This window comes from Streptomyces sp. NPDC031379 (genome assembly GCF_055569615.1).
This window is the reverse complement of the sequence record NZ_JBVIIT010000004.1, coordinates 118,145-174,360: the sequence shown is the minus strand read 5'-3', so window position 1 is coordinate 174,360 and position 56,216 is coordinate 118,145. Positions and strand designations below refer to the sequence as shown.

The 56,216-nt window shown below is 71.0% G+C and carries 52 protein-coding genes, 1 tRNA gene and 1 pseudogene (2 of these 54 running past the window's edge); 27 read left to right on the top strand and 27 right to left on the bottom strand.

Features of this window, described 5'->3' with window-relative positions:
- On the top strand, positions 1-641 hold the 3' portion of the coding sequence (locus ACZ5CW_RS07610; RefSeq protein WP_468599274.1) for a tyrosinase family protein. 226 nt of this gene lie to the left of the window's left edge; 641 of the gene's 867 nt are visible here — the last part of the coding sequence; its start codon lies off the left edge, out of view; it ends in the stop codon at positions 639-641.
- 81 nt (positions 642-722) lie between these two features.
- Here the strand turns inward: ACZ5CW_RS07610 and ACZ5CW_RS07605 are convergent, their stop codons facing one another.
- The 4 genes from ACZ5CW_RS07605 to ACZ5CW_RS07590 all read right to left on the bottom strand — a co-directional run bounded on the left by ACZ5CW_RS07605 (position 723) and on the right by ACZ5CW_RS07590 (position 3,043).
- A complete protein-coding gene (locus ACZ5CW_RS07605; protein ID WP_468599272.1) occupies positions 723-1,025 on the bottom strand; it encodes a chaplin in 303 nt (100 codons plus the stop codon).
- A 163-nt stretch (positions 1,026-1,188) separates the two neighbouring features.
- On the bottom strand, positions 1,189-2,148 hold the full coding sequence (locus ACZ5CW_RS07600; RefSeq protein ID WP_468599270.1) for a D-2-hydroxyacid dehydrogenase family protein: 960 nt from the start codon (positions 2,146-2,148) through the stop codon (positions 1,189-1,191).
- A gap of 129 nt (positions 2,149-2,277) precedes the next feature.
- Positions 2,278-2,523 carry a hypothetical protein gene (locus tag ACZ5CW_RS07595; RefSeq protein WP_468599268.1) on the bottom strand — a complete coding sequence of 82 codons (246 nt, stop codon included), beginning with the start codon at positions 2,521-2,523 and terminating at the stop codon, positions 2,278-2,280.
- Between the two features lie 7 nt (positions 2,524-2,530).
- Positions 2,531-3,043, bottom strand: coding sequence for a hypothetical protein (locus ACZ5CW_RS07590; RefSeq protein WP_468599266.1), 513 nt, complete (start codon positions 3,041-3,043; stop codon positions 2,531-2,533).
- Positions 3,044-3,645: 602 nt separating this feature from the next.
- On the opposite strand from ACZ5CW_RS07590, the gene ACZ5CW_RS07585 reads away from it, so the two are divergent.
- Positions 3,646-4,629 carry a hypothetical protein gene (locus ACZ5CW_RS07585; RefSeq protein ID WP_468599265.1) on the top strand — a complete coding sequence of 328 codons (984 nt, stop codon included), beginning with the start codon at positions 3,646-3,648 and terminating at the stop codon, positions 4,627-4,629.
- Between the two features lie 484 nt (positions 4,630-5,113).
- Here ACZ5CW_RS07585 and ACZ5CW_RS07580 read toward each other — a convergent pair whose 3' ends face one another.
- The 6 genes from ACZ5CW_RS07580 to ACZ5CW_RS07555 all read right to left on the bottom strand — a co-directional run bounded on the left by ACZ5CW_RS07580 (position 5,114) and on the right by ACZ5CW_RS07555 (position 11,283).
- Positions 5,114-5,704 (bottom strand): hypothetical protein, encoded by a 591-nt coding sequence (locus tag ACZ5CW_RS07580; RefSeq protein ID WP_468599263.1) that lies wholly within the window; start codon positions 5,702-5,704, stop codon positions 5,114-5,116.
- Positions 5,705-6,032: 328 nt separating this feature from the next.
- Positions 6,033-6,479 carry a GIY-YIG nuclease family protein gene (locus tag ACZ5CW_RS07575; protein WP_468599522.1) on the bottom strand — a complete coding sequence of 149 codons (447 nt, stop codon included), beginning with the start codon at positions 6,477-6,479 and terminating at the stop codon, positions 6,033-6,035.
- 1,144 nt (positions 6,480-7,623) lie between these two features.
- Entirely contained in the window at positions 7,624-8,487 is an 864-nt protein-coding gene (locus ACZ5CW_RS07570; protein ID WP_468599262.1) for a hypothetical protein, read from the bottom strand.
- Between the two features lie 473 nt (positions 8,488-8,960).
- The gene (locus tag ACZ5CW_RS07565) at positions 8,961-9,446 is read right to left on the bottom strand and encodes an NUDIX domain-containing protein (protein WP_468599260.1); all 486 of its coding nucleotides are present in this window, start codon (positions 9,444-9,446) and stop codon (positions 8,961-8,963) included.
- A gap of 19 nt (positions 9,447-9,465) precedes the next feature.
- Complete coding sequence (locus ACZ5CW_RS07560) at positions 9,466-10,680, bottom strand: helix-turn-helix domain-containing protein (RefSeq protein ID WP_468599258.1); 1,215 nt, start codon at positions 10,678-10,680, stop codon at positions 9,466-9,468.
- 234 nt (positions 10,681-10,914) lie between these two features.
- Positions 10,915-11,283 (bottom strand): GntR family transcriptional regulator, encoded by a 369-nt coding sequence (locus ACZ5CW_RS07555; protein ID WP_466727999.1) that lies wholly within the window; start codon positions 11,281-11,283, stop codon positions 10,915-10,917.
- 147 nt (positions 11,284-11,430) lie between these two features.
- Here ACZ5CW_RS07555 and ACZ5CW_RS07550 point away from each other — a divergent pair, with 147 nt between their 5' ends.
- From ACZ5CW_RS07550 to ACZ5CW_RS07485, 14 genes are all read left to right on the top strand, one after another.
- Positions 11,431-11,787 carry an SCO3933 family regulatory protein gene (locus ACZ5CW_RS07550; RefSeq protein WP_030346257.1) on the top strand — a complete coding sequence of 119 codons (357 nt, stop codon included), beginning with the start codon at positions 11,431-11,433 and terminating at the stop codon, positions 11,785-11,787.
- A 2-nt stretch (positions 11,788-11,789) separates the two neighbouring features.
- Complete coding sequence (locus ACZ5CW_RS07545) at positions 11,790-13,145, top strand: FtsK/SpoIIIE domain-containing protein (protein ID WP_468599255.1); 1,356 nt, start codon at positions 11,790-11,792, stop codon at positions 13,143-13,145.
- Positions 13,146-13,199: 54 nt separating this feature from the next.
- Entirely contained in the window at positions 13,200-13,337 is a 138-nt protein-coding gene (locus ACZ5CW_RS07540) for a hypothetical protein (RefSeq protein WP_158839157.1), read from the top strand.
- A 4-nt stretch (positions 13,338-13,341) separates the two neighbouring features.
- Complete coding sequence (locus ACZ5CW_RS07535; protein WP_199808486.1) at positions 13,342-13,500, top strand: hypothetical protein; 159 nt, start codon at positions 13,342-13,344, stop codon at positions 13,498-13,500.
- The gene (locus tag ACZ5CW_RS07530) at positions 13,500-14,168 is read left to right on the top strand and encodes a DUF2637 domain-containing protein (RefSeq protein ID WP_468599253.1); all 669 of its coding nucleotides are present in this window, start codon (positions 13,500-13,502) and stop codon (positions 14,166-14,168) included. The genes ACZ5CW_RS07535 and ACZ5CW_RS07530 overlap by 1 nt, the downstream gene beginning before the upstream one ends.
- 22 nt (positions 14,169-14,190) lie before the next feature.
- Positions 14,191-14,382 carry a mobile element transfer protein gene (locus ACZ5CW_RS07525; protein WP_356861116.1) on the top strand — a complete coding sequence of 64 codons (192 nt, stop codon included), beginning with the start codon at positions 14,191-14,193 and terminating at the stop codon, positions 14,380-14,382.
- Between the two features lie 11 nt (positions 14,383-14,393).
- On the top strand, positions 14,394-14,552 hold the full coding sequence (locus tag ACZ5CW_RS07520) for a hypothetical protein (RefSeq protein ID WP_107051289.1): 159 nt from the start codon (positions 14,394-14,396) through the stop codon (positions 14,550-14,552).
- Between the two features lie 16 nt (positions 14,553-14,568).
- Complete coding sequence (locus ACZ5CW_RS07515) at positions 14,569-14,883, top strand: SpdD-like protein (protein WP_468599252.1); 315 nt, start codon at positions 14,569-14,571, stop codon at positions 14,881-14,883.
- A gap of 94 nt (positions 14,884-14,977) precedes the next feature.
- On the top strand, positions 14,978-15,529 hold the full coding sequence (locus ACZ5CW_RS07510) for a GGDEF domain-containing protein (protein WP_468599250.1): 552 nt from the start codon (positions 14,978-14,980) through the stop codon (positions 15,527-15,529).
- Positions 15,530-15,615: 86 nt separating this feature from the next.
- Entirely contained in the window at positions 15,616-15,798 is a 183-nt protein-coding gene (locus tag ACZ5CW_RS07505) for a hypothetical protein (protein ID WP_466728009.1), read from the top strand.
- Entirely contained in the window at positions 15,798-16,001 is a 204-nt protein-coding gene (locus ACZ5CW_RS07500) for a hypothetical protein (protein WP_468599249.1), read from the top strand. Before ACZ5CW_RS07505 ends, ACZ5CW_RS07500 begins: the two co-directional genes overlap by 1 nt.
- On the top strand, positions 15,998-17,458 hold the full coding sequence (locus ACZ5CW_RS07495; RefSeq protein WP_468599247.1) for a replication initiator: 1,461 nt from the start codon (positions 15,998-16,000) through the stop codon (positions 17,456-17,458). Before ACZ5CW_RS07500 ends, ACZ5CW_RS07495 begins: the two co-directional genes overlap by 4 nt.
- Positions 17,455-17,652 (top strand): helix-turn-helix transcriptional regulator, encoded by a 198-nt coding sequence (locus tag ACZ5CW_RS07490; RefSeq protein ID WP_466728012.1) that lies wholly within the window; start codon positions 17,455-17,457, stop codon positions 17,650-17,652. The genes ACZ5CW_RS07495 and ACZ5CW_RS07490 overlap by 4 nt, the downstream gene beginning before the upstream one ends.
- Positions 17,652-19,052, top strand: a complete 1,401-nt coding sequence (locus tag ACZ5CW_RS07485) for a tyrosine-type recombinase/integrase (RefSeq protein WP_468599245.1) — start codon at positions 17,652-17,654, stop codon at positions 19,050-19,052. Before ACZ5CW_RS07490 ends, ACZ5CW_RS07485 begins: the two co-directional genes overlap by 1 nt.
- Before the next feature lie 180 nt (positions 19,053-19,232).
- On the opposite strand, the gene ACZ5CW_RS07480 is transcribed toward ACZ5CW_RS07485, so the two are convergent.
- Positions 19,233-19,305 (bottom strand) — tRNA-Arg (locus ACZ5CW_RS07480).
- A 320-nt stretch (positions 19,306-19,625) separates the two neighbouring features.
- On the opposite strand from ACZ5CW_RS07480, the gene ACZ5CW_RS07475 reads away from it, so the two are divergent.
- From ACZ5CW_RS07475 to ACZ5CW_RS07460, 4 genes are all read left to right on the top strand, one after another.
- A complete protein-coding gene (locus ACZ5CW_RS07475) occupies positions 19,626-21,233 on the top strand; it encodes a dynamin family protein (RefSeq protein ID WP_468599243.1) in 1,608 nt (535 codons plus the stop codon).
- Between the two features lie 3 nt (positions 21,234-21,236).
- Complete coding sequence (locus ACZ5CW_RS07470; RefSeq protein ID WP_468599242.1) at positions 21,237-24,203, top strand: YfjP family GTPase; 2,967 nt, start codon at positions 21,237-21,239, stop codon at positions 24,201-24,203.
- Positions 24,204-24,672: 469 nt separating this feature from the next.
- Positions 24,673-25,149 (top strand): single-stranded DNA-binding protein, encoded by a 477-nt coding sequence (locus ACZ5CW_RS07465; protein ID WP_468599241.1) that lies wholly within the window; start codon positions 24,673-24,675, stop codon positions 25,147-25,149.
- Positions 25,150-25,429: 280 nt separating this feature from the next.
- The gene (locus ACZ5CW_RS07460) at positions 25,430-26,836 is read left to right on the top strand and encodes a Cys-Gln thioester bond-forming surface protein (RefSeq protein WP_468599239.1); all 1,407 of its coding nucleotides are present in this window, start codon (positions 25,430-25,432) and stop codon (positions 26,834-26,836) included.
- Between the two features lie 6 nt (positions 26,837-26,842).
- On the opposite strand, the gene ACZ5CW_RS07455 is transcribed toward ACZ5CW_RS07460, so the two are convergent.
- The 5 genes and pseudogenes from ACZ5CW_RS07455 to ACZ5CW_RS07435 form a co-directional block, all read right to left on the bottom strand.
- Positions 26,843-28,318, bottom strand: a complete 1,476-nt coding sequence (locus tag ACZ5CW_RS07455) for a hypothetical protein (protein WP_468599237.1) — start codon at positions 28,316-28,318, stop codon at positions 26,843-26,845.
- Between the two features lie 287 nt (positions 28,319-28,605).
- Entirely contained in the window at positions 28,606-29,127 is a 522-nt protein-coding gene (locus ACZ5CW_RS07450) for a hypothetical protein (protein ID WP_468599236.1), read from the bottom strand.
- A gap of 135 nt (positions 29,128-29,262) precedes the next feature.
- Complete coding sequence (locus ACZ5CW_RS07445) at positions 29,263-30,510, bottom strand: tyrosine-type recombinase/integrase (RefSeq protein WP_468599235.1); 1,248 nt, start codon at positions 30,508-30,510, stop codon at positions 29,263-29,265.
- Positions 30,510-30,716 carry a helix-turn-helix transcriptional regulator gene (locus ACZ5CW_RS07440; RefSeq protein ID WP_468599233.1) on the bottom strand — a complete coding sequence of 69 codons (207 nt, stop codon included), beginning with the start codon at positions 30,714-30,716 and terminating at the stop codon, positions 30,510-30,512. Before ACZ5CW_RS07440 ends, ACZ5CW_RS07445 begins: the two co-directional genes overlap by 1 nt.
- Positions 30,710-31,753, bottom strand: a pseudogene (locus tag ACZ5CW_RS07435) (replication initiator); the annotation flags it as partial. The pseudogene ACZ5CW_RS07435 and the gene ACZ5CW_RS07440, both read right to left, overlap by 7 nt.
- Positions 31,754-31,904: 151 nt before the next feature.
- On the opposite strand from ACZ5CW_RS07435, the gene ACZ5CW_RS07430 reads away from it, so the two are divergent.
- From ACZ5CW_RS07430 to ACZ5CW_RS07405, 6 genes are all read left to right on the top strand, one after another.
- Positions 31,905-32,660 (top strand): GntR family transcriptional regulator, encoded by a 756-nt coding sequence (locus ACZ5CW_RS07430; RefSeq protein ID WP_468599232.1) that lies wholly within the window; start codon positions 31,905-31,907, stop codon positions 32,658-32,660.
- A 370-nt stretch (positions 32,661-33,030) separates the two neighbouring features.
- Positions 33,031-33,423, top strand: coding sequence for a hypothetical protein (locus tag ACZ5CW_RS07425; RefSeq protein WP_391337083.1), 393 nt, complete (start codon positions 33,031-33,033; stop codon positions 33,421-33,423).
- The gene (locus ACZ5CW_RS07420) at positions 33,399-33,731 is read left to right on the top strand and encodes a hypothetical protein (protein WP_391337085.1); all 333 of its coding nucleotides are present in this window, start codon (positions 33,399-33,401) and stop codon (positions 33,729-33,731) included. The genes ACZ5CW_RS07425 and ACZ5CW_RS07420 overlap by 25 nt, the downstream gene beginning before the upstream one ends.
- Before the next feature lie 448 nt (positions 33,732-34,179).
- Complete coding sequence (gene ettA / locus ACZ5CW_RS07415) at positions 34,180-35,844, top strand: energy-dependent translational throttle protein EttA (protein ID WP_468599230.1); 1,665 nt, start codon at positions 34,180-34,182, stop codon at positions 35,842-35,844.
- Between the two features lie 6 nt (positions 35,845-35,850).
- On the top strand, positions 35,851-36,267 hold the full coding sequence (locus ACZ5CW_RS07410) for an acyl-CoA thioesterase (RefSeq protein WP_468599228.1): 417 nt from the start codon (positions 35,851-35,853) through the stop codon (positions 36,265-36,267).
- On the top strand, positions 36,264-36,941 hold the full coding sequence (locus ACZ5CW_RS07405) for a DUF8185 domain-containing protein (RefSeq protein ID WP_468599227.1): 678 nt from the start codon (positions 36,264-36,266) through the stop codon (positions 36,939-36,941). Before ACZ5CW_RS07410 ends, ACZ5CW_RS07405 begins: the two co-directional genes overlap by 4 nt.
- 28 nt (positions 36,942-36,969) lie before the next feature.
- On the opposite strand, the gene ACZ5CW_RS07400 is transcribed toward ACZ5CW_RS07405, so the two are convergent.
- The 4 genes from ACZ5CW_RS07400 to ACZ5CW_RS07385 all read right to left on the bottom strand — a co-directional run bounded on the left by ACZ5CW_RS07400 (position 36,970) and on the right by ACZ5CW_RS07385 (position 44,679).
- Positions 36,970-37,920: an ABC transporter ATP-binding protein gene (locus ACZ5CW_RS07400; RefSeq protein WP_468599225.1), complete on the bottom strand. Its 951-nt coding sequence runs from the start codon at positions 37,918-37,920 to the stop codon at positions 36,970-36,972.
- A 130-nt stretch (positions 37,921-38,050) separates the two neighbouring features.
- A complete protein-coding gene (locus ACZ5CW_RS07395) occupies positions 38,051-40,762 on the bottom strand; it encodes an FtsX-like permease family protein (RefSeq protein ID WP_468599521.1) in 2,712 nt (903 codons plus the stop codon).
- A gap of 13 nt (positions 40,763-40,775) precedes the next feature.
- Positions 40,776-44,111: an FtsX-like permease family protein gene (locus ACZ5CW_RS07390; protein WP_468599223.1), complete on the bottom strand. Its 3,336-nt coding sequence runs from the start codon at positions 44,109-44,111 to the stop codon at positions 40,776-40,778.
- 163 nt (positions 44,112-44,274) lie between these two features.
- Positions 44,275-44,679, bottom strand: a complete 405-nt coding sequence (locus ACZ5CW_RS07385; protein WP_468599221.1) for a globin — start codon at positions 44,677-44,679, stop codon at positions 44,275-44,277.
- Between the two features lie 79 nt (positions 44,680-44,758).
- Between ACZ5CW_RS07385 and ACZ5CW_RS07380 the strand changes: the two genes are divergently transcribed.
- On the top strand, positions 44,759-45,736 hold the full coding sequence (locus ACZ5CW_RS07380; protein ID WP_468599219.1) for a methyltransferase domain-containing protein: 978 nt from the start codon (positions 44,759-44,761) through the stop codon (positions 45,734-45,736).
- Positions 45,737-45,764: 28 nt separating this feature from the next.
- Here the strand turns inward: ACZ5CW_RS07380 and ACZ5CW_RS07375 are convergent, their stop codons facing one another.
- The 7 genes from ACZ5CW_RS07375 to ACZ5CW_RS07345 form a co-directional block, all read right to left on the bottom strand.
- Entirely contained in the window at positions 45,765-47,408 is a 1,644-nt protein-coding gene (locus ACZ5CW_RS07375) for an FHA domain-containing protein (RefSeq protein ID WP_468599218.1), read from the bottom strand.
- 57 nt (positions 47,409-47,465) lie between these two features.
- Positions 47,466-48,809 carry a vWA domain-containing protein gene (locus ACZ5CW_RS07370; protein ID WP_468599216.1) on the bottom strand — a complete coding sequence of 448 codons (1,344 nt, stop codon included), beginning with the start codon at positions 48,807-48,809 and terminating at the stop codon, positions 47,466-47,468.
- A 154-nt stretch (positions 48,810-48,963) separates the two neighbouring features.
- Complete coding sequence (locus ACZ5CW_RS07365) at positions 48,964-50,283, bottom strand: PP2C family serine/threonine-protein phosphatase (protein ID WP_468599214.1); 1,320 nt, start codon at positions 50,281-50,283, stop codon at positions 48,964-48,966.
- A gap of 3 nt (positions 50,284-50,286) precedes the next feature.
- Positions 50,287-52,755: a serine/threonine-protein kinase gene (locus tag ACZ5CW_RS07360; protein WP_468599212.1), complete on the bottom strand. Its 2,469-nt coding sequence runs from the start codon at positions 52,753-52,755 to the stop codon at positions 50,287-50,289.
- Complete coding sequence (locus ACZ5CW_RS07355) at positions 52,752-54,026, bottom strand: hypothetical protein (protein WP_468599211.1); 1,275 nt, start codon at positions 54,024-54,026, stop codon at positions 52,752-52,754. Before ACZ5CW_RS07355 ends, ACZ5CW_RS07360 begins: the two co-directional genes overlap by 4 nt.
- A gap of 48 nt (positions 54,027-54,074) precedes the next feature.
- A complete protein-coding gene (locus tag ACZ5CW_RS07350) occupies positions 54,075-55,103 on the bottom strand; it encodes a glutamate ABC transporter substrate-binding protein (RefSeq protein ID WP_468599210.1) in 1,029 nt (342 codons plus the stop codon).
- Between the two features lie 14 nt (positions 55,104-55,117).
- Positions 55,118-56,216, bottom strand: partial view of a hypothetical protein gene (locus ACZ5CW_RS07345; RefSeq protein ID WP_468599208.1) — the 3' portion only. It continues 338 nt past the right edge of the window; the window shows 1,099 of its 1,437 coding nt (coding positions 339-1,437); the start codon falls outside the window, past its right edge — the gene reads right to left on this strand; the stop codon is at positions 55,118-55,120.

Here is a 56,216-nt window from a genome sequence, read left to right as displayed (position 1 = left end):
GCCGCGTGGACTCCTCGGTGACGGTGCCGTACTGGGACTGGACGCGGGACCGCACGACGCGGTCCGTGCCCTGGACGAAGGATCTGCTCGGCGGCAACGGCCGGCGCTCCGACCGGCAGGTCATGACGGGGCCGTTCGCCTATGCGGGGGGACACTGGACCATCAGGGAAGGCATCACGGACGGCAGGTTCCTCACCCGGGACCTGGGCCGTTCCGCCGCTCCCATCCAGCTGCCCACCATGAGCGAGCTGAAGTGGGCGCTCGACGACCCCGTCTACGACGCGTGGCCCTGGGACTCCACCGTCCGCAAGGGCTTCCGCAACAAGCTGGAGGGCTGGGGAAGCGGCAGCGGCAGCGCGTCCTGGCGCAACCACAACCGGGTGCACCGCTGGGTCGGCGGCGCGATGCTCGGCGGCGCCTCGGTCAACGACCCGGTGTTCTGGCTGCACCACGCCTTCCTGGACCTGCAGTGGTACCGCTGGCAGCGCGCCCACCGCAGCCACCGCTACCTGCCCGCGCAGCCGCCCGGCGTCACCGACAGGCAGCACGAGCGGGTCGTGGCCCGGCACCAGAAGCTTCCGCCGTGGGACGAGACACCGGACCGGCTGGACGACGTGAGCCGGATCTACCGGTACGCGTGAGCCGGAAGCGGAAGCGGAAGCGGAAGCGGCAGGGCCCCGGCGCTCGGAGTGCCGGGGCCCTGCCCTGTCCGTGCGGTCGGATCAGCCGCCGTAGCCGCCGTCGTCCCACGGGCCCGGGGTGCCGGGGATCTTGTCGTCCTGGTCGCCGGCGTTGAGGCAGCGGTTGCCGAAGGCAGGGTTGAGCAGGCCGACGATGTCGATCGTGTTCCCGCACACGTCGACGGGAATGTGGGCCGGAACCTGAACCGCGTTGCCGGACAGCGCGCCGGGCGAGTCGGCAGCTCCGCCCGCCGCGCCCGCGTCGGCCATGGCCAGCCCGGCTCCGCTGACCACCACGGCACCGGTGCCGAGAGCGACGGCGGCTGCCTTCGCGATGCGAGACATCACGTTCTCCTTTTCGTTGTCCGGGAAGACGCAGCGGCAGGTCAGCCGCCACACCTCCCGTTCAACGGTGCCGCGTGGACGCGGTCACGGTGATCAGCCGGGGATCACCCTTTCAACGGCGCGGAGGCCCAGGCCGGTCCGGGGGAGAGGCTCGTGCACGGGTTCAGGGCAGCCGTCGTATCGGTGCACCCGCCAGATAGGCCCGGATGTTCTCCACCGCCTGGCCGTAGTACGTCGTGTAGTTGGCGTGCGAGACGTAGCCGAGGTGGGGTGTGGCGAGCAGGCGGGGCGCGGTGCGCATCGGGTGGCCGGCGGGCAGCGGCTCGATGTCGAAGACGTCGACGCCGGCCCCCGCGATCCGGCCGTCGTGCAGCGCGGCCAGCAGGGCGTCCTGCTCGACGATCGCCGCGCGGGAGGTGTTGACCAGGTAGGAGGTGGGCTTCATCAGGGCGAGTTCGGGGGCGCCGACGAGGCCCCGGGTGCGGTCGCCGAGGGCCAGGTGGATGGAGACGAAGTCGCTGCCGGCCAGCAACTCCTCCTTGGAGCGGGCCAGTTCGACGCCCACCTCCTCGGCGCGTTCCTCGGTCAGGTTCTGGCTCCAGGCGCTGACCCGCATGCCGAAGGCGAGCGCGACCCGGGCCACGCGGCTGCCGATCCTGCCGAGTCCCAGCAGGCCCAGCCGGCTGCCGTGCAGGTCGGCGCCGACCGTGGACTGCCAGGGGCCGCCCGCGCGCAGCGCGTTGCTCTCCTCGACGATCCCGCGGGCCAGGCCCAGCAGCAGCGCCCAGGTCAGCTCGACCGGCGGGGTGCCCGAACTCGCCGTACCGCACACGGTGACGCCGTGCGCCTCGGCGGCGGCGTAGTCGATGACGCCGTTGCGCATGCCGGAGGCGATGAGCAGCTTCAGCCGGGGGAGGCGGGCTATCAGCGAGGCGGGGAAGGGGACGCGTTCGCGCAGGGTGACGACGATGTCGTGGTCGGCGAGAGCCGCGGCGAGGGCGTCCTCGCCGTCGAGGTGCTCGCGCAGCGCGACGACCTCGACCTCGTCCGCGATCACCGACCAGTCGGCCATCCCGGCGGCCACCCCCTGGAAGTCGTCCAGCACCGCACAGCGAAGTCGCACGTCACCTCTCCCCTCAGGCTTCCCGCAGCGACTGTAACCGCCGGTCAGGGATGGGGGTGAGGTAGGCCTCCCGCAGGTCGCCCCGGGGGAGGGACCGTCGGTGGAACCCCCAGGGCTCCACCGAGGCGATCACACGCGTTCCGACCTCTTCTCAGCCCCCTTCGACATGCGGGACAAACAGGCCCATCGGGCAAGGACGCCCACCGCGAGAGACGCGAGAAGGGCTCCCCAGTCGATGACGTGCGGCAGGCCGGGGAAGAAGGCGAAGAAGGCCAGCGCGACGACGAGACCCACGAGGAACGCGTCGATCCCTGCCCGACGCCGCCGAGTCTCCTGCGCTCCGCCCGACTTCTGATCCTGTCGCTGCTCGGTCATGTGCAACTCACTTCGTGATGTGGTGACACTGGCTCACGCGGCGCACTCCGTTGACGCGGAGATGGGCGCACGCCTTGCCGTAACGGGGCAGTTTCTGAAGAGAGTTGTTCCGCATCGGATCGACCTTGCACTCGCTGTGCGTCCGCCCACGGGACGTGCGGTAGGTGTGGTTGTCGGTATCGGTGTAGGTGAAGTCGATGCGCCAGTTGCAGAAGCCGCTGCTGAGCGCCCCGACGAAGGCACAGTCAACGCCGGCGTTCTGGTAGGTGATCTTCTTGCCGCTTCCCCGGAGGATGTGCGTGAACATGCAGCCGGTCGGAACCTTCATGGTCACACCACCCACGCTGTACTCGAAGGTACGAACGGGAGCGGACCCGATCGCGGTGGCGTGCGCGCCTGTCGGGGCGGTGAGGACGAGGGCTCCTGCGGCGCCAAGAGCCGTGACGAGGCGGGTGCGGTGCTGCGTGACGTACTGCGTGACCGAGGCGGGTCCCCTCCCGGTGATCTTTCTGATGAGCACCTGGAACAACCGGAGCCCGTACCGGTCCGTTGCAGGATTCCGGGTCGGTTCACCGGCGTGAGTGATCAAGGCGCAGGGGAGCTGACCGGCAAAAACGTTCACGGCGGGGTGTCACTTCTCCAGCGGGCCCGGAACCGCTGATCGCGTGGTGGGTGCCAAGGTTCTCGCCCGGAGGCGACCTGTACGGGGCGAAGGATCACCGAAGTCGGCGCACGGGGAGGCCCCGGCGATCGGCAGGGGCGACACTGACCGGGCCAGGCGCTGCTGCCCTGTGCGGCCCGTGCTGCGCCGCAGTGCGCTGCCGGGTGCAGGATGCCCAGGCAGAGCTGACCATAGGGTGGCGCCCCCGGCAGGACTCGAACCTGCGGCCAAGCGCTTAGAAGGACCCCGAGCGCTTCGGCGGCGGTACGGCTCTGACCTGCGGGGGAGTGCTCGCCTTTGAGTCGCTGATCAGCAACGTCGACACGTATTCGACTGATGGGGAGCGGCGCAGCGAATGTGCACCGGCCGTGAAGGGCTTCCACGTCGGCTCACCTCCCAAGCCCATCTGTCAGTGGCGCCTCGTACCATCCAACTGACGGCGGCAACCTGGGAGGGGCAAAGTGGCGGAGTCGGCCGAGCACGCTTTTCTTTCCGATGCAGTTCTGCAAATTCTTGAGAATACATCGGAGTCCCGTCTTTACGCATATAAAGAGGCGGATCGTAAACGTTTTGATCTCGCTTGCAATCTCGCCACTAATTGGAAGAGGGCTGTTTCGGGGCAGACGCTCTGGAAGCATAACGAGGGTATCGACAAAGATATCAGAATGCTGCTTTCTGAAGCGGAATCAGATATCCTCGTCTATGTTGCCCGCACTACCATGAAGAATAAGGCGGTGCTGTACGAGGCTATCTCCGACTATAAAAAAGCCGGGCTGGCAGACAGGCTTGACCGGCTGCGCGTATTCTGGGTTCCAGAAGACTTTGACGCTGACTCGGAGAGCCATAGGAGTCTAGTTTACTCGGATCTTGAAAACTCGTTGTCCCGTGATCTCCTGCTTGCAGTCGTTCTCGGTGGCATCACTGAGAGTGATGTGGCTTCCTTCGCAACGTGGAGTGGAATGTGTGGCCTCAGTCTCTCCGTATTGGCGCAAGTCGAAGCATCTGGCTTTGATAACTACACGAAGCTCGGAAAGCGGATGGGCGTCGGGGTCACTCCGGTAAAGGAGAGGATAATCCGTCTGAATCTTACGGGATTCATCGTCCGAAGCCCGGATCCTCGAAAATCGGGAACCATTTATGAAGTGTCACCCAAGGGGTATGCCCTCATGGATCTCTGCGGAAGACTCGCTGCCGAGCGAGGCAAAGGTGGCCACGTGGACTCTGGGTTGAGGCATGTGTGCTCATTGCTGGGCATCGATCCCAGGAAAGTTGACCTCTGGCCTTTCATGCCCGATTATGATGCGTCACGCGATGGGGGGCTAAATCCTCATCTTCGCCGCGATACCTCTTTGCGGCTGGCCAAGGAAATTAACGACGCACTCGCTAGATGGGGTGTGTCACTTCCAGACCCGCACTACGAAATTCCCGGCCTGGATATCTCGTAAGGTCACCGGAGTTGCCGAGGTCTCCTGGGCTGGTGCGGCGGATGGCTGGGGGCACCGATGGGTGGCGCGGGGCGACGAGGTTGCTGTACTTCGCTGCTGCTGCGAGGGTCAAGGGGCGCCGGCTGAGCAGCCACGCGGTAGACCTTGGGCAGCAGCTCTCTCAGTAGCCGGTCTACTGATCAACCCCTCGGCTGACCAGCAGGACTAAGGAAGCCCACGGCTCTGACTAGCTCAGATGCTGTGGGCTTCTGTCGTTGTCGGTTGGCGTTGGCCGACCTTGGACGGCCCAGAGGCGGCCCGAATTTCACCCCGGGCCTTCGTTGAGCTGGGTCCGCTAGCATCCCGGGGCCGCGGGGAGTAGATATGGCACTGGGACGCAAGGGAGCACGGCGCATAGTCGACCGGTTCCCTGGTGTTCCCCGCGGTTCCCCGTACGATCTGGCACGGGCCTGGCACAGGCGCCTCGGGCTCGCGGCTACCCCGGCTAGGGGTCACCGTCTTCTGGTGCCCTGAGAGATTGCTTGGCGGCATCGATCAACTGACCCCATTGTCCCTGAAAAGCCTGCCGACCCGCTTGAAAGGCTTCGCTGTAGTCCGCCACAGGGGCACCCGCGTTCAGTGCACCTTCCCACCGGGCCCACGCGTCGTAGATGCGATGCGTGAGGGCGATGAGGTTCTGGCCATTTATTCGAGCCTGCTCCGGTCCCCAGACGCCCAGATGGAAAACGTTGCGCAGCAGCAAACCACTGGCCGTCATGAACTGCTCGTGCACGGCATTGGCTGGCGCCTCGCCGAGAGTCAGCTTCACTCCTGCGGTTCTCAAAGTGCTGTCTATGGTCGCAACCTGGTCGAGCATGTTCATGAGAGTCTGGCTCCGCCGCTCTCGCTCCCAGTGCCCCCAGTCGGCTGTACGCTGTGCGGCCACCTGAACCCTGGCTGCATCAAGCTGCACTTTGGCCGCCTCGACTGCCTTAGCGGCTCCATGACGGCTAGCCAACCAAGCGCCGGCAGTCGACACGATGACTCCCAGCAGTCCCACGCCACCAACGATCAATGTCGCTTTCGCCTCATCCATCAGGACATCATCGAGACACCACCAGGATGAGCACTTGAATTTTACTGATCTGTGGAGAGGTTTCCCGGTGCATCGCGCCCCCTGCATGCGGCTCCGAGGGCCCGTGCGCCTCTAGCGTTGCTGATGGTCGCGACCATGTACCACATAGGAGAGCCTGTTCAAGTCCACAGATGGTCCACGGGTCGGCAACAAGCCGACAGGCGACATCAGCCGTACGACAGGTTCTTGCCAAGGTAGGGAGCCGAGGGGAGAGCTGCAGTGAGCCAGACGTCTGCTGCCCTGTAGTGATGCCACACGTGTTTCGTCGTGTTCCGCGTACCGGTCTCGCTCACCGCGGCAGGAGTGCCTCGCGGAGCATCTCTCTGTGGCATGGGCGTGAGTAACGAAAGAACATGGCGTAGGTCACGGCCATGTCGAAGTCGGCCTTAGCGAAGTACTCATCGCCGTCGAAAAGCTGCCAGTGACGCGAACAGCACTTCTTAAGAACACTCTCTGTTTCAGGTGTATTGGAGTGCTTCACAGATATCCACCAGCGACGAAGCTCGGTACCTCGTTTTTGGGCGTCCCAGTGGTGCCTCTTGATGCGCTGCCGTGCGTCCGTTGTTCGTCCTACTTTGATCACTCCATCGGAGAACTCAATGACATAGATCCATCCACATCTGTTGGCGTGCTTGCACTCAGTCCAGTATTCGTGACCCGGTCGTGTTCCACGTGGGCCGTAGAGACCCGGTGTGCATCGTCTATCGATGTCAAGGAACTCCGGTCTCCCACCCATTGATGATCCCACCCCCGATGTCATGCAACTCCGTTGTGTTTGCGTAACCGGCGACCCTCGCCTGGTGTAAAGAGGTCGGCCGTGTATCAGGCACTGAGTCTGCGCCATAGCGGATCACCGCAGTACTCCGCACGGAGTGAGAGCGTTCCATCAGTGGTCAGAAGGCCATTCGTGATCAAGCGGTTGACCCTCTGATGACTGCTGGCACGGCACCTGGCGGACATCGTCCAGACGTCGCTACCTAGCCTCCTGCGCCGCTAGAGGGTGGTTCCGTGGCCGGTGGCAACTCTTTGGTGTTCGCCATGGCTTGGCCGAAGCTCTTGCAGAACTCGGTGAAGCCCCATTGGGCTCCAGGGGCTGGCGCGAACGAGGCGAACGACCCAACGTGCTCGCCACTCACTGCTACGTCCAAGGTGCCATGCTCGCCGATGCGTGCACTCGGACACTCTCGAAGGTCCTGCGCGAACATGGGCCTGGTCCGTCTTCCCTCTCCCAGCCATGCACCCCAGTAGATGGTTCGGTCCGTGAGGAATAGGACGCCATCCTGCGGGCCGTCCGAAAGGTTCCGTGCAGGCGCACTGGCAATCTTCCGTTCTCCTGGCTCAAGCACGGGCTCGATGCTCTGCCAGTACTCCGCCTGAACTTTGTTGTAACGCCGCTGTGCCCACCGTCTCAGCATCAGTAGTGCCCCCTCCCTCAGCTGAGCCCAGTATGGTGCGTTCCGCGGCGTCACGCTCTGGGTTCAAGCAAGATGCGATGGGCGCTTCGACCACCCAGTGGCGCGAGTGCCGGCGGCAAGGTTCTTCCGATGCCATGCGCGCTGGGTGTGGCTACCCCAGGCCGTCACTGCAGTGTTCGGCCACGCCCTCGCCGGGAAGCGGTGGTCCAGCTCAGCCACAACTGATCACCGGCGGCCGTGACCTGCGGCCGCCTACCCGATCAACGTCCTGACCTGCTGCCGAGCTGTCGGCGTCGGTCACAAATTGAGCGCCCTTCCACGGCCCCAGGACGGCCCGGGAGGGTGCTCGTGCGTTGGGAGAGATTCCTTGAGCGTTCGCTTCCCGCTGCGGGCCAGACGGGCGCCCCGGCTGGACCATGGCATCCTGCCAGGCTGCCGAGTGTCGCTGCCGTCAACGTGCCTGCTTCAAGAGTGTGACTGGTTGCGCTTCTCTTGAAGGGCTCTGATTGATATATCTGAAACTCTCCAGGTCGCCTCAAAAAGAGCCACCTTGCAGACGATGCTGCTACGGAGGCGCCAGCCGCAGTACCTTTGATCAATTTGTTCAGCGGTTCGAGAAACGAAAAGTTCTCCTGCCACGAAGGCGGCAAACGCAATCAATAGGGCCCAAGATTCAAGGTGGAAAAGACCGATCGCCATATCCACCCCAAGGCCCAGGAGGCAGAATGAAGCCAGAAAAATAAAAGCAAATTTCAGGAGGCGCGAGAAAGAGAACTCCCATCTGATGCGTGATACCCTTTTTGCCGCCGCATCGCTCTGCCGCGCAAATAGGTCGTGGAAGTTGACGTCGGCCGCTTCAACGGCCTCCAGAAATCTGCGGGCCTCTTCGGAGCGCTCATGCATAACGTTCAGCAACTCCTGCTGTTGCTCCGCCGACTCCCTGAGGCCCGGGTCGCTGATGAGGGCTATCGTCTCTTCGCTCTTAGCTCGTCGCTCTTCGAACTCGCGGGCTTCCTTAGACCTGCGACGCTGTCGAACTTCACATTCTAGCTCCTTCTTCCTTGCTTCTGCGCGCCACCTGGCGGCCTCGGCACGGGCGCGCAGAATCAGCAATTCCACATCTTCCCTGATCTGGCCCTCCAACTCGGTAGCCTTTTGTTCTGACGCCGCCGCATGCATGCGGCGGGATGCCGTGCTCTGAACAGCTCGCATCTCGGCCGTGTATAGATCGAGAGGATTCCCGGTTGCGTCGGCGGCGATCTTTGCGATCGACCAGATTCGGTCGCTGCACGGCATTGTGGGTTGAGGTCGATTCTCCCTTATCGTCACGGGTGAACCCGCCTTCAATGTGACTTGAATGTATAGCTCCTTCCATTGTCGGCTCCGATGGCGGACCAAGCGCGGCGAGGGTGGCGTTCGAGTGAACGTCGGTAGCCATGCACGTGAGGTCGGTGGAGCGACTTTGGCCGGGAGCTGCTTTGGCGCGAGTGATCATGGCCCCGTAAGCTTCCGGCGCGTCGGGCAGTCTGTGGACCTGCCCGGTAAAGCACGACGTTGGGGCCATGATCTGCGAGGCTCGCGCCAAAGTGGCTGGCTAAAGTCGTGGAGCCGACCGGCCTCAGCCACAGCGGGTTTTCCTGCCTTCGCCCGTATGCACGCAGCGCGCCGCCGGGCGGGGTCGCCGCTGGCGAAGACAGGGCGGCGGCCCCGCCGACAAGGCGGCGCGCGCCCGCGCCGTGCGCGGGCCTTGAATGATGTAGGGAAAGTCTTACCGCGCTAGTGACCTGGCATCGAGGAATCGATCACGCAGCCCGGCTCTTCGGCTCCTCGCCGTGCTCCAAGTAAACCGGAGCAGAGCTTCCCCTCGCCTCGACAGCCGCCCTGATGCGTCGGGCCAGTCGTGGGATGGTCCGCTCGGCCAGCTGGTCCGCAGAGACAAAGGCAAAGCTCCTTAGCTCGTCCAGCTGGAGCTTGATGCTCGCCAACCGGTCCTGGCTGAGCTGGCCGCCGTCGAACAGGTACAGCACCTTGTCGCCCTCGGCCTCGTTGGGGGCCCAGTCGACCGCGAGTAGGCGTCCGATGGGCGGGGTGATCCCCAGCTCCTCCTGGACCTCGCGGATGGCGGCGTGCAGCGGAGACTCACCGGTCTCGACGTACCCGCCGGGGATCTCCCAGTAGTCCTTGTAAGAGGGCTCCACCATGAGGACCCGCCCGGCGGCATCAAAGAAGAGCGCACCCGCTGCCATACGCGGATGCGCCATCTTCGCTTCGTGTGCATTCGGCGCCATGCAGCCGAGGGTACCCAGGTCAGACCACGCGCAGCCTGTCGGCCAGGTCAGCCAGGTTCCGGCTCGGCCGGCCGCGCTGTCCTCGCACCCAGGTGAGCACCAGCTCCCGCGCCAGGTAATGGCTCCGCACCTGTTCCGGTGCCCAGCTCTCCGCTTCGAGGACCTTGGCGAGCGCGTCGTCCATCCGGTTGTGGGCGCTGAGGGCTCGCGCTACTTCGAGGTTGTGCCGTGTACGACGTTCCGTCGGCAGTGCGGTCGTGTCGATCTGCGGGCCGAGGTCGACCGCTACCTGCATGTCGCCCAGCTCGGCCGCCGTGGCCACTCGGTGAATGGCGACGTTCGTCGGCCCGAAGGCGGTCCAGACGTGATTGGCGTCGGTGCCGAGTCGGTCGGCTGCCCGTTTCGCCTCGTCCAGGAAGGTCCGCGTCGTGGCCCGGTCGTCCGCCCGGGCTGAGGCCATGGACCCGGCCAGGAACAGGGTCCCGTAGATGGACAGGAACTCGGGCGTCGACTCTTGGAGACCCGGCCGAAGGTATTCGCCCGCGTCTCCGACCAACTGCACGGCTGCGTCGAATCGGCCGTTGGACAGCAGGCAGTGCGCGACGGACCGGAAGAGAGAACCGATGACGACCGGGTTGCCGGACTGCTGTGCTGCTGCCAAGCCGCGGTCGGCCGCAATCCATGCAAGGTCGGTCTCCCCGAGCTTGGTGAGCACCATGGCCGCGCCCTGGTACGTCATAGCCATCAACTCGTGTGCCCGCTCTCGCTCCCGGCCCTGGTACGACTGGGCAGCGATGAGTGCGTCGGCTAGCAGCAGCGGCAGGCGCCGGGTCGCGAAGCCATAGCGCGATTCCTGGTAGGCGTCCCAGACCTCTGCGACATTGCGGCTCAGCTCGTCGAGCGACGTCGGCTCGCCTTCGGTGGCGACGCCCAACAGCGGTGTCAGCTGGCGGTAGTTCATGAGGGCTGAGCGGAGTGCCGGCACCGTGCGGGTGCCGCCGTCGGGCGTCCACTCCAAGAGGGTGGGTTCAGCCAGCAGGTCGCCGAGCGTCACGTCCAGGGCGTCGGCGAGCGACTTGATGACCGAGAGCCGGTCCAGCTCGATCCGGTTGTTCTCCGCCTTGCTCAGCCAGTCCACCGTGCGGCCCACCAGTCCGGCCAGGACCTCTTGGGAGATCCCCCGCCTTCGGCGGTACCAAGCGACTCGTTCACCGATCGTCAGGTTCGTCGTCATTCCTCGCATGGCTAGAGCGTCTTCCCATCTCCCTATGGGACCCCGGAGGAATTTTCCGGGGTAGTGCGCCGCCTCGCTCCTAGCGTCGTAGCTACCCCGAGAGGTCGCCAGGCCGAACACGCGACGAAGGAGCCACGATGCCGCTGACGCCGGCCGAAGTGGTGGAGCTGACCCGAGAAGTGAAGGAGCTGGCCGAGGAGGTGAACGTCATCGCACGCCGTGCCGACGAGCTGGTCAGCCGTCTTGCGGCTGCTTACGCACCAGTTGCTCAAGCTGATCCATCCGCTCCGCGAGCCGACGCACCTCGCGCCGCACGTCGGACAGATAGGCGGCGATCTCCTCGAACTCCGGGCTGTGCTTCGTCTGGCGGGGCTCCTCGGGAAGGGTGACGAAGCTGCCCTTGCCCTGGTGGGAGATCGCGTAGCCGTCTTCACGGAGCCGCGAGATCGCCTGGCGGGCCACGGTCCGCGAGACGTCATGCTCGTTCATCAGCTCGGTCTCGGACGGCAGCTTGGTGCCGGGTTCCAGCTCTCCCTGCCGGATCCGCCTCTTGAAGTCGTCGGCGATCTCCAGGTACTTCGCCCGCCCGGTGAACTCGGCCATAGCCCCTCTCAGTGCTTGTCGCACCAAGTGCAGCACATCCAACCAACACCCGTCGAGAAGCACTTGACGTACTAAGTGGGTTAGGTGCACCCTCGTGGCGAGCCAACGTACTAAGTACGTCAAGTTCGAGCCTCTAGGAGCGCGCTCATGCGTCAGATCCCCGTCGACACCTCCGCCGCGACCGTGATGGTCGCCAAGACCCCGCAGCCCAAGGTCAAGGATCGCCGTACAGGCGAGATCGCCACTGACGTCGAGACCGGCGCGAAGCTGATGACCGTCGACGTGATGTTCGCGGCCAACGACGAGGTGGAGATCCTGTCCATCACCGTCCCCGAACCGGGCATCTCCGGTGAGCTGACCATGGGTACCCCGGTCGCGCTCACGGGCCTGATCGCCCGGCCGTGGGAGAACGACTTCAACGGCCAGAAGCGCCACGGCATCGCCTTCCGCGCCGTCGCGGTCACGTCCCTCGTCGCCGCCGCCGCGAACTCCAAGGCGGCCTGATCATGGCCGCGTTCACGGTCGCTCTGGTGCTGGTCGTCGCCGCTGCGGGTCTCCTGCGGTGGCGGCGCCCCGCCTGGTACTGGCTGACCTTCGGCGTCACTCTGGCAAGCCTGCGGGTCCTGATCCGCTACGCCTCCGTCATGGACGCCTGCGGGCTGACCGTCCCGCCCTCACGCTGGCGACTGGCCTTAGCCCGGATGGCCAACCGGCCGGTCCCCGAGTCCCGCCCACCGCGCATCCTGCGGTTCAGCCCGACCCGGACCGGCCTGATCCTGCGGCTGGGACTGCGCCCCGGCCAGGACGCCTTCGACGTCGCCGCTGCCTCGGACCGGCTGCGCCACTCGTTCTCGATGTACGGCGTCACCTCGCGTGAGCTGCGCTCCGGTGTCGTGGAAGTGCGGATGACCGGCTACGACGTCCTCAAGCGGGTGCAGATGCCCGCCAAGGTCGATACCCGGCCGATGCGGGTCCCGGTCGCCTTGCGCGAGGACGGCTCGGTGCACTACCGCGACTACCGTGCCGTTCCGCACGCCCTCACCCTCGGTGCCACCGAGTCGGGTAAGTCCGTCTATCAACGCAACCTGGTCGCGGGGCTCGCCTCGATGGACGTCGCCCTGGTCGGCATCGACTGCAAGCAAGGCGTCGAGCTGTTCCCGCTGGCCCGCCGGTTCTCCGCCCTGGCCGACAACCCCGACACCGCCGCCGAGCTGCTGGACGCGCTCGTGGCTCGCATGGAAGGGGTCTACCAGCTCATCCGTGCCGAACAGCGCATCACCGCCGGCGTCCCGGACGCCGAGATAGCCGCCGACATCTGGGACCTGCCCGAGCACCTGCGGCCAGTTCCGGTCGTGGTCCTGGTCGACGAGGTCGCCGAACTCGCCCTGTACGCCAACAAGGACGAGGAGAAGCGCCGCGACCGGATCATCACCGCCTTGGTCCGCCTCGCCCAGCTCGGCCGCGCCGCCGGCATCTACCTGGAGATCTGCGGGCAGCGCTTCGGCTCCGAACTCGGCAAAGGCATCACCATGCTCCGCGCCCAGCTCACCGGCCGCACGGCCCACCGCGTCAACGACGAGACGAGCGCCAACATGGCCTTCGGCGACATCTCCCCGGACGCCGTCCTGGCCGCCATCCAGATCCCCGCCGAACTGCGCGGACTCGCCATCGCCGGGGACTCCACCGGCGGCTGGCACCGCATCCGCGCCCCGCACACCTCGCTCCGGCAGGCCGTCAACACCTGCAACCGGCACGCCGACCGCACCCCGGACCTGCCCGAGCTGACTCCCTTCCGGCCGGAGTTGACCGCCCTCGCTGCAACCGCAGTGTCGGTGTCCAAGACGGCGCCTGCCACGGCCTGACCACCCCGCTCCCCGGCGGGCGCGACCGCTTTCGCGCCAGGTCCTACCCCTGCCATGCCTGATCCCAGAAAGGCCCTCCCGATGTTCTGCGAGCACTGCGGCGACCTCGACGGCGCCGAGACCGGCATCGACCACGACGAACGCGACTGCCCCTGGTACGAGACCGCCGCCGACGACACCCCAGAGGACTGACGCCGTGTGCCCTGACTGCGAGGACTTCGCCCGCACCGTCCTGCTCCTGGGTCAACTCGCCCTTTACGCCGACACCACCGGTGCGGACCTCGACTTCGTCGACGCCGTCAGCCCCTCCCTGGCGGCCTCGCTCCCGCAGCCGCCGACCGGTGAGGAGTCCTGATGGCCGGCCGTCACGGTCTACGCGTGGACGCCGTCCTGGTCCAGGCCGTCATCGCCGGAGCCCTGTCCTTCGCCCACCTGCACGACCTGGCCGCCGCTGCCGGACAGGACGGCTGGAAGGCCTGGGCCTACCCCGTCTCCGTCGACCTGCTCCTGGTCGCCGCCTGGCGACGCCTCCGCAGTGAGGGGCCGTCCCGGCTGGCCTGGTGCTGGTTCCTCATCGCCCTCTTCGCCTCGCTGGGCGCCAACGTCGCCACCGCCGGATTCCTCGACCTGGCCGACCCGCCCGCCCTGCTGCGCCTGGGCATCGCCGGATGGCCCGCCCTGGCCTTCCTCGGCGGCACCCTTCTCGCCCACTCCGCCAAGCAACCGACGACCGAACCGCCGGTGCCCGCCCCGGCCCCGGATCCCGACATCGCGGACGACCGCGAACCGGCCCCCGAACTCGCCCCGGACCCGGAGCCCACCCCGGCCCCGGCGGAGGAACCGGCGGCGCTCCCGGTCGCCGACCCGGTGCCCGCGGTTCCCGCCGTCCTGGTCGACCACGCCCGCAAGGTCGCCGCCGACTACCGCGACCGCACCGGCGCCCCCATCGACACCGACACCCTGCGCGCCCGCCTCGGCGTGCCGCCCCACCTCGCCGACGCCATCGCCGCCCAGCTCGCCTGACCCGGAAGGAGAACCAGCCGCCATGCCCGCCCGCGACAACTTCCACTCCGTGATGCGGATCGGCCCCGTGCAGATCGGCACCCACCGCGACCGCAACGGCCGGACCAAGTACGCCGCCGTGTGCACCGCCGACCGCTGCGGCTGGTCCGCCGACTACTCCAGCCAGACCGCCGCCCAGCTCGCCGCCCGCACCCACCGCTGCCGCGTCCGCTAGGAGACACCGCCATGCAGGTCCCGCTCTGGTTCGCGCTGGCCGTCGTCGGCTACCTCGGCGTCAAGCTCATCCGCCCGCCGGCCTGGCTCATCGCCGTACTCCTCCTCGGCGGCTACCTCCTCGCCGACAGCGTCCTCGCCCCCGCCATCGACACCGCCCTCACCAAGTAGCGAAGGGAGACCCGCCATGCTCCGCCCGAAGATCCCGACTATGCCCACCCCGACCGGACTCGTCACCCCGCCCGCCGTCATCGAGCCGACCACCGTGCTCCAGCACCACCAGACCCCCGCCCCGGCCCCGGCCGCCCAGGTCCCCTCCCGGCCCACCGTCCAGCTCACCCCCGGCGCCGTCCTCGCCCTCGTCGGCGGCGGCACGGCCGTGGTCCTGGTCGTCGGCGCCGTCCTGGTCTCCATGCTCCTGGCGGTCGCCATCACCGGCGCATCCGTCGCCGTCTGCGCCCTGGTGATCCGCTCGCTCATCACCTCGCAGCACCGCCGCTGAACGGTCCCAGGCGCGACGCACAAGCCGCCAAGCACGCCGCCGCTCCTGGGACCGGGCTCCGCCAAGCCAACCGCCATCGCCAAGGGACAAAGACATGGACCTGCACATGGCCGCGAGCATCGTGCCGTTACTCGGCTGGGCCGTGCACGGCGGCATCCTCACCCGCCGCCTCGTATCCGCCCGCCGTGACCCGCTCACCGGCCTGCTCACCCGCGCCGGATGGACCGCCCGCGCCGAGCACTGCATCCGCCGGCACCCGACCGCCGCCGTCCTCCTGGTCGACCTCGACCACTTCAAGACCCTCAACGACACCCACGGCCACGCCGCCGGGGACGCAGCCCTGGTGGAGATCGCCGCCCGGCTGCGCACCTGGTGCGGACGCAACGGCACCGCCGGTCGCCTGGGCGGGGACGAGTTCGTTGCCGTGATCCGGGACCTGGCCGCCGTCGACCTCGACGCGCTGACCGCCGCACTACACCAGCCGCTGCCCTACGCCGGAGCCCTCCTCCCGCTGGCCGCCTCAGTCGGCGTCTGCCCCGTCGCGGAGCTGGCGGTGCCGCTCCTCACGGACGCGCTCGCCGCCGCCGACGCGGCCATGTACGCGTCCAAAGGCCGTGGCCGCCGGGGATCGCGCACCTCTCACTGACCGGCCGCCGGGTGGCGCACAAGCCGCCAAAGCACGCCGCCACCCGGGGCCGTTCCTTCCAACCGCAATCGAAAGGAACCACCATCATGGCCCACCACACCCCGCCCCCGCCGAGGATCTGCCCGGCCTGCGACGGCTTCGCCTCCGCCGCAATCACCCTCGGCGGCCGAGACCGCCGCGGCCACCTGCGCACCATCACCGCCCACTGCCCGGCCTGCCAGGGCACCGGCTTCGCCCGCCGCGCCCGCCGCCAGGGGGTGAACGTCTGATGCCCCGCCGCTGGAGCCTCGGAGTCGACCGCTACCTGTCCGACGGACTGGACGGCGACTACGACCGCCTCAAGAAGACCGCCAAGGCACACGCCCTGCACGACACCGACCGAGACGCGAAGCCCACCCGCCCCGGCCGCTCCTCCAACGCCGCCACCAGCGACAACGCCAACACCCCGCAGAAGCGAGGATGGCGCCGTTGACCCCGGAAGCACTGCTCGACCCGACCACCCTCGGTGACCTGCTGAGGGTGGCTTCGGCCCCCGACTACACCCGCTGGGAAGACCAGATCCGCCGCACCGGCGGCTGCGCCGACCCCATCCACCTAACCGGCTGGGTCCTGCACAAGGACAAGACCACCGGCGAAACTCTGCACCACTACTCCACCGAGAACGAGCCCGGCGGACGTCTGCGCATCGCCTGCGGCAACCGCCGCGCCTCGCGCTGCCCCTCCTGCGCCTGGACCTACGCGGGCGACACCTACCACCTCATCCGCGCCGGCCTCGCCGGGGACGACCGCCGCGACATCCCCGCCACCGTCCGCGACCACCCCCGCGTCTTCGCCACCCTCACCGCACCCTCGTTCGGCCGCGTGCACAACCGGCCCGACCGAGGCGTCTGCCGCTGCGGCACCCGCCACGCCGCCGACGACCCCGCACTCGGCACCGCCCTCGACCCGGACACGTACGACTACGCGGGCGCAGTGCTGTTCAACAACCACGCCGGACAGCTCTGGCAGCGCTTCACCAACCGGCTCCGCCGAGAGGTCGCCGCCCGCGCCGGCCTCTCACAGCGGGAACTGAAGGAATGCGCCCGGCTGTCGTACGGCAAGGTCGCGGAGTTCCAGAAGCGCGGGGCCCTGCACTTCCATGCGGTGATCCGCATCGACGGACCGGACGGCGCCGGCACCCCGCCGCCGACCTGGGCCACGGTCGACCTCCTCACTGACGCGATCCGGGCCGCCGCCGCGCACGCCTACACCTCGGTCTCCGTCCCGGCCGCCGCCGACCAACCGGCCCGGACCTTCCGCTGGGGCCGACAGCTCGACGTCCGGCCGGTCAAGGCCTTCGGGGACGGCTCCGACATCACCGAACAGGCCGTCGCCTCCTACGTCGCCAAGTACGCCACCAAGGCAGCCGAGAACACCGGATCCACCGACACACCCGTCCACTGCCGCGCGTGCCGGGGCACCGGTCGCTCCCGCCGGTACGACCGCGCTGGCTCCGCACTGAGCCGCTGCTCCACCTGCCACGGCACCGGCCTGGGTGAAGACCTCGCCCGCCTCGATGTCACCGACCACGCCCGCCGGCTCATGACCGCCTGCGCTCAGTTGCAGCCGCTCTACCCCGACCGCCAGCTCGCCCGCTGGGCTCACATGCTCGGCTTCCGCGGCCACTTCTCCTCGAAGTCCCGCTGCTACTCGACAACCCTCGGTGCCCTCCGCCAGGAACGCGCCGACTACCGCGCCGCCCAGGAACGCGAGGCCCTCGGTCTGGACGACACCGAGCCGGACACGGTCCTGGTCCTGGCCGACTGGCAGTACGCCGGCCACGGCCACACTCCCGGCGAATCCGCACTCGCCGCGACCATCGCCCGTGACCTCCAGCTCAACCGCGACACCGCCCGCGAAGCCCTGCTCAGCGAAGGGAGCACACCATGACCACCGCTACCGGATCGCGCACCATGCTCACCCTCGCGGAGGTCTGCGAGGAACTGGCCGTCTCGCGCTCGACCTTCTACGACTGGCGGGCCAAGCGCCGTGCGCCGCGCTGCATCAAGCTCCCGAACGGCGACCTCCGGATCCGGCGGAGCGACCTCGATCACTGGCTCGACGACTGCGAGGACGCCGCCTGATGGAGACGACGTTCGACGTGAAGATCTACAAGATCCTCACCTACAAGGGCACCAGAAAGACCACATACACCGTGCGATGGGTGGTCGCGGGCAAGCGCTGGCGTGAGCCCTTCAACACCGTCGCGCTCGCCGAGGGCTTCCGCTCCGAACTCATCCGCGCCACAGGTAAGGGCGAGGCCTTCGTCGTCGCCACAGGCCTCCCGGTGTCCCACCGCTCTAAGTCGGCCGCTATGAGCTGGTACAGGTTCGCCGTCGAGTACGTGGATGCCCGCTGGCCCCAACTCGGCGGCAACAGCCGCAAGAACATCGCCAAGACCCTGACCGCGACCACCATCGCGCTGCTGCGGGCCAAGCCCACCCAGTTCGCCCCTGCGGCCGTGCGGACGGCCCTTCGCGAATGGGCGTTCAACACGAACCGGCGACCGGATGCGCCCCGAGACGTGGTGGCCATCCTCAGATGGGTCGAGCGGAACTCCCTGCCCGTCTCGGCCTGGGAGGATCCGGAAACAGTCGACCAAGTCCTCCGCGCCGTCGACACCCGCCTCGACGGCAAGCAGGCGGCGGCCTGGTCCCGGAAGCGCAACCGGCGGATCCTCAACGTCGCCATGAAACACGCGGTCCGGCGGCGCATCCTGCGGACCAACCCACTGCCCAAGGGCAAGGAGTCGACGGCCGTCGTGAAGACCACGAACGCCGTCGACAAGCGGTCCTTGCTGAACCCCGAGCAGGCCGCGGCGATCCTCGACTGGATACGGCGCCGGCCGCGCGGGGGCAAGCGGCTCCACGCCTTCTTCGCCACGCTGTACTACTGCGGCCCCCGGCCCGAGGAAGCCGTCGCCATGCGGGTGCAGGACGTGACCCTGCCCCAGCCCGACGCCGACGACCAGTGGTGCGAGCTGCTGATCCACACGGCGACCCCGGAGATCGGGAAGCAGTGGACCGACACAGGGGAGATCCACGAGCAGCGCGACCTGAAAGGCCGTGCCGAGGGGGAGACCCGCACTGTGCCGGGGCATCCGGCCCTGACGCGCATCCTGCGGCAGCACATCGCCGACGAACAGCTCCGACCGGGTGATTTGCTGTTCCAGGGGGAGTTCGGTGGCATCCTCGCCGGTTCCGTCATCCGAAGGGCCTGGCGGAGTGCGCGCGAGGCCGTACTGCCCCCGCACGTGTTCGAGTCGCCGACGGGACGGCGCGTGTACGACAACCGCAACACGCGGTTGACCAAGTGGCTCAACGACGGCATCCCGCCCGCCCAGGTGGCGGAGTGGGCCGGCAACAGCGTCGCCGTGCTCCTGGCCACCTACGCCCGCTGTGTCGACGGCCAGCTGCCTGATTTGAAACGGCGGCTGGAAGCTGCGGGCGATCTACCGGAGGCGGAGACGCCAGGCGCTGGCTGATCTTCCCCGGGCCGGGAACTTCGACACGTATTCGACACGGCCACCCGCGAAAAGCCGGTGACAGCCGGACAGCCCCGGACCGCGCCCTTGATCACCAAGGGGTGTCCGGGGCTCGCCTGGGTCGTGTGAAACCGCCCCTGACCAGCAAAAAGCCCTCCCGATGGGAGGGCTCACAGTGGGCGCCCCCGGCAGGACTCGAACCTGCGGCCAAGCGCTTAGAAGGCGCCTGCTCTATCCACTGAGCTACGGGGGCCTGGTGGGGTGGCCTCGTACCCGGTGCCCTGGGTGGGCAGACCCGTGACGTTGCCGGGGACAAGGATAGGGCTCCTCGTTCCCTGACCCTGTCGCTTCGCCTCCGTGGCTCGATGTGGAGGTTCGGTGAAGCGGTCCTGATAATCGCAGGCAGGTACGAATCGTGCACCGGTTTTGGCCTCCGACGCACCGGGCGTTGTGCACTCGTTATGCCTGGACTGTGCCCGTGTCCCGGTCATCCCTTACGTCCGATCTGTCCCGTCGGCACGCAGACATATCTATATGCTTCAGAATTCCCCTAAAATTGGGCATTCTTCGCATGTGGTGACCTTGGACGTACGGCCCCAGCTGCTCGACACACTTTCCGCTCTGCGCGACCGTGTCGCCGCCGCACGCTTTCCGCTGCCCTTGGCCGGGGCCCCACGCGCGCGTGCCAACCGTGACGAACTCCTCGCACAACTCGACGACTATCTCGTGCCCCGGCTGCGAGAGCCCGACGCTCCGCTGCTGGCCGTCATCGGCGGCTCCACCGGCGCGGGCAAGTCGACGCTCGTCAACTCACTCGTCGGACGGCGGGTGAGCGAGGCGGGCGTACTGCGACCGACGACCCGGACCCCGGTCCTTGTCTGCCATCCGGAGGATCATCACTGGTTCAGTGCCACGCGCGTGCTGCCCACACTCAACCGAGTGTGGACGCCCCACCAGGACCCCGTCGACGACCTCCTCGTTCCCGGCGAGAACCCCGGGCGCGTGCTGCGCGTCGAAACCGTCGAGACCCTCCCGCCCGGCATCGCCCTCCTCGATGCCCCCGACATCGACTCCCTGGCGGCCGACAACCGTGTCATCGCCGCCGAACTGATCTGCGCCGCCGACATCTGGATCATGGTGACCACGGCCGCCCGCTACGCCGACGCCGTCCCTTGGCACCTGCTGCGCACCGCCAAGGAGTACGACGTCACCCTCGTCACCGTCCTGGACCGGGTCCCCCACCAGGTCGTCTCGGAGGTCTCCCGGCAGTACGGCGCCCTGCTCACCAAGGCCGGACTCGGCGACGTACCGCGCTTCACCGTGCCCGAGCTGCCCGAGTCCGCCTGGGGTGCCGGGCTGCTGCCCTCCACCGCCGTCGCGGCCCTGCGCAGCTGGCTCGTGCACCACGCCCAGGACCCCGCCGCCCGGCAGCTCGTCATGGCCCGCACGGCCCACGGCATCCTCGACTCGCTCAAGTCCCGCATGCCCGAGCTGGCCAGCGCCGCCGCTGCCCAGTACGCGGCCTCCCTCCGGCTCACCGCCGCCGTGGACTCCGCGTACGACCTCGAGCACGCGCGCGTGCGCGGCCGCCTCCAGTCCGGCGCGGTCCTCGCCGGCGACGCCCTCAAACGCTGGCGTGCCTTCCCCCTGGACTGCACCGCCGGCGAACTCCTCGACGCGCTCGTGGAGAGCCTGGCCGCGCTGCTGCTGTGCTCCGTCACCGCCGCCGACGAGCGCATCGACGAGATGTGGCGGCGCGAGCCCGCGGCGGACGCCCCGGGGCTCGCCGACCGCGACACCTCCTTGGAGCGCGCCGAGCACCGCATCGGTGTCGCCGTACGGCGCTGGCGGCGCGAGCTGGAGGAGTACGCCGAGGAAGAGGCGCGGGACCTGGAGCGCACAGCCGTGCCCGATTCCGAGATCGTCGCCGCCCTGGTCGCCACCGCGCTGCTGGGCGGGCGCCGGGCCCGCAACGCGGGCGAGGGGCTCGCCGAGCGGCTCGGCGCGCACGGCGCGCTGCGGTTGCGTGACCGGGGCGGACGCCTGCTCAACGAGCACGTGGACCGGGTCATGCTCGCCGAACGCGAGCGGCGCCTCGCCCCGCTGGACGCCCTGGACGTCCATCCCGAGCCCCAGGCCGAACTCATCGCCGCGCTGTCGGTACTGCAGAAGGAGAGGTGACCGGTGACCGCAGTCACTGACCAGGACCACACGGATCACACCGACCACATGGGGCGCATGGAGCACGGCAGCGACACCGGGGCCGGGCCCATGAAGCGTCATGACCAGACGGGCCCGGGGGTGGTGCGGCCCGGCGAGCGCGGTGACGGCCCGTTCGGTGATGCCGGCACCGCTGCCGTCGCTGACGAGAGCGGCCGGCACGCGCGCGTGGACGACGGGGGCACGGCGGCGTGGGAACGGCCCGCCACGATGCCGGGTATCGCCAGGAGCGATGTCGGTGGTGAGGGTGAGCGGGACGGTGACGCTGATGCCGATGGTGCCGGTGACAGCGTGAAGCGGATGCTCATGGCGGACCGGAGCGTGGATCAGGTCCGGCCGGTGCATGGGATGAGCGCCGTCGCGGGCACCGGTCCGCGTCCCCACACGCCCAAGCCCCGCAACACCGGGGACACGCCGAGACCGCGCCCCGCCGAGGAGGCGCCGAAGCCCCGCACCGACGAGAAGACACCGCAGTCCCGTCTCACCGAGGACGCGCCGACACCCGGCAGCACCGACGAGGCACTGAAGCCCCGTCCCGCCGAGGACGCGCCGAAGCTCCGCGACGCCGGGGACGCATCGAAGCTCCGCGACGCCGGGGACGCATCGAAGCTCCGCGACGCCGGGGACGCGCCCAAACTCCGCAGCGCCGAGGACGCGCCGCAGCCCCGTCCCACCGAGGATGCGTCGCAGTCTCATCCCATCGAGGACGCGCCGCAGTCTCATCCCATCGAGGACGTGCTGAAGCCCGGCGACACCGACACCGGCAGCGCGCCGAAGCCCGGCGACACCGACGAGGCGCCGGAGCCGGGCAGTACCGACGGGGCGCTGAATCCGGGCGACACCGGCGAGGTGCTGAAGCCCCGTACCGACGAGAACGCGCCGAGGGCTCGCTCCACCGAGGACGCGCCGGAGGCCCGCTCCACCGAGGACGCGTCGAAGTCCCGGTCCGCCGAGGAAGAAGCCCCAGCGGGTACCACCGAGGAGCCGTCGCAGGCCCGGCCCGTCGAGGAGCCGCCGCAATCCCGGACCGGCGAGGAAGAACCGAAAGCGCGCCTCACCAAGGAGCCGCCGCAATCCCGGCCCGCCGAAGAGGCGTCGAAGCAGCGCTCCGCCGAGGAGGCATCCAAGCAGCGCCCCGCCAAGGAGACGCCCAGTCGGCGCTCCGCCGAGGAGGCGTCGACATCCCGTTCCGCCGAGGACGCGGCGGCCGGCGCCGACGTCGACCCCGACTCCGGGGAACCCTGGGGTGACGGGCTGATCGCCCGGCGTGTCACGGAGGCCAACGCGGCCGCCCTGGAGACGCCGAGCCGCAGCCCGGGCAGCCACAACCCCACTCCGCTGGCGTACGACGGCCCGCTGCGCTCCCGCCTGGACGCCCTGCGCGAACTCGTCGGGCTCTCCCGTACCCGCCTGGACAGCCGCACCCTCGCCGAGGCGGGCCGCGTCCTGGACGAGGCGGCCGCCCGTCGCAAACTCTCCGGTCGGCACACCGTCGTGGCCATCGCGGGTGCCACCGGCAGCGGCAAGTCGCAGCTGTTCAACTCCCTCGCCGGGGTGGCCATCTCCGAGACCGGCGTCCGGCGCCCGACCACGGCCGCCCCCATCGCGTGCAGCTGGAGCGACGGCGCGGCCAGCCTCATCGACCGGCTGGGCATCCCGGGCCGGCTGCGCCGCCGCCCGCTGCAGAGCGCCGAGGCCGAGGCGCAGTTGCGCGGGCTGGTGCTGGTCGACCTGCCCGACCACGACTCCGCCGCCGTACAGCACCGCGAGCAGGTCGACCGGATCCTCAAGCTGGTCGACGCGGTGATCTGGGTGGTCGATCCCGAGAAGTACGCCGACGCCGTTCTGCACGAGCGCTATCTGCGGCCCATGGCCGGGCACGCGGAGGTCATGTTCGTCGTCCTCAACCAGGTCGACCGGCTGCCCGGGGAGGCCGCCGACCAGGTCCTGGACGACCTGCGGCGGCTGCTGGACGAAGACGGGGTCGCGCTCGGCGAGTACGGCGAACCCGGCGCCACCGTGCTCGCGCTGTCCGCCCTCACCGGCGAGGGCGTGGGCGATCTGCGCGAGGCGCTCGGCGAGTTCGTGGCGGAGCGCGGCGCCGCGGCCCGCCGGGTCTCGGCCGACGTCGACGCCGCGGCGGCCGAGCTGCGGCCCGTCTACGCCACCGGGCGGCGGGTCGGCCTCAGCGAGGAGGCGCGCGAGGAGTTCGCCGCGCGGCTCGCGGACGCGGTGGGCGCCACGGCGGCGGGCGAGGCGGCCGAGCGCGCCTGGCTGCGCAACGCCAACCGGGCCTGTGGAACTCCGTGGCTGCGGCTGTGGCGCTGGTGCCAGGACCGTGGTGAACGCACCACCGGCCGCATCCCGGTCCGCACGCAGGCCGACGAGGAGGCCACGGCCCGCCAGCGCGTGGAACAGGCGGTCCGTACGGTGGCCGACCGGGCCTCGGGCGGGTTGCCCGCACCCTGGGCGCAGGCGGTGCGCGAGGCGGCCGTACGCGGCTCGCACGGGTTGTCGGAGGCACTGGACGAACTGGCCGAGCGGGCCGGACTGCCGCCGGGCCGTCCGCCCCGGCCGGGCTGGTGGCCGGTGGCGGTGCTGGTCCAGGCGTCGATGACGCTGCTGCAGATCGTGGGCGGCCTGTGGCTGGCGGGCCAGATCGCCGGTGTCATGAGCCCCAACCTGGGGGTTCCGGTGCTGTTGATGATCTGCGGGATCATCGGCGGACCGCTGGTGGAGTGGGGCTGCCGGATGGCCGCCAGGGGACCCGCCCGGCGCTACGGCCAGGAGGCGGAACGGCGACTCCGGGAGGCCGCCGCGAGCTGCGGCCGGGGTCGGGTCCTCGATCCGGTCGCTTCGGAGCTGCTGCGGTACCGGGAGGTGCGGGAGCAGTACGGACGCGTCGTGCAGAGCGGGGCCGGGGTGGGGTGAGAGCGGGTGCCGGACCGGGCGCGGGTCTCCTGGAGACCGGCGCCCCACCCGCCTCCCGAACACCGGCGCCCCACCGGGTGGGTCTCTCGGAGACCGGAGAACGGAGACCGGCGCCGGATCGGATGCGGGTCACTCGGAGACCGGCGCTGCCGCGGTTGCGGCAGCAGGCCCTGTGGGGGGCGAAGCGGTAGGGGGAGGGGTGTCACCCGTGAGGGTGACGGGGTTTTCCCCAGGTGAGGGGTCGTCCACAGCGCTCAGCGGGCCCGGCCCGGCGGAGGCAGTCTGAATCCACGCGATCGCACGGCGGTCCGGCCGAAGAGACGGCGGGCCGGGCCGCGGGCGGTCGGCGGGACGTGCGGGCACGTACGGCAGTCGTACGCGCCGGCACGGCAGACGCAGCCGTACGGGAAGGGCCCGTACGCGTGTCCGCCCGGTCGGCGGAGACCGGCCGGGGGAGGGGAGCGAGGACATGAACGAGACCATCGTCTGCGTGGTGGGCAACGTGGCGACCGCGCCGGTGTACCGCGAACTGCCGGCGGGCCCGTCGGCCCGGTTCCGGCTGGCGGTGACCGCCCGCTACTGGGACCGGGAGAAGAGCGCCTGGACGGACGGACACACCAACTTCTTCACGGTGTGGGCCAACCGCCAGCTCGCGGTCAACGTGACCGCGTCGGTGGAGGTGGGCCAGCCCGTCGTGGTCCAGGGCCGGCTGAAGGTGCGCACGGACGTGCGCGACGGCCAGCAGCAGTGGGCGTCCGCCGACATCGACGCCGTGGCGATCGGCCACGATCTGTCCCGCGGCACCGCGGTCTTCCACCGCGCGGCCAAACCGGAGGCGTCGCCGGCGGCCGCCCGGCCCGAGCCGAACTGGGAGACACCGCGCGCCGGGGACACCCCGGACGGCGTGCCCGGGCAACGGGACGCGGAACCAGTGCCGGTGACGTGACGTCAGAGCAGATGCACGACCGACGGCGCCCCGGCCGGGACCCCGGTCTGTCGGGCACTCAGCTCCGAACGCCCGTACGAACTGGTGGATTTGTCGATAAGCCCAGCTCATGAACCGCCCTCGCGATAACGATTGCGGATCGGATCGGCCATCGGATGATCCGATCGGCGGGTGAGGCGTCGCCTGATCCATAAGATGCCGGGCGTGCCCCTTGGGGCTGCCGATTCTGCAGGTGGGACCGTCCCCCACGACCAACGGGTCCTGCTCGAAGGGGAATTCTGTGCTTGCTGCGTTCTCTGGGTTCTGCCGGTCCGCCGGAGCGGCCCGCCTGGCCGCCGCCACCGCGGCGTCCGGCCTCGTGACGGCCGGAGTGCTGTCCGGTGCCGGTACGGCCGTGGCCGTCGAGACCCCGCAGACCCAGGGCGGGGCGACGGCCACGATCGGCGGTCTCAAGACCTACGGCGAGGCCGTGATCCACGCGGACGGCGGCGATCAGCGCGTGTCAGCGGGACTGTTCGAGATGTCCGTGGACGGCGGCGGCACCCTGCAGACGTACTGCGTCGACCTCCACAATCCCACCCGGCGCGACGCCCGGTACCAGGAGACGCCCTGGAGCGGCACCTCGCTGGGTGCCAACAAGGACGCCGGCAAGATCCGCTGGATCCTGCAGAACTCCTACCCCCAGGTCAACGATCTCGCCGCGCTCGCACGGCGGGCGGGCGCGGGCACGCTCACCGAGCAGGACGCGGCGGCCGGAACCCAGGTGGCCATCTGGCGCTACTCGGACGGCGCGAAGGTCGACGCCGTCGACCCGCAGGCCGAGAAGCTCGCCGACTACCTGGAGAAGAGCGCCCGGAGCCTCGGCGAGCCGCAGGCCTCGCTCACCCTGGACCCGCCCGCGGTCTCCGGCCGGCCGGGCGACCTGCTGGGACCGGTGACCGTGCACACCAACGCGGGCGCGGTCACGGTGACCCCGCCGACGGACGCGGCCACCAGTGGCGTGCGGATCATCGACAAGACCGGCAAGGTGCTCACCTCCGCCAAGGACGGCAGCCGCCTGTACTTCGACATCCCCGAGGGCGCGGCGGACGGCACGGCCCAGCTGGCCCTGCAGGCGTCGACCACCGTGCCGGTGGGCCGTGCCTTCGCCTCCGACAGTCGTAGCCAGACCCAGATCCTGGCCGGTTCCAGCGAGTCCACGGTCTCCGCGACGGCGACGGCCTCCTGGGCGGCCAAGGGCGCCATACCGGCGGTGTCGGCGCGGAAGAACTGCGCCAAGGGCGGGGTGGACATCATCGCGGCCAACAAGGGTGACAAGCCGTTCACCTTCGCGCTGATGGGCGCGGAGCACACGATCCCCGCGGGCGCCTCCCGCACGGTGACCGTCCCGCTCCAGGAAGACCAGGCCTACGACTTCACGATCACCGGCCCGAACGGCTTCAGCCACCGCTTCACCGGCGTCCTCGACTGCCGGACGCAGGGCACGATCACGACCGAGACCACCCAGATCCACAACCAGCCCAGCCCGGCCACGGTGGGCGGCACCGCCGCCACGGACACCACCGACCTGGCCGCCACCGGCGGCTCCGCGATCACCCCGCTGATCGCGGGCGTGGCCATCGGCCTGGTGGTGATCGGCGGCGCGGTGCTGGTGATCCTGCGCAAGCGCGAACAGCCGGGAGCCTGAGCGGGGCTATTTCCTCGCGGCTTCCAGGAGCTGGTCGAGGCTGCGCTCGGTCCAGCGGAACTGAGTGGACATTCCGTACGGTTCCTGCTCCGAGTCATTGAGGCGTTCCAGGCCTTCGGGGTCCCGTGAAATGGACACCGAGAGGTAGGGGTCGGTGTCGCCCTCGGCGAAATCGACGCCCTTGTGCCATCGGGGATAGACCCACCAGCCGGTTGCGTAGTCGGTGGCGTGCGTCAGGTTCAGCATCTCGCTGCTGTGATAGATCTTCGAGTAGAAGCGGTAGACATCGTCACCGGGACTCGCGAGCCAGCCGGGAGCGTCCCAGAGGTGCTTCCCCGATTCCGGGTCCCAAGAGGTGGTGCCCGAACCGGCGTAGTTGTTCCCGAGCTTGCCCCGGTCGGCTCGGATGAACGAGGCGTTCGCGTCGATCTCGATGCGGCCGGACTTCGAGCGCAGCGGCACGTCGACGACGAAATCCTGCGACAGGTCGGCACCGGGGTCCAGCCAGTCTCCCGGCCCCGCGAACTTTCCGGTGCCCAGCATGTGGGAGGGAGAGTAGGCAACGTGTCTCATCGCTTCGTCGTAGGACCAGGCCTCGCGCTTCCACTCAGGCGCGTCGATGCCTTTCTCGGTGAAGGCGGCGGGCCATTCCTTGACCGTCCACATGGTGCCGACGACATAGATCCGCACCGATCCCGCGTTACGGAACTCCACGTGCGCCGGCACATGAAGAGCGGTCCCGTCCGGGCTCGCCGTGGGATGACCGAAGGCGACACTGAAGGGGATTCTCACCGGGGTCGAGTAGGGCACGTACATTTGCGAATAGGCCAGGCTCGCGATCCCGGCGACTCCGGAGGCGACCACACTGAGGGCGACCCCTTTGGGATGCGGAATGTCCTGCCAGGCTTTCTGGCGCGTCATCAGCCGGAAGGCCCAGGCGGCCCACAGCGCCAGGGCGATCCACAACCAGAGGAAGGGCGTGTACGAGCGGCCCTGGATCTGCGTGATCAGGAACATCAGGTTCGTGACCGTCACGGTGCCGATGCCCACCAGGACCGCCGCGCCCGAGTAGCGCAGGGCTCTTCTGCCCCAGTAGTCGCACACGGCCAGGACCGCGACCGCCTCCACCAGCGCCGCGGTGAGGAAGGCGACCCCGACGACCCGGCCGCCGTATGCCAGCGCGTTGAAGGAGTCCGTACTTCCCACGTGGAAGAGCACCGACGCGGACGCCAGAAGCCCCAGAGCCATCACGGCACCGGCGCCTCGTCTGCGCCATCGGCGGTCGGGCCAGCGGGCGGGTCCCGCCAGCCAGGCGACCTGGCCGGCGTCGTCCAGGTCCAGGTCCGGCAGTCCCGCCCGGCGGACCAGCCGCTGCAGCCCGCGCCGCGTCCAGACCCGGCCCACGATCTCACCCCGCACCCGAACGGCCCGAAGGCCTCGCTCGTCCGGGGCCTCGACGACAACGACAGGACGGTTGCTCATGCGTCAAGCGTGACCACGCCCCCGCCGCCACCCGCGCAACGGCGGCCTGCCGGGCGCGTCACCCCCGGTGACCGACAGTGACGGACGAGCCACCACCGCCGACAGCGAAGCCCCAGGTCAGCGCCTTCGGACACAACGGGTTTCCATCCAGGGGTGGCGGTCAGGCAAGATGGGGTGTTACTTGCCACGAGAGGGCATGAAAAGGCCCCTCACCAGCAGGTTTCCCGCCGATGAGGGGCCGTGTCGGGCTGTGTGGGCCGTCACTGGGCCGTCAGGCGCTGGCAGCCCTAGCTTGCGGGCAGGCGCGGCGGAGGATCTTCCACACCGAGGCACGTTCGCATCAGGCCGCGCATCTGCTTCCATCGGTCCCAGAGCTCTTGGAGATCCTGCTCGATCTCCTCGAACGACCTCACCGGATTCCCCTCCTCCAGACGCTTCACCCGCCGGTACGCCTGGGCGAGTTCCTTCGCTATGGCGTCCAACTCGACCAGCACGATGGATGAGGCAACCAGCTGAGCTTCTGCGAAGGCGGCGTGATGGGCATGGCGTGCCGCCTCTAGGTCATCACGGCACGCAGACGTCACCGTGCCTTGATGGACATCCCATAGGTAGTTCATGAGTTGGATGCGATATCGGCGATAAGCCGTGTTTGTTGCGATGTAGCACGCGCGCCGCTCGGACAGGCGCGTTTCCTCTCTGTCGCGCGCCCACTGGGCCTGTAGTGCCTGCTGCTGTCGTTCGAACTGTTGTTCCTGAACCCGAAAGACGATCCGCTGCGAGAAGCTGGGAGCCAGCAGGGTCCCCGTCACGCCAACGAGCGCAGCGATCAAAGCGGTTAGACCGTTATCCATGCCTGCCCCCCGGCTCGACTGGATGTGTCGTCGACAGCCAAGCTCATGATGCCCGGGAACACGGCATTCCATCGATGCGTCGACTGGGCACGTTTACGCGGCTTGGCTCCGGGCGTGACCGGCGGCTTGGTACATCACGCTGATGGCGTTTCGAGTCCGCGTCTCACTACTAGGCATGAGGTGTGTGTAGACCCGGAGCGTGAATCCGGGATCGCTGTGCCCGAGGTACAGGCTCAGAGCCTTGATGCTCTCCCCGGCGTCCAGGAGCACCGAGGCGTAGAAGTGGCGCAGGGCGTGCATGCCGTGCTCGCGGGCTGCCGCGTAGCGCTCGCCTCTCTCGGCGGCCGGGATGATGCCGGCGGATGCCAGAGCGGGCTTCCACGACTGGTCATTGAACCCCTCGCTCCAGATGGCTGCGTCGATGCCGCTCGTGAAGACAAGGCGGTGCGTCACCTTCGGGCCAGTCGGGGTCAGCCAGGGCAAGGTCACGTCGACGGGCGGGAAGCGCTCCAGGTGCTCGCCGAGAGCGGCCGACACCTCCGGGTCGAGCGGGACGTCACGGAGCTTGCCGCGCTTCGGCGGGGCGAAGACGAGCGTGCCGCGAACCTTCTTCACCTGCTGGCGGACGTACAGCCAGCCGAGGTCCCCGATGTTGTCGACGGCCAGTCCGAAGATCTCGCCCTGTCGCAGCCCGCATCCGGCGCCGAGGTCGGCCATGGCCCTGTAGCGCTCAGGGAGGCCACCCCGTACGCCGAAGACCTGCTCAGCAGTCCATGGATGGACGCGTGTCGGCACGGGACGGGGTGCCTTGACCGATCTGGCCCGGCAGGGATTTGAGGCCAGCAGACGGTCATCTACGGCCGCGTTCAGCACGGAGGACACCGCGTCGAAGATGAGGCGCCGGTACTGGGCCGAGGCAACGGCGTCTTCCAGCTGACGGTTCCAGTCGCGGACGTGCTCGGGCTGGAACGACCCGATGGGGCGTGTGCCGAGGTACGGCAGGGCGTGAAGGCGCAGCCTGCCTTCCACAGCGGCACGGCTGGTGAGATCCGTCGTGAGGGCACCGAGCCAGCGCTCCGTGTACTCGCGGAAGGTGACCCGGGCCGCCCTGGGGTCGATGTACTGGCCGCGCGCCATGTCGGCCTCGATGTTGATCAGCCATTGGTCAGCCAGCCGCTTTTGCTTGTCGGGAAAGCTCTTGGACTTCTCGGTGCCGTCCGGGCCGATGTAGCGCGCGCGGTAACGCATGCCGCTGCCGTGGCGATCGGTCTTCACTCTTCGGGTCCTGCCGTCCGATCCGACCTCGGTCCGATACCAGCGATCTTGGATGTGCCCGGCCATCAGGCAGCCTCCCCGAGCTGGGTGTCCACCCAGGTCCGCACGTCGGTCGGGTCGAAGCGCAGGTGCCGGCCGACCCGGAAGCCGCGGGGACCGGTGCGCTTACGGCGCCACTGGTAGACCGTCTCGACACTGGGGAGCTCGAACATCTCGACCAGGTCCTCAGGGGTCAGGAACCGGCTCGGCAGCTCTGAGGCCATGGTCAGCATTCCCTTTCGTCGGTGAGTTGATCGCGCAGGGCTTCACGGGCGGTCTCGCGGTTGAGCTGGAGGTCACGGGCGATGGTGGCGGCTAGGGCGGATTCGCCGGGGCTGTGGCCGTGTCCGGCGTACTGCCAGTCGGCCAGGACCAGGACGGTGTCGGGCTCGGCGTCGTCCAGGCCGAGGGCCTCGCGTTCCTGGGCGGCGCGGTAGTCGGCGCGTTCCTGGCGGAGGGCGCCGAGGGTGGTGGAGTAGCTGCGGGACTTGGTGGAGAAGTGGCCGCGGAAGCCGAGCATGTGGGCCCAGCGGGCCAGCTGGCGGTCGGGATAGAGCGGCTGCAGCTGGGCGCAGGCGGCCATGAGGCGGCGGGCGTGGTCGGTGACGTCCAGGCGGGCGAGGTCTTCGATCAGGCCGGTGCCGTGGCAGGTGGCGCAGCGGCTGAGCGCGGAGCCAGCGCGGTCGTATCGGCGGGAGCGGCCGGTGCCCCGGCACGCGCGGCAGTGGACGGGGGTGTCTGTGGAGCCGGTGTTCTCGGCGGCTTTGGTGGCGTACTTGGCGACGTAGGAGGCGACGGCCTGTTCGGTGATGTCGGAGGCGTCGCCGAACGCCTTGACCGGGCGGACGTCGAGCTGGGTGCCCCAGCGGAAGGTGCGGGCGGGCTGGTCCTCGGCGGCCGGCACCGAGATGGAGGTGTAGGAGTGCGCGGCGGCGGCGCGGATGGCATCGGTGAGCAGGGTGACGGTTGCCCAGGAGGGTGGCGGGGTGTCCGGTCCGGCGGGGCCGTCGAGGCGTATGACGGCGTGGAAGTGCACGGCGCCGCGCTTCTGGAACTCGGCGACCTTGCCGTATGAGACGCGTAGGTGGTCGGGGAGTTCCCGGCGGGTGAGTCCGGCGCGGATGGCGATCTCGCGGCGCAGGCGGGTGGTGAAGCGCTGCCAGAGCTGTCCGGCGTGGTTGTTGAAGAGGACGGCGCCCGCGTAGTCGTAGCTGGCCGGTTCCAGGGCGGTGCCCAGGACGGGATCGTCGGCCGCGTGACGGGCGCCGCAGCACCCGCGCGGCGAGCCCGACGGCAGACAGCCGGGCAGCGATGGCCGCCGCGCTAACTCCCGAAGCGGGCACAGGGCAGCCTCCGTCACCGGCGATCACTTTCAGTGAAGCTAGTTAACTAGATTAGAGCTAGTGGACTAGATTTTCCATATGCCTGAGCAGCCGCCCTATCTCCGCATCGCCGACGAACTGCGGCGGCGGATCGCGGAGCACGTATGGGAGCCCGGGGACCGCCTGCCCTCCCGCACCCAGATCGGCCAGGAGTGCGGGGTGGGCGAGAACGTGGTCCGCCGGGCACAGGAGCTGCTGATCTCCCAAGGTGTGCTGGAGGGCCGTGCCGGATCGGGCACGTACGTCGCTGAGCCCCGGCAGCGGGTGCGGATGGTCCGTTCGTCGGCGCGTGAGCGGCCCGACGGGTCGCCGTTCCGAGCGGACATGAAGGCCGTGGGCAGGCAGGGGGACTGGGAGAGCCGGAGCGACGCCAAGGTGCCGGCTCCCGCGGACATCGCGGCCCGGCTCGGAATCGCCGAGGGCGAGCTGTGTGTCCGGACGACGTACGAGTTCCTGAGCGACGGTAGGCCGGTGCAGCTGTCGACGAGCTGGGAGCCGTACGACCTCACCGGCGGCACACTCGTCGTCCTCCCGGAGGGAGGGCCGCACGCCGGGGCGGGGGTCGTGAACCGCATGGCCGAGATCGGCGTCACCGTCAGCCATGCCGTGGAGCAGCCGGAGCCGCGGCAGGCCACCGCCGAGGAGGCGTCGCTCCTGGGTATCCAGAAGGCCGCGCTCGTCACGCACATCCGGCGGACGTACTACAGCGACCAGGGGCGGCCCGTGGAGACTGCGGACATCGTGGTGCCCGCTGCTCACTGCGAGATCGTGTACGAGATCCCGATTAATCGCTAGCCAAGGGATGTCCCGTAAGTGATCTATACGCTGAGCCGCGCAGCGCTGCTGCCAGGTCAAGCTGTGACGCCACTCGTGCGAGGGATAGGCGGCTTGTGACTGTGCAGTGACTCGGCCCTGGTGGGCCTCGCGCAGCGCTTTCACGAGTACGTCCACGTCCGCGTCTCCGGTGTAGACGATCAACCCGTAAGAGCGCTACGAGCAAGGGTCGTTACCCACCTGGCATCCCAGCAGTAACCGTCCGGATCTAGTCGTGTTCTCACGAGAGAGCCAATGATGTGATCAGTGCATGAAGAAGATCGCATTAGGTGCAGCAGCGCTCATAGCCGTGGCCTCCGTGTCGGCGGGGTCTGTCGCCTCTGCGGCCCCCATGCCAGCACAGCCGCACCCCTGGGACAAGCGCATCAAGTGCCAGGCCAAGGACCCCACGGGTCGGAACATCGTCACCCGGTACGGGAACTCCGAGTTCGGCTGGCAGCACTTCACCGGCCGCCACAACATCAAGAAGTGCGGAACGATCGCGGCCGTCGTCAACGAGCACCCCGAGAGCGACGACCATCACGGCCGCCTTGTGTACGGCGGGGTAGAGTTCGAGACCGGCGTACCCCGGCCTCGGATGGTGAAGATCGTGGTCATCGTTCAGTACTCACGCAAGACCAAAGACCAGCAATACGACGCCGGCAGGGGGCAGACCATCGGCGTCATCAACGCGTTCTGCAAGAACCAGCCGGGGAACAAGTGCCCGGCCTGGGCGAAGCTGTGACAGCTCCAGGCCAGGACCACCACCAGGGGGTCTTCGAGCGTCTGCCCGGGATTGTCCGCGCCCTGGTCGTCGATCACACGCCGGACCTCCCCGCCTTCAAGGGGCTGGTGATCACCGGTAGCGACCGCATGCGGCTGTACCTCACAGCACCTGACGGAAGCCTCACCTACGGAGCCGACGTGATCATCAGCCATACCGGCCCCGGCCTGCTCGCCGGAATCACATTCGGCTACCTCGAAAACGAGCATGACCAGAAGCCGACCGACGATCCCCTGTGCGATGTGGTCGTAGACCTGACCAGCTACTGAACGGCGACCAGGGCGCGCACCAGGAACACGAGCGGCCCCCGGAAGACATCCTCCGGGGGCCGCTCGTCGCTTCCATCCAGAACGTTGAAGGCGGAGACAGAGAAGTGGTGTGGCCCCCACCCGATTCCTCATCGCCGGGACAAGCGCTAGCCGACAGCCGACGGTGAACCTGTTGCCCGCCGGGGCTGCTCGTAAAGGGGGGGAGCCGTGCCCCAGGCGTGCCCGTCCAGCCCGCGAGCGGTGCCCCACTTCGGGCCGTCCCTGGGCCGTCCGAGGTCCCCCGAGGGCACTCAACGGCGACCGGCAGTGACAGACGAGTCACAGTGGCCAGCAGTGAAACCCCAGGTCACAGCCCCCCGACCATACGGGTTAACACCCAAGGCTGGACGTCAGGCAAGATGGGGTGTATCTGCCCACTGCCAGATTTCAAGCTGCCGGACGGTTTCTCTTGGCTGAGTTCATTTACACCATGCGCAAGGCGCGCAAAGCGCACGGCGACAAGGTGATCCTCGACGACGTCACCCTGAGCTTCCTGCCGGGAGCGAAGATCGGTGTCGTCGGCCCGAACGGTGCCGGTAAGTCGACCGTGCTGAAGATCATGGCCGGTCTCGAGCAGCCGTCCAACGGTGACGCGTTCCTGTCGCCGGGCTACAGCGTGGGCATCCTGCTCCAGGAGCCGCCGCTGAACGAGGAGAAGACCGTTCTGGAGAACGTCCAGGACGGTGTCGCCGAGATCAAGGGCAAGCTCGACCGGTTCAACGAGATCGCCGAACTGATGGCGACCGACTACTCGGACGCGCTGCTCGACGAGATGGGCAAGCTCCAGGAGGAGCTGGACCACGCCAACGCGTGGGACCTCGACGCCCAGCTCGAGCAGGCCATGGACGCGCTCGGGTGCCCGCCCGGCGACTGGCCCGTCACCAACCTCTCCGGTGGTGAGAAGCGCCGCGTCGCGCTCTGCAAGCTGCTGCTCGAGCAGCCCGACCTGCTGCTCCTCGACGAGCCCACCAACCACCTCGACGCCGAGTCCGTGAACTGGCTGGAGCAGCACCTCGCCAAGTACCCGGGCACCGTCGTGGCCGTCACCCACGACCGGTACTTCCTCGACAACGTCGCCGGCTGGATCTGCGAGGTCGACCGCGGCCGCCTGCACGGCTACGAGGGCAACTACTCGAAGTACCTGGAGACCAAGGCGACCCGTCTGAAGGTCGAGGGCCAGAAGGACGCCAAGCGGCAGAAGCGGCTCAAGGAAGAGCTGGAGTGGGTCCGCTCCAACGCCAAGGGGCGCCAGGCCAAGTCCAAGGCCCGTCTCGCCCGGTACGAGGAGATGGCCGCCGAGGCCGACAAGATGCGGAAGCTGGACTTCGAGGAGATCCAGATCCCGCCGGGCCCGCGCCTGGGCAACGTCGTCGTCGAGGTCGACAAGCTGAACAAGGCCTTCGGTGAGAAGGTCCTCGTCGACGGCCTGAGCTTCACCCTCCCGCGCAACGGCATCGTCGGCGTCATCGGCCCGAACGGCGCCGGCAAGACCACGCTGTTCAAGATGATCCAGGGCCTGGAGACCCCGGACTCCGGCGACATCAAGGTCGGCGAGACCGTCAAGATCTCCTACGTCGACCAGAGCCGCGCGAACCTCGACCCGAAGAAGACGCTGTGGGAGGTCGTGTCCGACGGCCTCGACTACATCAACGTCGGACAGGTCGAGATGCCGTCCCGCGCGTATGTGTCCGCCTTCGGGTTCAAGGGGCCGGACCAGCAGAAGCCGGCCGGTGTCCTCTCCGGTGGTGAGCGCAACCGCCTCAACCTGGCGCTGACCCTGAAGCAGGGCGGCAACCTGCTGCTCCTCGACGAGCCCACCAACGACCTCGACGTCGAGACCCTCGGCAGCCTGGAGAACGCGCTGCTGGAGTTCCCCGGCTGCGCCGTGGTCGTCTCCCACGACCGGTGGTTCCTCGACCGGGTCGCCACCCACATCCTCGCCTACGAGGGTGAGTCGAGGTGGTTCTGGTTCGAGGGCAACTTCGAGTCGTACGAGAAGAACAAGGTCGAGCGGCTCGGCCCGGACGCCGCGCGTCCGCACCGCGCCACCTACAAGAAGCTGACCCGGGGCTGATCGATCTTGCGCCACATCTACCGCTGCCCGCTGCGCTGGGCGGACATGGACGCGTACGGCCACGTCAACAACGTGGTGTTCCTCCGCTACCTGGAGGAAGCCCGTATCGACTTCCTGTTCCGCCCGGACAAGGAGTTCAAGCAGGGGTCCGTGGTGGCGCGCCACGAGATCGACTACAAACAACAGCTCGTGCACCGGCACCACCCGGTGGACATCGAGCTGTGGGTCACCGAGATCCGGGCCGCGTCCTTCACCATCGCCTACGAGGTGAAGGACGCCGATCTCGTGTACGTGCGGGCCTCCACCGTCATCGTGCCGTTCGACTTCGAGGCCCAGCGGCCCCGCCGGATCACCGCCGAGGAGCGCGAGTTCCTCCAGGAGTACCGGGACGAGGCCGCCGACGAGAAGGCCGTCGCCGCATGACGGTGCTGCACCTCGCCGACGAGACGGAGGCGGCGGACCTCGCCGCCTTCCTCTCCCGGCTGCTCCACTACGACCGTGGAGCCGCGGTACGCCTGCAGGCCGCCGGCACGGCACTCGCCGTCTTCGGGCGGCCGCCGTCCTTCGAGGTGCTCGCGGTCCGTGCGGTGCGGCTGGCGAAGCCGTACGAGAACGGGCTCGACGTCACCCTCGACGTGACGGTCTCCGCCGGTGAGTTCCTGGAGTCGGTGGACGAGCGGGCGGCCGTCGCCGCCGTTCCGGGCGCGGTCACCGGGCCGCCGTGGGCGGGCGTGCTGCCGCCGCGCGGCGGCTGGCAGCCGGAGCCGGGGCTGCCTGCCCCGGACGCGCTGCGGGCGACCGTCGCCGCGGCGGTCACCGAATTCCGCTCCCGTACGGAGGAGTTGGCGCCCGAGGGGCGTACCCGTGCGGAGCTGGACCGGATCGGGCGGGACATCTGGTCCCGGGAGATAGGGGGGACCCGGCTCCCGGTGCGCGCCGTGCACGCGGCGCAGTCCCTGGGCTTCCTGCGGCCGGGGACCGGGCCCGCCGACACGGGTCTGTTCTCCTCCGGGGCGTGGCTCAGGCTGCGTACGCCGTACGGGTCCATCGCCGTCCGCCGGGCCGGGCTCGGGTCCCTCGGGGTCAGCGTGCGCTGAGCGGCCGCGGTCGCCTCGCCCGGGTGCCTCACTCCGTGTCGTCCGGCCATACGCCGATGTGGTCGGACTCCAGTTCCAGGGCCACGCGTTCGCGCATGTCGAGGGCGCGGAGGTAGTCGGCGGGCAGTTGCAGGCGGCCCGCGCGGTCGAGCATGGCGTACTCGCGGGCGACGACCCTCTCGTGGCCGGTCGCGGCGTCGATCTCGCTGCGGCGCAGTACCTCCGTGGAGGTGCGGCCGTCGCGGATGGCGACCGTGCGGCGGACCTCGCTCGCGACCGCCTGGTCGTGGGTGACGATGACGATCGTGGTGCCGAGGGTCTCGTTGGCCGTGCGGAAGGCGTCGAAGATCTGCGCGGCCGTCTGGGAGTCGAGTTCGCCGGTGGGTTCGTCGGCGAGCAGGACCGCGGGGTCGTTCGCGAGGGCCACGGCGATCGCCACGCGCTGCTGCTGACCTCCGGACATCTCCCGCGGACGCCGGTCACGGCAGTCGGCCACCTGTAGCAGCTCCAGGAGTTCGAGGGCGCGTTCGGTGCGGGCGCGCCGGCCCTTGCGGGTGCGGGAGAGCTGGAGGGGCAGGGCGGTGTTCTGGGCCGCGGTGAGGTAGGGGAGCAGGTTGCGGGAGGTCTGCTGCCAGACGAAGCCGACGACTTCGCGGCGGTAGGCCAGGCGGTCCCCGGCGGTCATGGTGAGCAGGTCGCGGCCGGCGACGCGGGCCGCGCCCGCGGTGGGGGTGTCCAGGCCGGCGAGGATGTTCATCAGGGTGGACTTGCCGCTGCCGGACGCGCCGACGAGGGCCATCAACTCGCCCTCGCGGACGAGGAGGTCGAGGCCCTGGAGGGCTTGGACCTCGACGCCGTCCGTGGTGAAGACGCGGACGAGGCGGTCGCAGGTGATCAGGGCGTCGTGGCCGTAGGCGGGGCGGTCCTTGGCGTCCGTGACGCGCCTGGCCAGGTCGGTGAGGGTGGGGTCGCTCGTCATGGCGTCTCCTGCGTGGGTGCCGGGTGCCGGGTGCCGGGTGCCGGGTGCGGTTGCCGGGCGGGGGTCGGGTCGCTCGGCGGCGCTTGCGGGGTGCCGCCGCGCCCACCCGTGCCGCTCGGGGCAGGGGGAGTCACCGCGCATCGCCCGCCCTCAGTTCCGCGACCGACCCCCGTCTTCCCGTCCACCACGCCTGGAGCGTCGCCACGGCCACCGACACCACCACGACCAGGACCGCCGGGACCGTCAGCGACCACGTGTCGGGGTGCAGGCCGGCGTCGGCGAGAGGGGTCGGGGAGGACGGCAGGGCGATGGTCGCCAGGTCGATGCCGGGGGAGAGGAGGAGGACGGCGGACCAGCCGGTCAGGGTGCCGCCGGCCGCGGCGAGCAGGGCCTGCGGCAGGGACTCCAGGACGAGCAGGCGGCGGCCCTGGGCGCGGGTGAGGCCCATGGTGCGCAGCCGGGCGAGGAGCGCGGCCCGCTCGGGGGCGGCCCGCAGCAGGGCCAGCAGCAGTGCGAGGACGGCGAAGCCGGCGCCCGCGGTCACGGCCGCCGTGTAGACGTGCACGGCGCCCGACTGCAGGGGCGAGTCGGCGTAGCGGGCGCGCTCGTCGGCACGGACATGGACCGCGGCCGAGCCGCCGACGGCGTGCCGCAGCGCGCCCGCGTCCAGGTGTTCGCCGGTCACCAGCAGGGCCGTCGGACGGTTCGCCGGGTCGGCGAGGCCCGCGCGGTTCACGACGAGGAAGTCGGTGCCGGAGACGGCCGGGGTGTGGTCGCGGACGAGCACGATGCGCACGGTGACCGCGCTGCCGTCCGCCAGCCGGACCAGGAAGGGACGCCGGGTGCCGTACGCGGAGGCGACGGACGGGGAGGCCACGGCGGGCAGGGTGCCCGTGCGGCCCTCGAGCCGGTCGGCGGGGACGGCGCCGAGGCCGGTGCGGTGCGTCAACGCGGCGTAGGCGGACGGGTCCACGCCGGCCAGCGGTATCGAGTCCTGGCCGTCCTCCGGTTTGGCCTGGTAGTCGATGCTCACCGCGGCCACCTCGCGCACTCCGGGCACGGCCCGCACCCGGCGGGGGACGTCGGCCGGGAGCGGTGCGTCGGAGTCGGCGCGGGCGTCGGCGCCGACGGTGAGGAGGGCGGCGCGGTCGCGGGCGTCGGCCACCCCCGCCAGCACCGAGCCGCCGAAGGCCGCCGTGGTCAGCGCGGTCAGCAGAGCGAGGAGCGGCAGGACCGCGGAGACCGAGGTGCGGCCCGCGCGGGCCAGGGAGAGGTGGCCCACCACCCCGCGCAGCCGCCCGGCCGGTCCGGCGAACCGGCGCAGCAGCGGCGGGTACAGACGGAGCAGCACCAGGGCGGCGATGATCCCGACCAGGACCGGTGCCACGGCCACCAGCTGATCGCCCGTCGTGCCGCGCCGGCGCAGGGTTGCGACCGCTCCGGCGGCCAGCACCAGCAGGGTCAGTTCCACGACCGTGCGGCGCCGGGAGGGCCGTACGGTGGCCACGTCCTCGCGGGGGGCCGTCATCCGGACGGTGCGGTGGGCGAGGGCGGCGCGCACCGGCAGGGCGGCGCAGGCGGTGAGCGTGACGGCCGCGGCGGCGGCGACGGCGTGGCCGGTGCGCCCCTGGGGGACGGCCGCCAGGGCGGCCGCCAGGCCGAGCGCGCCCGCCGGAACGGCGACCACGGCGGTCTCGGCCAGCAGCCGTCCGGCGAGTCCGGGCAGAAAGGCGCCGCGGGCGCGCAGCAGCGCGAGTTCGGCGCGGCGCCGGTCGGCGGCCAGGCCGCCCGCCATGAGCAGGACGACGGCGGCGACCGTGGCGGTCCCCGCGGCGGCCACGGAGACCAGCGGGGAGATGCCGGAGCGCAGCCGGGAGAAGGAAGTGAGGGCCTCGTCCAGGTCGGTGTCGATGTCGGCGCCGTAGTCGGTGAGGGCGCGGGCCCGTTGCAGCGCGGGCCCGGACTCCAGGGCGGCGACGGCCGGCTTCAGCCGGTCCAGGTCATGGGCGTGCAGGCCGCGCAGGTCGGGCGCGAGAAGCCAGTAGCGGGCCGGGGCGGTGCTGGTGCCGAGCAGTGCCGGGGCCGCCTCCGGAGGCAGCAGCAGCGCACCGAGCCAGTACTGGTCCGGGTCCGGGCCCGGGGGCGGCACGGTCACCAGCTCGGGGGTGCGCAGCAGCGGGTCGGTGGACCAGTAGGCGCCGTCGGGGTCGCGCGGGACGAGGATGCCGGTGACGCGGACCGCGAGCGGCTGCCGGCCGGGCGCCGGCACATGGATGACCGAACCCACCTCGATGTGCAGGCTCTTGGCGGTGGCGGCGGTCACCGCGGCCTCCACCTCGGGGGTCGTCTCGTCGACCGGGTGCGGGGCGTGCGGCAGCCGGCCGGTGCGGACGTGCGCGTGGCCGGCCAGGCCGCTCCGCGCGGTCAGCGAGACATGGGCGGGCAGCCCGCTCGGGCGGGGCAGCCACGGGTCGGGCACCGCGGGGCGTACGGTGCCGCCGACGCCGTACGCGGACTGGGCGCGGTCGACGGTCAGCGGGCCGGGGACCGTCCCGAGCAGCTTCCTGTACTGCCGTTCCAGGGCGGCCGGACGCATCGCCCGGGCCCGCTGGGCGGCCGACAGCCCGAGGTCGGGCTGGGGTGCCGTCACCCGCACGCCGGTGTGTTCCGGGCGGGCCTGGCGCAGCGCCCGCCGCAGGCCCGCGTCCTCGTACCGGTCGACCGCGCGCGGGAAGACGGCCGCCAGACACGAGGTCAGCGCGACCAGCAGCGCGAGCGCGACGGCGGCACCGGGCGCGGCCCGCAGCCGGGTCCGTACCCACGGTGCGATCACGGGCGGCACCGGACGGCCCACCTCACTCACCTCCCTGTTCGCGCAGTGCCCGACCCGGGTCCGCGCGGCGCACGGCCGCTGCCGCGGCGACCGCGAGCGGGGCCGCGGCGACGCCGGCCAGCAGCAACGCCACCTGTCCGGGCGGCAGCCGGACCAGCAGATCCGGCACGGGCCGGGTGGCCTCGCCGGTCAGCACGACCAGCGGCAGCACGGCACGCGCCAGTACGGTGCCCAGGCCGAGACCCACGGCGAGCGCCAGGCCCACCAGGACGGCCTGTTCGGCGGCGACCGTCCGGGCCAGCTGGCGGCGCGGCACGCCGAGGGCGCGCAGCACCGCGAACTCCGCGCCGCGGGCCCGCTGCGCTCCGGCGGCGCCGACCGCGAAGCCGACCGCGGCGAGCGCCGCCGCCACCACGGCCGCCGCCGTGAAGGCGGCCTCGGGGCCCGCGCCGAAGGGGTCGTCGCGCAGTTCGGCGGCGATCTCGTCGCGCACCACCACCTGGCCCGGGCCGACGTCCGGCAGCGCCCGCACGCCGGCGGCCACGCGGGCGGTGTCGCCGGGTGCGGTGGTGAGCCACCACTCGGTGGGCGTCGCGCTCTCGCCGTACCGGGCCTGCAGCACCTGGTTCACGGCGCGCAGGTCGAGCAGGACGGCACCGCCGTCGCGGGCACCGGTGTTGTCGGGGTCGGCGGTGGCGGGCAGCGCCCGTACCGCCCGGACGATCCGCACCGGCACCCTCCGGTCGCCGATGGTCAGGTCGACCCGCTGCCCGGGGCGGGCGCTCGCCGAGTCCAGGTAGCGGTCGGTGACGACGGCCCCCACCTCGGCCGGCGCGGGCTGGGTCACCTGGAGCCGGACGGTGAGGGAGGCGACCGTCCAGATGTCCGCGTCCGGGAGGTAGCCGGTGCTGTAGGCGAAGGTCAGGGGGTGCGTGCCGGCGACTTCCGGGCGGGTGGGGCTGGTGGCCGCGCTCGGGACGGCGGCCCCTCCCGCCCGCGCGTCGGTGGTCCACCTGGCCGGCAGGGCCAGCCGGTGTTCCTGCCCGTGGCCGTCGTACGCGGTCAACGTGTCCAGGGTGAGCCGGTGTCGCTCGGCGCGGTCGGCGGGCTGCGTCAGGTCCAGGCGGAGGCCGGTGAGGGTCAGCGCGCCGGCCGGGGCGCCGAGGCCGAGGGTCAGGGTGTGGTCGCGGCCGTCGGCGGGGAGCTGCCCGAACGGCACCTGGTACGGCACCCCGTACCGGTCCGCCAGGGTCGCCGTCACCTCCGTGCCGGTCCCCGGCCCGGTGGAGCTGTGCAGGCGTGCCGTCAGCCGCAGCCGGGCGGTGCCCGCGGGCACGGGGGTGCCGGCCGGGGAGCCCTGGGGCGCGAGTGCGGCCAGCAGCGGCCGCACCGGCACGTCCGCCAGGTCCGGGCGCATCAGCACCGCGTCCGCCGCGTGCCGGGTGTCCAGGGCGAGCACGGTCGCCGTACGGTCGCCGGACAGCGGCTGGGAGCCGCGTACGGCCGGGGCGGCCTGGCGGACGTGCGGCAGGTCCGCGTAGAGGTCCGTGCGGCCGAGGCCGCCCTCCCCGGCGGAGATCACCCGTACCGGGACGCCGGCGCGGAAGTCGGCCTGGTCGTCCTGCGAGCGGTCCCAGGAGGCGGCCTGTCCGATGGCGAGCATGCCGAGCGCGACGGCGAGGACGAGCAGCAGCACCGGGCCCGCGCCGCGCGCGGTGCGCCGGCTGAACTGCCAGCCGGCCAGCGCCACCGGCAGTCCCCGTCCGCCGGCCGCCCACCGCTCGGCGAGGCGTGCCACGGGGGGCAGCAGCCGCAGCGTGAGCACGGTTCCGGCGAGCAGCGCCAGCGCGGGCGCGGCGACCAGCAGCGGGTCGACGCCGAGCGTGCCGGACCGGTCGGCGGCCACCCCGCCGGTGCCCTGCCGGCCCAGTTGCCAGTAGGCCACTCCGGCGATCGCGAGCAGGCCGAGGTCGGCGCCGGTGCGCAGCGGGGCGGGGACGGCCCGGGAGGCGGCCGGGCGGGCGGTCCGCCGGCGGGACTTCGGGCGCGGCAGCCACGCCCGCGCAAGGCCGGCTCTCCGTCTCCGTGCCCGGTCCCGCACCTGCGCCCCGGCTCCGGTGACCGCCGGCACCGTCACGGCGAGCGCGCAGCCCAGGGCCGCCCCCGCCGCCACCAGCCAGACGAGGGGCCGGCCGGCGGGCGGCAGGTCCAGGTGCAGACCGAGGCGGGCCAGCGGGCCGTGTCCGGCGAGCAGAGCGGTGAGCGGCCCGGCGACCAGGGGCGCGCACACGGCCGCGGGCAGCGCGAGGAGCAGGGCCTCGGCCGCGGCGAGAGCGGCGATCCGGGCCAGGGAGGCGCCCCGGGCGCGCATCAGCCGGGTCTCGCCGGTGCGTTCGGTGCTGAGCAGCCGGGCCACCAGCAGCAGCGCGTACCCGGCGAGCAGCACGAGCTGAGTCGCGACGATCAGCAGGGTGGAGCGGGCGACCAGCAGCGAACGGTCCACCCGGTCCAGGACGTCCGGCAGCGCGGTCTGCGACACCGTCGTACCGCGCAGCGCGGCGGGGCTGCGCAGGGCCGCGCCGCCTTCCCGGGCCGCGGTGCGCAGCCGGCCGATCCGCGCGGTCGTCGCCGTCGCGAAGTCCGCCGAGGCCAGCCAGGCCGTGGACCCGGCGCTCACCCGGCCGCCGGTGAGCGCGGACGGGTCGGCGAGCAGCGGGCCGTAGGTGGTGAAGCCGGACTTCTTCGCGCCGCGGCCGAGCAGATCGTCCAGCCGCCAGTACGGCGCCGTCACCGAGGCGGGCCGGTACACGCCGGTGACGCGCACCCGGACCGCGGGGCCGTCCAGCCGGTCGGCCAGGGTGAGCCGGTCGCCGGCCTTCAGCCGCAGCGCCCGGGCGGCGGCCTGCGGGAGCGCCACCTCGACCGGTCCGGCGCCACGGCGCGGCAGCCGGCCGGCGGTCAGGCGCAGCTGGGTGCGGTCGAGCGCGGCGAAGTACGTCAGGTCGGGGTCGTCGGACCGGTTCCCGGGCGGCCGCAGGGAGCGGGGCAGCGCGTACGGCCCCGAGCGGCGCAGGGTCCGTACGGTCACCGGCAGACCGTCGAAGGTCTGCCGGGCGCCCGCGCGTACGGCGGTGTCGGCGGCGGCCCGCTCCCGCGCCGGCACGTCCGCCTTGACGATCAGGGCGGTGTCGGCCGCGTTGCGGGCATCGCCCAGCACGTGGCGCAGCGCCGCGTCGCCGATCGCCCCCGAGTAGGCCGTGAGCGTGGCCAGTACCGCGGTGGTCAGCACCACCGTGAGCAGCGCGGCGCTCAGCAGCAGGCGGTGCGCACGTGCGCGTAAGAAGACGAACCCCGTCACCCGGCCCCCGTGTGTCCGGACTTCCCGGCTTTCGGGCGATGCTGGCAGAGGAGGTGGGCGCGGGGTAAGCGGTTGTCGGCCGGTCTATACCGGATCGTGATCGGAATCCGGCGAAGAGTGACCGGAATCCGACCTTCAGTGATGTCCCGTCAGTCGGGAGTGATCAGTCCGGGGTGTTCACCATCGACGCGGCGGCGTACGTCAGGTAGTTCCACAGCGTCCGCTCGTGCTCCTCGGACAGACCGAGTTCGTCGACGGCCACCCGCATGTGCTTCAGCCAGGCGTCGTGCGCCGCCCGGTCCACGGTGAACGGGGCGTGCCGCATGCGCAGCCGGGGGTGGCCGCGGTTCTCGCTGTAGGTGGTGGGGCCGCCCCAGTACTGGATCAGGAACAGGGCCAGCCGCTCCTCGGCCGGACCCAGGTCCTCCTCCGGGTACATCGGCTTCAGGATCGGGTCCTCGGCGACTCCCTCGTAGAAACGGTGGACGAGCCGGCGGAAGGTCTCCTCCCCGCCGACCTGCTCGTAGAAGGTCTGCTCCTGAAGCGTGCCGCGCCGAATCTCATTCACCCCCCCATGGTCTCAGACCGGGTGACCCAGGACTTGGGACTTAGGACCCGGAGCAGCGGCTCGCCCCTACTGTGGAGTTATGGGCGCCTATGACACCGAGATCGACCGCCTGGCCGCCGAGGCGCGGGCCGAGCTGGTGCGGGAGATCGAGGACGACGGGGCCTGGGCCGAGGACCCGGTGTGGCGGGAGACGTTCGCGACCGTGCCCCGGCACCTGTTCGTGCCGTACTACTACGTCGCCGGGCGGGGCGGCTACGCGCGCCGCTGGCGCGAGAGCCCCGATCCCGAGGTGCGCGAACACTGGGTGCGCGGCGCCTACGCGGACGTGCCGCTGGCCACCCGGCTGCGCGACGGCGAACTGCTCTCCTCCAGCAGCCAGCCCTCCCTGATGGCGCGGATGCTGGTCGCCCTGCGCGTCGAGGAGGGCGACCGGGTCCTGGAGGTGGGCGCCGGCACCGGCTACAACGCGGCCCTGCTCGCCCACCGGCTCGGCGACGACGACCTCGTCACCACCGTCGACCTGGAACCGGAGATCACCGAGTCGGCCCGGCAGCACCTGGCGGCGGCCGGGTACCACCCGGTCGTCGCCACCGGCGACGGGGCGCGCGGGGTACCCGAACGCGCCCCCTTCGACCGGATCATCGCCACCTGCGCACTGCCCACGGTGCCGCGAGCCTGGCTCGCCCAGTGCCGTCCCGGCGCCCGCGTCCTGACCCCGCTGGCCACCGGCCTGCTGGCCCTCACCGTGCGGGACGCGGAGCACGCCGAGGGCCACTTCCTGCCCGGGGCCGCCTACTTCGTACCGCTGCGCGGCGAGGGCCGGACGGAGCCCGCGGGGGCGGCCCTGGCCGGGCTGCCGGGCCGGGCCCGCGAGCAGGACCTGTTCCGCTTCCTGTTCGCCCTGGTCCGCGGCACTCTCGAGCCGGAGGAGGCCTACGCGCTGTGGGAGCGCGAGGGCGAGCCCGATCGCGGGCGGTACGGCGTCACGGTCGCCGGTGAGCACGCCTGGGCCTGGCTGGACGACCCGGAGGGGCCGCACCTGTGGCCCCTCCGCTGACGCGACCGCGGGCTGCCCCGCTCGTGTCTCAGCCCCGGCGGATGGTGATCGTCGTCCAGGCGCCCACGTGCACCCGGTCGCCGTCCCGCAACGGGACCGGGACGAACGGCTGGATCGGTTCTTCCGAGCCGTTGACCGTGGTGCCGTTCGTCGAGTTCTGGTCGACGACCGCCCAGTTCCCGTCCGGCTGCTGCACCAGCACCGCGTGCTGGTGCGAGACGCCCGGGTCCTCCGGCGGCACCGACAGGTCGATGTCGGGGGTGTCGCCGGTGGAGTGCCGACGGCGGCCGATGGTGACCTGGTTGCCGGAGAGCGTGCGCTGCTGCTCGGGCGAGTACGCGGGCAGGTTCAGGCCCGTGGCCTCGGGGCCGGAGCGCTGCATCATCGCCATGAAGTAGTCGCGGTCCGGGCCGATGGTCGCGATCCAGGTGGCCGGCTGCTGCGGCGCCTGCGGGAAGCCGGGGCCGGGCGGGGCCTGGGTGCCGCCGGGCTGCGGGTAGCCGTACCCGCCGCCCTGACCGCCGGGGCCCTGTCCGGGCCCGGACGGGCCGGCGGACGACGGCGGGGAGATCACCCAGTCGTCGCCACCGCCGCCGAAGGACGGGCCACCGGAGGCGGGACCGCCGGCCGGGGGCCGGCCGGTCTCCTGCGGGAACGCGGGCGGAGCGGGCGGCCCGGACTGCTGGAACGCCTGCGCGGCGCCGCCGGGACCGGCGGGCGGCGTCGGCCCGGGCGGCGGCGGTACCTGACGCGAGGGGTCGCCGCCGAAGCCGGAGGGGCCGGGCGCGCCGGGGCCCTGGGGCGGGCCGGGCGGAGTGGGGCCACCGGGACCGGACGGCTCGCGGCCGAAGGGCGGCGGCCCGGACGGGCCACCGGGACCCTGCCCCGGACCCCCGCCGAAGCCGGGACCCTGACCGGGATTGCCCCCGAAGCCGGGACCCTGACCGGGATTGCCGCCGAAGCCGGGACCCTGACCGGAATTGCCGCCGAAGCCGGACGGAGCGCCGGAACCCGGGCCCTGGCCCGGACCGCCGCCGAAACCGCCCTGACCGCCGGGGCCCTGTCCGTGACCGGGGCCCTGCCCCTGGCCGGGTCCCTGTCCGGGCCCCTGGCCCTGGCCCGCGCCGAAGCCCGGCGGCGGTCCCGGCGGGCGCCGGTCGTCGCCGAAGCCGGACGGGCCCTCGGGGCCCGGGGAGGTCGGCGGGCCGGACGGGCCGCGGTCGCCGCCGAACGGCGTCGGGCCCGACGGCTCGCTGCCGAAGGACGGGATCGGCTCGGCGGGCCGGTTCACCCGCGAGGGCCGCGAACCCTGGTACTCGTACGAGTCACCGCCGCCGTACGTCGCGCTCGGCGGCTCGAAGCGGGGCTGCGGCGGGCGCGGGGCGGCCGGGGTGTACGAGGTGGCCGTGTTGGTCAGGAAGTTCCACCGGCACTCCTCGCAGAAGGGCGCGCCGCCCTCGCGGGGCGTACGGCACTGCGGGCACAGCTCCGCCTCGGGCGCACCCGGCGCCGGCGGGCGGCCGCCGGGCTGGGCGCCCTGCGGCGGCGGGAAGCCGTAGCCGCCGGCGGGCGGCGGCGGAGGCGGCGGAGGTACGGCACCGGCCATGCGGTGACCGCAGACCTCGCACCAGTCGTCGGAACCCGACTGGTGTCCGTTCGGGCAGGTCGGCATGTCGGTGCTTCCCCTTCTCCTAAGGGTCCGGCTGGATCGCTCGAATCGCTTCCAGGGTCACTTCTTTACACGAACAGTCTTTGTGGACCGGGTCTCCAGAGTCATCTCATCGGCCTCCGCGACCTTCGTCTTCAACCGCACAGTACCTGTCGCGGCGTCGACCACGTCCACCACCTTCGCAAGCAGTTTCGCAGTATCGGCGTTGCCCGAGGCACTCGCGAGCTGAACTGCGCGCCCGAGTTTGGCCGTTGCTCCATCGAAATCGCCCGCTTTGCGGAGATCGAGGCCTTGCTGGATGGCTTGTGCCAGTTCGGCCTGCCCGGTGTAGTGGGCGACTTGGGGATTGATCGAGGTGGAGGCCACCATGTCGTCGGTCCACACGGCCCGTACGAGCCCCTGCGCACCCAGGTTCTGTACCGTTCCGTCCGCTTGTGGGACGACCAGGGAGACCCGGGCGGCGAGCATCTCCTGGCCGAGCCCGGCCGGCGGGACCTGCACACACAGGTGGTAGTCGCGGGACTCGTCGCCCCAGGACCCGGTGGGATAGTCCCCGGCGCGCGGCCCGGCCTCGGCGCGCCGGCCGGTCAAGTCCTCGACGGTCGGGGCGACTTGCTTGACGAATCTGATGGTGGCGCCCACCGGCGTCCACACCCGCAGGGAGACGTCGGCGACCTCCTTGCCCATCGCCGACTCCATCATCCGCGTGAAGTCCGCGGCCAGGCCCGCCGGGTCGGCGACGATGTCGGCGGTGCCGAGCAGCGCCGAGGCGATCCCTGTGACTTCTTTCACTTCCCAGTCCGTGCCCACGCCCCGGGCGTCACAGGTGAACCGCCCCGCGCACGCGTCCAGCGCGGCCCTCAGGTCCTGCGGCGACTCGTGTTCGTTGCGGCCGTCGGTCAGCAGGATGCCGTGCCGGATGGTGACGTCCGCCGAGGACAGCAGCCGGTCGGCCAGCCGCAGCCAGGTGCCGATGGCCGTGCCCCCGCCCGCGCTGAGCCGGCGCAGCGCCTGCTTGGCCTGCCCGCGTGTGACGGCGTCGGCGACCGCGAGCCGTCCCCCGCCCGGGTAGACCTCCGAGGCCACGTGTGTGCCGCCGATCACCGCGAAGTGGGTGCCGTCGCGCAGGGTGTCGATCGCGGCGGCGGTGGCGTCGCGGGCGTTGCGCATCTTGGTCGGCGGGTAGTCCATGGAGCCCGAGCAGTCGACCATGATCGCCACGGCGGCGGAGGGCCGCTGCCCCGGCGCGTACACGGGCGCGGCCACGGCGCTGCCGACGGTGCCGCCGCCCGTCGCCGTCACCGTGACGATGGCGTTGACCTCACGGCCGCCCTCGGGCTGGTACTCGTTCTGGTAGACGTCCACCGAGAACTGCGGCACGTTCGACTTCGCGAAGATGGCCATGCTTGATCGACTCCCCCTTGGCGCACCCCGCTGACGCGAGGCGTTGCGTGTGGACGGACCGGTCCCCTCCGGCCCGCCGCGCTTTCCCCGTCCGGCAAGGTGTGGTGTGTACGGCGTTGTGCACCGCGTTGTGTGTACGGCGTTTTGTACGGCCTCAGGCCGATACTGCCCCCTGCGGCGGCGCCGGGAACGGCAGGACCGCCACTGTTACGTTGTCGTGGCCCCCGCCGTCCAGCGCATGACCGACCAGCACCCGGGCGCTGTGCAGCGGGCGCGCGGCCGCGTCCGCGGGGACGGCCTCGCACATCTCCTCGGCCGTCTCGGCGTAGTTCCACAGGCCGTCGGTGCACACCACCACGACACCGGGCCGGTCCGGCTTGAAGGACGCGGTGTGCGGCTCCAGTTCGTAGGCGTCCGCGCCGAGCCAGCCGGTGATCGCGTGGGCGCGCTCGTCGGCGTACGCCTCGGCCTCGCTCATCAGTCCGGCGGCGACCATCTGAGCGGCCCAGGAGTCGTCCTCGGTCAGCCGGGCCGGGGGCGCGCCGCGGTCCGCGGGCACCCAGTAGACGCGGCTGTCGCCGACCCAGCCGACGACCAGCAGCCCGGAGGTGACGATCGCGCCGACGATCGTGCAGGCCGGGGCGTTCTGGTGCGGGGCGTGCTCACGGGCCGTCACGGGTTCCTCGGCGAGCGCGTTGACGGCCTGCGAGGCGGCGACGATCGCCTCGTGCATGGCCTGCTGCGGGTGGGTGCCCCGGGGCAGGGCGGCCAGCAGGGTCTCCCCGGCCGCCTGGGAGGCGGCCATGGAGGCGTCGTCGGGGCGGGTCGCCGAGGAGACGCCGTCGCAGACGACGGCGAGGGCGGCGGGCGTGCCGTCGGGCAGCGCGAGGTGACCGACGGCGAAGGCGTCCTCGTTGCGGTGGTGGCGCAGGCCGCGGTCGCTGACGGCGGCGACCGGACCCGACTCGCGCTCCATGTGGTCGCGTTCGCGTGGCTGGGCGTGCCCGCAGTTCTCGCAGTAGCCGTCGCTGTCCACCCGGCCCGTCCGGCAGGCCACGCAGACCTGGGCCGGATCGGCGGCCGGTACGGCCGAGGCGGTGCCGGCGGCCGCGCGCGGGTCCGGTGCCTGCAGCGGGTACTCGTCGGGCTCCGCCGGCCGGTCGAAGCGGACGCCGGGAGCGTCCGGCTCCTCCGGGCGCAGCGGCCCGCCACCCGAGTCCGTGCCGGGCAGATCGGCCGGCAGATGCACCGCGGGCGGGGTGCTTGCCGAGCCGGGCGGCTCGGGAGCCGGCCAGTCCACGCCGTCCCCGGGCGCCGGGGAGCCGGTCATGGTGAGGGTCGGATGGTCCTGCGGCGGAGCGGGCACCACCGATAGGTCGTAACCGCACGCTCCGCAGAAGAGATCACCCGACTCGACGGGCTCCGCGCAGCTCGGGCACTTCGACAGTGCGGCCTGCTGGGGCATCTGCGACATCAACTACACCCACGTCCGGGGGCGGTAACGGTTGGCCCGTTCCACCAGTTCGATCCTCTCCTCGCCGCCGGGCGCCAGCCGGGCCAGCGTGCGGTAGGCGCGCTCCAGGCCGAAGCGGAGGCCCCGCTCGTCCAGACCGCTGCCCAGCAGCACCCGTGCGCCGGCGGCCGGTGGCGCGCCGTCCTGGCCTCCGGAGAGTATCCAGTCCAGCGCGCCGCCGAGCACTTCCGCCGACAACCGCTCGCGGCGAGCCGGGTCGAGACCGTACGCCTGGAGCGCCTCGACCTGCCCGGCGGCGGCGGTCAGGTCGTCCAGGAACGGTACGTCACCGGCGCTCGCCGTGCGCTGTCTGAGCCGGGCCCGGACGGCGGCGACCCGGGCGGCCGTGTAGTGGATGGAGGACTCCGGCACCGACTCCAGCGTCGTCACGGCCCCGCGCCGGTCCCCGGCCGCGAGTTGGACCCGGGCCAGACCGAAGGCCGCGCTCACATAGCTCGGGTCGGTCGCCCACACCAGGCGGTAGTACTCGGCGGCGTTGTCCAGCTGGCCCAGGACCTCCGCGCACAGGGCGAGCGCCAGCTTGGGCGCGGCCTCGCCGGGGAAGGCGTCGTAGATCGCGTCGAAGGAGAGCGCGGCGCCCTCGAAGTCACCGGTGACCAGGGCGGCCACGCCCCGGTACCAGACCACCCGCCAGTCGTCGGGCCGTTCCTCGTCCAGCTTGGCCAGGGACATCAGCGCGGCCTGGTGGTCGCCGCTCTCCAGCCGGGCGCGGATCTGCCGGAGCCGGGTCTCCACGGTCTGCGCGGGCGCGGCGGCCAGCGCGCCGATCAGCTCGGCCGGCGCGGAGGCCATGAGCCCCGCGAGGAAACCGGCGTTGGGGTCGTTCGGGTCGACCAGCGGGACCGGCAGGGCGAGTCCGGCGGCCGGGGTCTCGACGGCCTTGACGAGGGCCGGCGGGGGCAGCGCGGGGCCGGCCGCGGGCGTCCGCACCGTCCGGGCCCCCAGCCGGGACACCTCGCCGTCCAGGAGCGGGAACAGCTCCGTGTCGGTGACCTTCACCTCGGGCCCGAACAGCGTCGACAGCGCGGGCCTGGCCTGCCCGGTCTGCAGCGAGACGACCTCGCGCAGCACCCCGGTCAGCTGCTCGGACATCTCCTGCGCGGAGGCGAACCGGCGGGCCGGGTCGGGGTCGGTGGCACGCACGAGGAGCCGGTAGAAGGACTCGTAGCGGCGGAAGACCTCGATGGTGTCCGGGTCGGGCAGGGAGTCCACGAAGACGTTCGTGTAGCCCTGGAAGTCGAAGGCGAGCACCGCGAGGGTACGGCCCACCGTGTACAGGTCGCTCGCCACCGACGGGCCGACCTCGGCGACCTCCGGCGCCTGGTAGCCGACCGTGCCGTAGATCGCCGACTCGTCGTCGTCCATGCGGCGCACCGCGCCCATGTCGATCAGCTTGAGCTGGTCCTCGGTCTGGATGGCGTTGTCGACCTTGAAGTCGCAGTACAGCAGGTTGCGGCTGTGCAGATGGCCGAGCGCCTCCAGGGCCTCGATGCCGTAGGCGCAGGCCTGCTCCACCGGCAGCGGGTCGCGCCTGCCGTCCGGGCCGCGGCGGGCGTTGGCGATCTCCTTCAGCGACTTGCCGCCGACGTACTCCATGACGATGTAGCCGTCGAGGGAGCCGGTGCGCTGGTCGAGGTGCTCGACGAAGTTGTAGATCCGCACGATGTTGGCGTGCTCGATCTCCGCGAGGAAGCGCCGCTCGGAGATCGCGGCGGCCATCGCGTCCTGGTCACCGGTGTCCAGCAGGCCCTTGAGGACCACCCACCGGTCGGAGACGGCCCGGTCCACGGCAAGGTAGATCCAGCCGAGCCCGCCGTGCGCGAGGCAGCCCGCGACCTCGTACTGGCCGTGCACGACGTCCCCGGCCTTCAGCTTCGGCACGAAGGAGTACGGGTGCCCGCACTTGGTGCAGAAGCCCTCCGTGCGCCCGGGGCGGTCCCCGCGGGCCCGGCCGACCGGCGCCCCGCAGTCCGACCGCGAGCAGAACCGCTTCCGCTCGGGCACCTCCGGATTGTCGAGCACCATCGCGCGCGGGTCCGGCCGGGGCACCTGCGGCACGCTGACCAGCCCGGCGCCCAGCCGCCCGCGCGTCGAGGTCCCCGAGGACGAACCGGAGCTGCGCACCGACACCGAACGGCCGGTGGACTTCCCCGACAGGGACCGGGAGAGCCGCCCGGACACCGAGCGGCGCGACTTCGACGACTGGGAGGACGTACGGGAACTGCGCGAGCTGCGGGAACTGCCGCTGTCCGCCGAGCCCCTGGTGACCCCGGTGGGCGGCGAGCCGACCATCCCGGTCGCGGAGACGACCGGTGCGAGGCCGCAGGTGTCGCAGTACAGCTCGCCGCCGCCGACGTCCTCGTACGCTCCCTCGCAGCCCGGCCGCTGACAGGACTGCCCCGGCTGGCTCATGACTGGTCCCCCTTACGGTCCTCCGGCGCGCTCGCGCTGCCGAGCAGGTCGGCCGCCAGCTGCTGGTAGCGCAGCACGGCCTGTTCCGCCACGCGCAGGTCGCAGGGCGCGCTCCACAGCATCCGCCGGGCCGCGTCGTACCGCTCGACGAGCAGCGGGTCCTCGGCGAGACCGTGCCGGGCGACCTTCGCCTTGTAGGCGTCCAGCCGGCCGCGCAGCTCGGCGCGGACCGCGAGCGGCGCGGTGACGGCGGTCAACGACTCGCGCGCACGCAGCAGTTCGTCGTCCGCCTTCTGCTCCAGGGACTCCAGCAGCGGGGAGAGCCGGTGCCACTGCGCCTGGCGACGGTACTCGGCCGCGGCCGCCAGCTGCTCCTGCAGCGCGGTCGGCGGACCGCTGACGACGGGCACCTCGGTGGCGGCGATCTTCGCCAGCACCTCGCCGCGCGCGGTACGGGCCTCCGCGAGGGTGCGGTCGGCGCGCGAGAGCACGTCCCGCAGCCGGATCAGCCGCGTCTCCGCGTCCTGCCGGACCGTGAGCACGGCGTCGATCTCCCGCCGCACGTCCTCCAGGGCGCGCGCCTCACGGTCGTACACCGTGGTGTCCGGGCGGCCGCCGCCGGGCGCCGAACTGCCCTCGGCCGGGACCCAGAAGGCGAGCGGGTCGGAGACGACGTCCTCGCGCAGCCTGGTCAGCGTGCGGGTGATCCGCTCCAGGTCGTCACCGGCCGGGTGCTCGCCCGGCCGGACGCCGACGGAGTGGGCGAGCTTGCGGGTGCGCTGGAGTTCCGCGGCGAGTAAATCGATCCGCGCGGGCAGCGCCGACCACACGGCGTCGGCGGTGACGACCAGGTCCAGGCTCGTCGCGTACAGCTCGTTCATCCGGTCCACCAGGGCGGTCAGCGAGAACGTCTCGCTCAGCCTGCCGTTCCCGGCGACGGTGACGGACTCGCCGCGCAGCAGCTCGGTCAGCTCGGCCAGGTCCTCACGGCTGGACCAGCGGCGCCGGGCGCGGATCTCACGGGCGCCCCGCAGCGCGGCCGCGTAGGCGTCGAAGTACCCCCACAGCAGGGTGATCCGCGCCTCCGTTGCCTGCCAGCGTTCCCGGGTGACGCCGGTCAGTTCGGCGCCTTCGAGGAGTCTGCGGCCCGCGTGGTCCTGCAGGGCCAGCAGCGAGGTCTCGATCGCCTCGTGCTCCTGGCCGAGCCGCGCCAGCGCACGGTCCACCTCGTCCCGGTCCATCACCGGCCCGGCGGGGTCCGTGACGCCCATCGATCACCTCTCGCTGCTGTCTGGTCGGCCTGTCGTGCAATACGGGATTCAGCTGTTGCGCAGATACTGCGGCGCGGGTGGCTCGGACGCGGCCGAGTCCTTCCCCAGTGTCGCCGACAGCCAGGTGTCGTACGACGCCTGCCAGCCGTGCGCGCGGTAGTCCACCAGAATGCGATTGACCCGGCGTACCAGATCGGTCGCGTCCTTCTTCATCGCCACGCCGTAGTACTCGGTCGTGAACGCCTTGCCCTTGAGTTCGACGGTCGGGTCCTGCGCGGCCTGGCTCGCGGCGAGCGCACCGTCGGTCACCACCGCGTCCACCTCGCCCAGTTGCAGCCGGACCAGGCAGTCGAGCTGGTTGGGGACGGTGGTGGAGATGTCGGTGGAGGCGGGCAGCTCGCCCGCCTTCCTGTCGGCGTCCAGCTTGGTGTACGCCGTCGAACCGGCCGCCGTGCAGACCTTCTTGCGGGCGAGCGAGCCGTCGTAGCCGGTGACGGTGGACGACTTGGGCGCGAGCACCTGCTGGCCGGTCTTGAAGTAGGGTGCGGAGAAGGCGACTTGCGACAGCCGGTCACAGGTGATCGTCATGGTCCGCACGACCATGTCCACACGCCCGTCCTGGATCGCCGGCATGCGCTGGCTGGTCGGGATCGCCTTGAACTGCACGGCGTCGGGGTCACCGAGGATGTCCTGCGCGATGCGGTGCACCAGGTCGATGTCGAAGCCCTCCAGCTCCGCGCCCTCGGTGTTCGGGTTGCGGTAGCCCCAGTGGTAGCTGTTCTGGTCGACACCGACGATCAGCTTGCGCTTGGCGCCCGTACGGGCCTTGATCGCCTCGATCGTGGGGCCGTCGGCGCCGGACGGGGCGAGGGTCTGCTTCTGCGCCTCGGAGTCCTTGCAGCCGTCGACGCGGGCCTGGCTGCCGGTGGCCACCTTCCGCCCGGCCGGCCTGCCTCCGTCGGGCGTCTGGGTGCGGGGCAGCAACAGGACGAACGCCAGCGCCAGCGCGCACAGCACCGCCATCGCGCCGACCCCGCCCCAGCCCCGCAGGGAGGCCCGTGCACGTGCCGCGTACATCGCCCTGCCCCCTGTCACCGGTACTCCGAAAGCCTGCGCCCGATGCCGGCCACGGCACCGGCCGCGCCCAGCACCGCGAGGACGGCCGCGCCCACCGGCAGCCCGGTCATGGCGTTCCGCCCGTCACCGGCGGCCTGCTGGAACTCGGTCTGTTCGTGGTCGATGGCCCGCGCGAGGTTGGCGTCGACACTGTCGAAGCACTCACCGGTCGCTCCCTCGGCACCGATCACCTTGTCCAGCGCCTGCTGGTAGTTGCCGTTCTCGTCCTCGGCGCGGGCCGAGGCGTGGCGCTGCTTCCACACCGCCATGTTGCCCTCGGCCGCCTTGACCGGCGCGGTGCCGGCCCGGTCGTCGGCGAGCCGGCCGGCCTCGGCCAGCCCCTTGCCGAGCACGGTCATGTCCCGGTCGAAGTCGTAGTAGTAGGCGTCGTGGGGCTTTCCGCCGACCGTGATGGTCTCGGCGCCGCGCGCCACCAGGCTCAGGTTCTCGTTCCCGCGTGCCTTCAGGGACGCGATCCGGGCGTCGTGCAGGACGCTCAGCGAGCGGATGCCGTGGTCGTAGGAGCCGTCGAGGTCGGACCGGGCGACCATGTGCCCGACGACCAGCCACAGCAGGACGACCGTGGTGGCCGCGGTGCCGGCGACCAGGCCGTGGTTGAGGACGCGGTGGGTGCGCCGGTACGTGCGGTGCTGGGCCCAGCCGAGCGCGGCGAGGGCGAGCACACCGAGCGCGATGGCGGCCCACGGATAGGGCGTGGCGTCCGCGTAGTCGGCGTCGAGCCGCTGGTTCTCCTTGGTGTAGAGGTCCTCCGCCGCCGGGAGCATCTCCTTCTGCATCTTCTCGTTGGCGTACCGCAGATAGGCGCCGCCGACCGGATAGCCCTGCCGGTTGTAGGTCCGGGCCCGCTCGATGAGGCCCTTGTACTCGGGCAGCAGCCGGTTCAGCTTGGTGATGGCCGCCTCGGAGGCGGAGCCGGGCTCGGCGTTGGCGGCGGCGGTCACGAGCCCGGTGGCCGCGCTGCGGATGTCCTTCTCGTACCGGTCCCGGGAGGCGGCGGTCTCCTGGCCGCCGGCGAGGAACCCGCTCGACGCCGCCGTGTTGGCGTCCGCCAGC

Bases quoted from the DNA above. Each gene is read 5' to 3' on its own strand.
- ACZ5CW_RS07425 (WP_391337083.1), top strand. From the start codon at position 33,031: ATGCCAGCACAGCCGCACCCCTGGGACAAGCGCATCAAGTGCCAGGCC.
- ACZ5CW_RS07380 (WP_468599219.1), top strand. From the start codon at position 44,759: ATGGGCGCCTATGACACCGAGATCGACCGCCTGGCCGCCGAGGCGCGG.
- ACZ5CW_RS07355 (WP_468599211.1), bottom strand. From the start codon at position 54,026: ATGGGCGTCACGGACCCCGCCGGGCCGGTGATGGACCGGGACGAGGTG.
- ACZ5CW_RS07350 (WP_468599210.1), bottom strand. From the start codon at position 55,103: ATGTACGCGGCACGTGCACGGGCCTCCCTGCGGGGCTGGGGCGGGGTC.
- ACZ5CW_RS07595 (WP_468599268.1), bottom strand. From the start codon at position 2,523: ATGACCGAGCAGCGACAGGATCAGAAGTCGGGCGGAGCGCAGGAGACT.
- ACZ5CW_RS07465 (WP_468599241.1), top strand. From the start codon at position 24,673: ATGAACGAGACCATCGTCTGCGTGGTGGGCAACGTGGCGACCGCGCCG.
- ACZ5CW_RS07400 (WP_468599225.1), bottom strand. From the start codon at position 37,920: ATGACGAGCGACCCCACCCTCACCGACCTGGCCAGGCGCGTCACGGAC.
- ACZ5CW_RS07430 (WP_468599232.1), top strand. From the start codon at position 31,905: ATGCCTGAGCAGCCGCCCTATCTCCGCATCGCCGACGAACTGCGGCGG.
- ACZ5CW_RS07505 (WP_466728009.1), top strand. From the start codon at position 15,616: ATGGCCCACCACACCCCGCCCCCGCCGAGGATCTGCCCGGCCTGCGAC.
- ACZ5CW_RS07455 (WP_468599237.1), bottom strand. From the start codon at position 28,318: ATGAGCAACCGTCCTGTCGTTGTCGTCGAGGCCCCGGACGAGCGAGGC.
- ACZ5CW_RS07440 (WP_468599233.1), bottom strand. From the start codon at position 30,716: ATGCTGACCATGGCCTCAGAGCTGCCGAGCCGGTTCCTGACCCCTGAG.
- ACZ5CW_RS07515 (WP_468599252.1), top strand. From the start codon at position 14,569: ATGCTCCGCCCGAAGATCCCGACTATGCCCACCCCGACCGGACTCGTC.
- ACZ5CW_RS07530 (WP_468599253.1), top strand. From the start codon at position 13,500: ATGGCCGGCCGTCACGGTCTACGCGTGGACGCCGTCCTGGTCCAGGCC.
- ACZ5CW_RS07375 (WP_468599218.1), bottom strand. From the start codon at position 47,408: ATGCCGACCTGCCCGAACGGACACCAGTCGGGTTCCGACGACTGGTGC.
- ACZ5CW_RS07360 (WP_468599212.1), bottom strand. From the start codon at position 52,755: ATGAGCCAGCCGGGGCAGTCCTGTCAGCGGCCGGGCTGCGAGGGAGCG.
- ACZ5CW_RS07365 (WP_468599214.1), bottom strand. From the start codon at position 50,283: ATGTCGCAGATGCCCCAGCAGGCCGCACTGTCGAAGTGCCCGAGCTGC.
- ACZ5CW_RS07445 (WP_468599235.1), bottom strand. From the start codon at position 30,510: ATGGCCGGGCACATCCAAGATCGCTGGTATCGGACCGAGGTCGGATCG.
- ACZ5CW_RS07500 (WP_468599249.1), top strand. From the start codon at position 15,798: ATGCCCCGCCGCTGGAGCCTCGGAGTCGACCGCTACCTGTCCGACGGA.
- ACZ5CW_RS07525 (WP_356861116.1), top strand. From the start codon at position 14,191: ATGCCCGCCCGCGACAACTTCCACTCCGTGATGCGGATCGGCCCCGTG.
- ACZ5CW_RS07580 (WP_468599263.1), bottom strand. From the start codon at position 5,704: ATGGATGAGGCGAAAGCGACATTGATCGTTGGTGGCGTGGGACTGCTG.
- ACZ5CW_RS07540 (WP_158839157.1), top strand. From the start codon at position 13,200: ATGCCTGATCCCAGAAAGGCCCTCCCGATGTTCTGCGAGCACTGCGGC.
- ACZ5CW_RS07550 (WP_030346257.1), top strand. From the start codon at position 11,431: ATGCGTCAGATCCCCGTCGACACCTCCGCCGCGACCGTGATGGTCGCC.
- ACZ5CW_RS07405 (WP_468599227.1), top strand. From the start codon at position 36,264: ATGACGGTGCTGCACCTCGCCGACGAGACGGAGGCGGCGGACCTCGCC.
- ACZ5CW_RS07560 (WP_468599258.1), bottom strand. From the start codon at position 10,680: ATGACGACGAACCTGACGATCGGTGAACGAGTCGCTTGGTACCGCCGA.
- ACZ5CW_RS07510 (WP_468599250.1), top strand. From the start codon at position 14,978: ATGGACCTGCACATGGCCGCGAGCATCGTGCCGTTACTCGGCTGGGCC.
- ACZ5CW_RS07605 (WP_468599272.1), bottom strand. From the start codon at position 1,025: ATGTCTCGCATCGCGAAGGCAGCCGCCGTCGCTCTCGGCACCGGTGCC.
- ACZ5CW_RS07370 (WP_468599216.1), bottom strand. From the start codon at position 48,809: ATGGCCATCTTCGCGAAGTCGAACGTGCCGCAGTTCTCGGTGGACGTC.
- ACZ5CW_RS07545 (WP_468599255.1), top strand. From the start codon at position 11,790: ATGGCCGCGTTCACGGTCGCTCTGGTGCTGGTCGTCGCCGCTGCGGGT.
- ACZ5CW_RS07520 (WP_107051289.1), top strand. From the start codon at position 14,394: ATGCAGGTCCCGCTCTGGTTCGCGCTGGCCGTCGTCGGCTACCTCGGC.
- ACZ5CW_RS07490 (WP_466728012.1), top strand. From the start codon at position 17,455: ATGACCACCGCTACCGGATCGCGCACCATGCTCACCCTCGCGGAGGTC.
- ACZ5CW_RS07485 (WP_468599245.1), top strand. From the start codon at position 17,652: ATGGAGACGACGTTCGACGTGAAGATCTACAAGATCCTCACCTACAAG.
- ACZ5CW_RS07575 (WP_468599522.1), bottom strand. From the start codon at position 6,479: ATGGGTGGGAGACCGGAGTTCCTTGACATCGATAGACGATGCACACCG.
- ACZ5CW_RS07565 (WP_468599260.1), bottom strand. From the start codon at position 9,446: ATGGCGCCGAATGCACACGAAGCGAAGATGGCGCATCCGCGTATGGCA.
- ACZ5CW_RS07555 (WP_466727999.1), bottom strand. From the start codon at position 11,283: ATGGCCGAGTTCACCGGGCGGGCGAAGTACCTGGAGATCGCCGACGAC.